Genomic DNA, 44,050 nt, shown 5'->3' on the forward strand with positions numbered 1-44,050 from the left:
TTTGTCCCAGCCTCTTTTAGTGGATGAGAGTGCATTTTTTTTTGATGAAAAGCCCTGCTCCTCCAAATAATAGGCCAGAGTCCCTATTTTAAGGGGATTTATGGTATAATGAAGCGATCAATATTGAAATAGGTAGAAAAACATGTTTCCTTTTAAGAAAAAAGAAAAAAACGAAATTCCCTTAGAAGTCCCGAAACATATTGGCATCATCATGGATGGCAATGGCCGCTGGGCGAAAAAGCGGATGCAACCGCGTGTTTTTGGCCATAAGGCAGGAATGGAAGCCCTCCAAGAAGTGACCATTGCGGCGAAAAATATGGGGGTTCAGGTCTTGACGGTCTATGCCTTTTCTACGGAAAACTGGACGCGTCCGGAAGAGGAAGTCAAGTTCATCATGCACTTACCGGTGGAATTTTACGATCGCTTCGTTCCTGAATTGCATCGCAACAATGTCAAAATTCAAATGATTGGCGATACCAAGAAATTGCCAAAAGAAACCCTAGAAGCTTTGGAAAGAGCTGAAGAAAAGACCAAGGACAACACAGGCTTGATTCTGAATTTTGCCCTCAACTATGGGGGACGTGCTGAAATTACTCAGGCTGTGAAGCAACTGGCTCAAGAAGTGCGGGATAGCAATCTGAGCCCAGAAGAGATCACGGAAGATCGTATTGCTGATTGCCTCTATACGCAAAGTTTGCCTCGTGATTTGAGGGATCCAGATTTGATTATCCGGACCAGTGGAGAGCTTCGCTTGAGCAATTTCCTTCCTTGGCAAGCTGCTTATAGCGAGCTTTATTTCACAGATGTGATGTGGCCGGATTTTGGAGAGGATGCACTACGGAGTGCCATAGTAGATTATAGCCATCGCCATCGGAGATTTGGCGGTGTTTAGGAGAAAATGATGACAAAAGATTTACAAAAACGTGTGATTTTTGGTGGAATTGCCCTGCTCTTTTTCATTCCAACAGTGATGGTTGGGGGGGTATTCTTCCAGATTGTAATTGGCTTGATTGCCATGCTGGGTGTTCATGAATTGCTGAAGATGAAGGGGCTTGAGACTGCGACCTTTGAAGGGGCGCTCGCTATGTTGGCAGCCTTTGTATTGACCTTGCCGATTGAGGACTATTTGACTTACCTGCCCGCAGATGGCAATATGATTGCCTATGGTTTGGTGGTCTTGATCCTCATGGGAACAACGGTTCTCGCTCAACAGTATAACTATGAAGATGTGGTCTACCCCATTGCGTCCAGCTTCTATGTAGGGCTTGGTTTCCATTCTCTAGTAGATGCGCGCATCGCTGGTATTGACAAGGTCTTGTTGGCGCTCTTTATTGTTTGGGCGACAGATTCAGGTGCCTATCTGGTTGGTAGCCAGTTTGGCAAACGCAAGCTCATGCCTGCCGTTTCTCCCAATAAAACAGTTGAAGGCAGCCTAGGCGGGATCTTGTCAGCCGTTGCAGTGACCGTGATCTTTATGATGGTTGATCGCTCAGTGGCAGGTGGACATGGGTTGATCGCTATGATCTTCTTTACCATCCTCTTTAGTATCGCAGGTCAATTTGGTGACCTGGTAGAGAGTGCGATCAAACGCCACTTTGGTGTGAAGGATTCTGGGAAATTTATCCCCGGACATGGCGGTGTTTTGGACCGTTTTGATAGTTTGATTTTTGTATTTCCCTTGATGCATTTCTTAGGCTTGTTCTAGAAATGAATCGTTAGAAAGGATAGTGCGGATAGAACGATGCAATTTATTGCTTTTATTGTTATTTTTGGAGTGATCGTACTTGTCCATGAGTTTGGTCATTTCTATTTTGCGAAAAAATCGGGCATCCTGGTGCGAGAATTCTCAATCGGGATGGGACCCAAGATCTTTGCCCATATTGGTCAGGACGGGACAGCCTATACCATTCGGATCCTACCTTTAGGTGGCTACGTTCGGATGGCTGGCTGGGGGGAGGACACGACGGAGATTAAGACTGGTACTCCCGTCAGCTTGACACTCAATGAGGCTGGTAAGGTCGTCCGGATCAATCTTTCTGGAAAGAATCTGGATCAGACAGCCCTTCCTATGAATGTTACCCAGTTTGACTTTGAAGATAAATTAGAAATCACGGGCTTGGTTCTCGATGAGACAAAGACCTATGATGTCGATCATGATGCAACCATCGTTGAGGAAGATGGGACCGAAGTGCGGATTGCACCGAGAGATGTTCAGTATCAGAATGCCAGCATTTGGGGACGATTAATCACCAACTTTGCGGGTCCTATGAACAACTTTATCCTCAGTATTATTGTCTACTCACTCTTAGCCTTTATGCGCGGTGGTGCGATTGACTATTACAGCAACAATGTTCAGGTAACACCTGATGGTGCGCTGGCTAAGGTTGGTGTCAAAAGCAATGTTCAGATCCTTCAGGTAAACAACGATACCGTGAGCAACTGGGATGAATTGACAGATGCTGTGGAAAAGGCGACCAAGGACAGCAAGACTGCTCCGGAGTTAACCTTGAAAGTCAAGACAGATGGCAAAGAAAAAGAAGTCAAAGTGAAACCAACCAAATCAGGAGATCGTTACTATCTGGGTGTGACAAACGGGATCAAGACAGGCTTTATGGATAAGCTCTTGTCTGGTTTTACAGATACCTGGAATACAGCGACTCGGATTTTGGGAGCTTTGAAAGATATCATTTTCCACTTTAGTCTCAATAAACTGGGTGGTCCAGTTGCCATCTACAATGCCAGCTCACAAGCAGCTCAACTAGGAATTCCTGCTGTGTTATCCCTCATGGCCATGCTCTCGATCAATATTGGAATTTTCAATCTGATCCCGATTCCAGCCTTGGATGGTGGAAAAATCTTGATCAACCTGATCGAAGTGGTCCGTAGAAAACCGCTCAAGCAAGAAGTAGAAACCTATATGACGCTCGCAGGTGTAGCTCTGATGGTGATCTTGATGATTGCTGTCACCTGGAACGATATTATGAAATTATTTTTGAAATAGAAAAGGAAGTTGTTCATGAAACAAAGTAAAATGTTGATTCCAACGCTTCGCGAAATGCCAAGCGATGCTCAAGTCATTAGTCACGCTCTGATGTTGCGTGCAGGGTATGTTCGCCAAGTCTCAGCTGGTGTCTATTCTTACCTACCACTAGCTAATCGTGTAATTGAAAAAGCCAAGGGCATCATGAGACAAGAATTTGAAAAAATTGGAGCGGTAGAAATGTTGGCTCCAGCTCTCTTGAGTGCGGATCTCTGGCGTGAATCAGGCCGTTACGAAACTTATGGGGAAGACCTCTATAAGTTGAGAAACCGCGAAGGATCTGACTTTATCTTAGGTCCAACCCACGAAGAAACCTTTACTGCTATTGTGCGTGATTCAGTGAAATCTTACAAACAATTGCCCTTGAATCTCTATCAGATCCAACCAAAATACCGCGATGAAAAACGCCCACGGAATGGTCTTCTTCGGACCCGTGAGTTCATCATGAAAGACGGCTATAGCTTCCATGCCAACTACGATAGCTTGGATGTGACTTACGATGAGTACAAGGCAGCTTATGAGCGCATCTTCACCCGCAGTGGTATTGATTACAAGGCCATCATCGGTGATGGTGGAGCTATGGGTGGAAAGGATAGCCAAGAGTTCATGGCCGTCACACCAGCCCGTACAGACTTGGATCGTTGGGTTGTGCTAGACAAGTCTGTCGCTTCTTTTGATGAGATTCCTGCAGAAGTTCAAGAAGAAATCAAAGCAGAATTGCTCAAATGGATGGTTTCTGGAGAAGATACCATTGCCTATTCAAGTGAATCGACCTATGCTGCGAACTTAGAAATGGCGACCAATGAATACAAGCCAAGCAACCGAGTGGTCGCTGAAGAAGCCATCGAACGTGTCGCAACGCCAGGTGTGAAATCTATTGATGAAGTGGCAGCCTTCTTAGATGTTTCAGAAGAAGCCACGATCAAGACCTTAGTTTATGTTGCGGATGGTGAGCCAGTTGTGGCCCTTCTTGTCGGCAATGACCAACTCAATGAAGTCAAGTTGAAAAACTACCTGGGAGCTGATTTCTTTGAGCCGGCTACTGAAGCGGAAGTCAAAGAATTCTTGGGAGCTGATTTTGGCTCACTGGGTCCGGTAGACCTCCCAGAAACTGTCAAAATCATCGCAGACCGCAAGGTCCAAGATAGCCGAAATGCAGTCGTAGGAGCAAATGAAAATGGCTACCACTTGACAGGTGTCAATCCAGGTCGGGACTTCACTGCAGAATATGTGGATATCCGTGAAGTACGTGAAGGTGAGATTTCGCCAGACGGTAAAGGAATCTTGAATTTTGCGCGTGGGATCGAGATTGGTCACATCTTCAAACTTGGGACTCGCTACTCAGCCAGCATGGGAGCAGAAGTCTTGGATGAAAATGGACGTGCCGTTCCAATCATCATGGGATGCTACGGAATCGGTGTCAGCCGTCTTCTTTCAGCTGTCATGGAACAACACGCTCGTCTCTTTGTCAACAAAACACCAAAAGGGGAATTCCGCTATGCATGGGGAATCAATTTCCCTAAAGAATTGGCCCCATTTGATGTGCATTTGATCCCAGTCAATGTCAAGGATGAAGGAAGCCTAGCTTTGACCCAACAAATCGAAGAAGCTTTGGTGGATAAGGGTTATGAAGTCTTGGTGGATGATCGAAATGAACGCGCTGGTGTGAAATTCAGTGATAGTGATTTGATCGGTCTTCCAATCCGCGTAACAGTTGGTAAGAAAGCAGCGGAAGGTATCGTTGAAGTGAAAATCAAAGCGACAGGAGATACCATCGAAGTTCATGCGGACAATCTTCTTGAAACCCTTTCAATCTTGAACAAATAAGAAAAAGCTTTCTGAGCTCTCACCAGGGTGGTGATGAAACTCAGGAAGCTCTTTTATTTTTCTTCTGTAAGACCGTTGTCCTTGAAATAGGTAAAGAGATCTTGAGGTTTACCTTTTAGATACTTCAACATTTGGGAGTTTTGCTCCCCACCCTGCTTCTCAATTATTTTTGCAAACTCTTCTTTTTGGATTTGAGAGAAGTCAATATGCATGATGTTGGTATATGTTTTTTTATCATCAGCAATTTGAATGTCCGGATGCAGGCCTGCAACGTTAGTGAATCCGTTTTGGGAATTATTTTGGTCGATTTCAGGTTTAAAGGTTTCTTTTAACTCAGCAACATCTAATTTTTGCATATCTTCCGGTATTGGGGCAACACCCATGATGGTCATCGACACAATCTCATCCTTCTCATAACCAATTTGAATTTTATTTTTGTGGTTGTCCCCCAAGTCTTTGACAAAAGTTTTGGTTTTCACCTCGTCTGTTTTGGTTTGAGAGGTTTGGTGACTGGCAGATGCAGTAGTTGCTTTTTTAGCTTCTTGTCCTTGACCACAAGCTGTGAGAGTCAGCAGACAGGCGCTGGCTAGTAAAAATTTTTTCATAAACACTCCTTTTAGGATTTCATTTGTGTTTAGCATCCGTACAAACAGGTTTCTAAACTGTTTCCATTATACCATAATGAAAATAAAAATGGCAATTTATGCAATTTATTAATTTATTTCTAGAAATTATACAATAAAGTCGACATTTTTAATGGATGTGTTGAATTAACATATAGAAAAAAATGGAGGTATAATTTCTTTGCATTATTACTAAATAAAGACTGTTGGGGGAAGGCTTTTGAGAAAATTATTACATTTCTGTGACAAATAATTACAGAGTTGTAACAAAGTTACAATGTTTTATCAGATGGTCCTCTAATCTTGACATTCAAGCGATATTTCATTAAGATAGTGTTAAGTAAATAATACAGACAGGGAGAAAAAGGTAAAATATACAGTTATCTGGTATTTTACTAATTCGTACTAAAGTATTGTTTATGAAAAAAATAAGGGTATCAGCCCAAAAGGAGAAACATATGGCTCAAATTAAATTAACTCCAGAAGACCTACGTCAATCAGCTCAACGCTATGCACAAGGGTCTCAAGATATCGATCAAATCCTTACTACTTTGACTCATGAACAACAAGTCATCGATGCAAACTGGGATGGATCTGCATTTGATAGCTTTGAAGCACAATTCAACGAATTGTCTCCAAAAATCAAACAATTCGCTCAATTGTTGGAAGACATCAACGGTCAATTGATCAAAGTTGCTGATATCGTTGAACAAACTGACCAAGATATCGCAGCACAAATCCACTAAGATGGTCTTGGAGGTGATCTTACTTCTCGTAGGTAGATCACCCTTTTGTCTTTTGATATATAGAAAATAGGGGTTAGATTCTTAATTCCTAACCCCTATTTTGTATCTATGATTAGAAAAAGGAAAAGGTATGGAAGCAAAACATAAAAAATGGTTAAAATACATTGGTCAAAGTGCAATGGTGCTCCTTTTGATGGGAACTGTTGTCGGTTTATATACGTCTGTTCAGAAAGATCAAAGACAGAGGGAAGCAAAGGCCGTCCAAACCAAGGAAAATACCAAGCTCAACATCGCTGTAGTGAATGAAGATCAAGCGGTTAAGTTAAATGACAAAGAGTACAACCTCGGTGCGAGTTATGTAAAAAACATCGAGCGGGATAACTCACAAAACTGGTCGGTCCTTCCTCGTGGAGCAGCTGAAGCGGGACTTGCCGACGGAAAATATCAATTGTTGATTACAATTCCAAGTGACTTTTCTGAGAAGATCCTTGAAGTCAATGCGGTCAATGCAGAAAAGACGACAGTTACCTATAAGGTCAATGCTGCTGGAAATGCGCAAGTTGAAAACGAAGCCAATAAAGTTGCAAAAGATATTGTATCAGATCTCAGAAATCAGTTGGTGGATATGTATATGGTCAGCATTTTGAGCAACCTCTATACAGCTCAGAAAAATGTTGAGACAAGTAACAAGGTACAATCGACCAATATCGGTTCTTACCGGAGTAATTTGTTGGATTCAGCTCTGGATTCAAAGAATATTTTCCCAAGTCTTTATAGTTTATCGACGTCATCTGTCGAGTCAAATAACGCCTTGAAAACAGTTCTTGAATCGTATACACAGGCTTTTGACCAATTGAGCCAATCTCAAAGTCAATATGGTCAGAATTTTGATAGCTTGATCAAGCAACGCTCAAGTGACAAGATCAGCCATGAAGAATTCATGAATCAGCTTATGACCATGAAACAGTCTGTGTTGAGTACACAGACGCAGGATTTGTATAAAAATCTGCAACAAAATCAAGATGCTATTACCAAGCAATTGAGCAAACCGGCTGAAGGCGATACCTCTGGGACAAAAACTTATGCAAGTTTGACCCAGGATGTTAATGATCGGATTTCTGAACTGGAAAAAGGGATCCAAACAGAGCGCCAAAAACTGGATGACCATGAGAAGAACATCGAAACTTCTGTAAAGGCAAAAATCCTAGACTACTATGGTTTAAAAGAAGGCGACAAGGTGACCCTTCGTACCTTGCTTGGAAAGCAAAGTATTGATACCATCAGCAAGTTACGAACCAAAGCAGATGATGCCATTCGTACAGCCATTGAAAAACTTCCATCTTTAGACCCTGCGAGTCTGAATCTCAACAAGTATGGAAATCTCAATGCAACGATTGATTTTGATAGTGCTTTTGCTGCTGGAATAAAGGCGCAACCAAAAGGGAACGCCGATGATTTGAAACGATTGGCTGCTGAAGTAGATGCCAAATCAACTGCAGTTGCAACGATCCTCAATGCCAAATCTGGGAAACAAAAGGTTAGTATCCAAGTACCTACCGGAGTCAAGGTGGATACCTGGACCTATGATGGAACGACTTATTCAGGTAACGCTGAGCAGGAAGTCGAACTAAAAGATGGCAAACCAATTCAAATTCACCTCGCTGAAGATGGAGGGGCCATGCCAAGTACGATTGATGTTGACGTCCTTGTGAATGGGGTTTCTTCTACCAGTGTGACCGTTTCTGCTGATGACTTGAAATTAGCTGTTGCCAACTATGCGGCGAAAGCAAGTGAAATTGCCTTGAATTATCAACGTGCAGGAGCATTGATCGATGCCTACTATCCTGCAGATGAAAAAGGAAATCGCCATTCAATCTTCGATCCGATTGAGGATATGGATTTGACGGGCGCTCTAGTCGATGTCGTGAAGACTGCAGTCGAAGGCAATATCAAGGAATACCGTACCAGCATTGATACAGACGGAAAAGGGGATGCGACTAAGGGCGTGAGGGCCCAATTAGACGGTACTCTTAAACAATTGAAAGACTTGGGACCACAATTGTCTGCAAATCTTTTAGCTATTGAAAATGCTAACAAAAATCTTACCGCAAATATCAATGATCAATTAACACAATATGCTGAACTTCAGAAAAAATTAGATGCTATCTCGACGGCGCAGGAAACAGACAACCAAGCGCAAACGAAGACAGATGCAGACTTGTCATCTCTCGGTTCTGAATACACCTCTCTTTTGAGCTCAACCGAAGGGGTTAAGAGTTCTTCTAGAAGCAATGTCGAAGCTGCCAATTCTACCAATGAAATCTTTAACCAATTGAATAAGGAATTGCAACGGGCACAAGGCAATACAGAGAAATTGTCCAACAATGCAGAAAGCTTGATGGGTGAATTTGATAAGGAATTGTCTGAAAACGGAAACTTTGTTGAATCCTTCCGTAAAGTCTTCAACAATGCCTATGAAAACGGGGTTCCTAATGAAGTCTTGTTGGACTTCTTGTCAAATCCAGTCGCAGAAAAATCTTCTTCTGTCAAAGCCACTATCAACGTCTACCGTCCATTTATCTGGATCTTTATGTTGGAAGTCTTGAGCCTCTTTACGGCTTATCTCTTTGCGACACAACCGATCATCCGCAAGGTCAAAGACCGCTTTAAGTTGGATCGCTTGCAAGAATCCGATATCTTATCTGTTGGTGTCCTCGTAGGGCTTTCCCTCATCTTGGGCTTGGTGACTGGTATGGTTTCAAGTATTCAACTCTCAGTTGGTCGTGAATACGTGCCTTCTTGGGTCTTGTTAGCGGTATTGGCAGGCTTTGTTCTCGTACAGCTCCAATACTTCCTCTTGAAACACTTCCGTGTGGTTGGAATGGGAATTTCCTTCTTCATGCTGATCAGCTATGTCTACCTGTCCAGCGCGATCGGAACGACCGCGACCTTGTCAGGCCTTCCAGCCTTTGTGAAAAATGTCAACCTCCTTTCTATTTTAGAAGGACAGTTTGCGGGTTACTTTGATGGACAAACAGCCAGCTTTGGCGTCTTCTTTGGATTATTGGTCTTCTTTGGACTTCTAGCTGTGGCCAATATCTTCATTCCAAAGAAATTCACTCAAACAAAGGAAATTGAATCAAGCTTATGAAAAAAATGATGTATCTTCTCTTTGTCTTTAGTCTCTTACCAGTGGTTGTGGCGTCTGCAGATGATTTTATTGACAATCGTCTGCAGGTCAACAACTCACGTCTGGAGACGGATGAGGAAAAGACGCTCGGTGGCCAATTGGATGCGACGGAGTCTCTTTTCAACGAGAAGGATCAAAAGAAATTAGCAGATGAAAAACGCCAGCAAGAGAAACAATTGACCGATTCAGACGGCCAGTTGTTTTCTGCTATAAAGGCAAAGAAAAAAACAGGGCCTGAAGCGGACCTGTTTCAGCCAGGAAATCAGAAATTATCTAAATTTGAGTCCCACGAGGAGAACAATTCGGCTAGCTTGTCGGATTTCATCCCAGCTTTGCAGATGCTGGCTTGGAGCGTTCTGCTCTTTGGAACGGCTGGCTACATTTCCTATCGAATCTATAGAAAAGAGGCCTAAATGGACCAACATATCAATGTCACTTTCCGTATGAATGGGGCAAGTCATGACCTAAGGATCCCGACGCGGGTGGAGGTGCGACGCTTGATTCGGGAATTGGATCAGATCTTTGGGTCTGCTCTAAATCCTAGAAGCAAGTATCAGTTGCGCGTGGTAAATAAAGGCATCTTGCTGGATGAAGGCAAGGTGGTGCAAGACTATCCGATCACAAGTGGTGATCTGATCGAGATTGAGGAGTGGTAAGGTGAAAGAAGAACAATTTACACTGGAAGAGCAAGTCTTCCGTTTTGAAAAAGAAGAAACCAGCTGGCGTCTGGACCTCAAGCGTTCAGAAGTGGATAGCCAGGATTTACGCAATTTATGGATTTTGGATCTCCATCATCCTTTGTTTTTGGAGCAAAGCATGACAGCTGATCAAGACCAGATTCATCTGACCTATCAGACAGACGCGCTGGGCTTGACTGCAGAAGAAATCAAGGAATTACCGGTATCAGACCGTCTGCGTCTAGCCATCAATGTCTTGGATTTAGCTCCGGCCTTGGAGCTTCCGGTGACCTTTATGGTCCATCCTATCAATTTGTTTGTGACCAAGGACGCCCAAGTCAAGATTGCCTACCGCGGGGTTCCGGGAATGATGGTGCCACGCAAGTGGGATCAGGTTGAATTCTTGCGCCAGGCTAAGTGCTATGCCGTTACTCTTTTTGGTGACTGGGACTTCATGGAGCTCTATCAAGGGACACTTGAATTAGAAGATCTCCCTGATTTCTTGGTGGAAATCCGTGATGCCGCTAGCTTAGAAGAGATGAAAGTACTCTTAGAGAAAGCTTATCAAGAGCGTAAGGAAGAGGAAGAAAAGACCTTGACCTTGGTATCCAGTCGTCAACACCGAATCTTTAAGTTGGCAACGGTTTGGCTCTCAGCTGTAGTGGCCCTCTTACTCTTGCCCTTGATTTACTTGGTCTTTTTCCAAGCGCCCTTTAAAGAAAAATTGCTTCAAGCAGACACAGCCTACCTCAAGGTGGACTATACTGGGGTGATCGATGAGTTGGAAGGCGTGGCTCCAAGCAGTCTGCCAATGACACAGAAATATGAGTTAGCAACGTCTTACTTGCAAGGCTTGAATTTCTCAGAGGACCAAAAGAAGGTCATCCTCAACAATGTCACGCTTAAGTCAGACAGTCTCTATCTCCACTACTGGATCTATATCGGCCGTCATGACTTTACCCAAGCCCTTGATGCCGCTAAGCGGATCGATGATTCAGACTTGATCATCTATGCCCTTCGTAAGGAAATCAAGGCGACACGTGATAGTGAAAAACTTTCTGGCGAGCAGCGTGAGAAGAAACTCTCTGAGCTTGAGGGCGAATACAAGAAGTACTGGGATGCCCGCTCCAAACTCTTGGAAGCAGAGACAGATGAAACCAAAGCTTCCACCAGTGGCTCAACAGCGGCGTCCTCCACAGCTTCCTCTACAGAGGGTTCCTCAACTGAAAGCTCGTCCTCGACCGCCGCAAGCTCTAGTGCCTCTAGCGAACACAAGGAGTAGTCTATGAAAAAACGTATCATACTCTATAAAAAAGGTTTTCGCTATGAGCTAGCGCTAGAAGAGGGGAAAACAGCGACCGTATTGAATCAAGAAATGGCTCAGTTGACCCTTGCTTCGCAAGAAAGTCCCCTTCATTTCCAATGGGATCAAGAAGAAGTCTTCTACCAGTATGGTGAAGACAAAGGTCTACTTAAAAACAGCAAGATCCTTGGGGATGTGGTCTGCTACTTGGCGACAGGAGAAGTCCATACCTATGAACTGCTCGACAAGGAAGAAATCCTGGTAGCAGATGAACAGGGTGCGGATGTGCGCGTGCATTATCCCGTGCGCTTTCTCCTTGTGAAAAAAGACCAGGCCTGGACTTGTCAGCTCCTATCCGGAAAACTCTACCATAACCACAAACTCGTTACTGAAGCGACTGTTCCACTGGCCTTTGGGGATGAGCTTGCGATTGGAGATGTGACCTTTAAGCTCTATCCGGAAGAATTTGGCGTGGAAGGGACTGTCGAAGTGAGTCCTTATCTGGTGCCGCGTTTGCATTCGCGCTACGACTTTTACAAGGACTATCCAGAATACCACCGGTCTCCTCGGATCATCTACCGGAGTTCGGAAGACAAGATCTTGATCAATCCTCCGGGAGCGGAGCCTCAAAAGCCATCGGATGAACTATTGAAGTTGATCATGCCCCCTCTCATCATGGTTGGGGTGACCCTCTTGATCACCATATTCCAACCGCGGGGGCTCTATATCATCGCGACAGTATCCATGTCTGTGGTCAGTGTGATCTTTTCAGTCCAAAGCTTCTTCAAAAATCGTAAGAAATACAAAGAAGACAAGAAAGAGCGCGTGGAGCTCTACCATCTCTATCTCAAGGACAAGGCCAAGGACTTGGAGCAGCTCTCTCGCAAGCAACGAGAAGGCATGTTTTACCATTTCCCAGCGATCGAAGACTTGACCAAGATGGTCAAACGCTATGACTCACGGATCTACGAAAAAACACCGCTTCATTTTGATTTTTTGGCCTATCGTTTAGGATTGGGCAAGGTCCCAACCAGCTATGAGCTCAAATATGGTCAGGAAGAACGCAGTGGGAAGAAAGATGCCTTGGAAGAAGAAGGCTATGCCCTTTTCAAGGCCCATCAAAAGATCGACAATCTTCCGATTGTAGCTAGCCTTAATCGGGGACCGGTCGGCTATGTCGGTCCTCGTCCTATCGTGCTCGAGCAGTTGCAACTCCTGGTTGCCCAATTGGCTGTATTTCACTCTTACCATGATCTGACCATTATTCCGATCATTCCAGAAGAGGAAAAAGAAAGCTGGGATTGGATGCGCTGGTTGCCTCATGCGACCTTGCAAGATATGAATGTCCGTAGCTTTGTCTACAATCAGCGGACACGCGATCAGGTCTTGAACAGTCTCAACCAAATCCTCAAGCTCCGTAAGGCGCAAAAAGAGGAAGAAAAAGCCAATGACACCAAGATCTTCCACCCTCACTATGTGGTGCTCATCACCGATGAGACCTTGATTTTGGACCATGTCATCATGGAGTTCTTCCGCGAGGATCCGACTGAGCTCGGCTGCTCCATCATCTATGTGGCAGACGTGCTCTCATCTCTTTCTGAAAATATCCAAACGGTTATCTCCATCAAGGACCGCAACCAAGGGCAATTGCTCTTGCAAGAAGGGATTCTTCGGGAGCTTGACTTCCAATTGGATCACTTCCCTGAAGGTTATGACAAGGAAGCCATCTCGCGCGGCCTTGCGCCTCTCAAGCATATCCAACAGCTCAAGAGCTCCATTCCAGACTCGGTGACCTTCCTTGAAATGTACCAGGCGGAAACTTTCAATGACCTCAAGGTCTTGAGTCGTTGGGAGAGCCATGCTCCTTACCAAAGTTTGGCCGTGCCGATTGGGTTGCGTGGGAAGGACGATTTGGTCTACCTCAATCTCCATGAAAAAGCTCATGGACCACACGGCTTGATCGCAGGGACAACCGGTTCTGGTAAGTCTGAAACCATTCAGTCTTATATCCTGAGCCTTGCCGTCAACTTCCACCCACATGATGTGGCTTTCCTCCTCATCGACTACAAGGGTGGGGGAATGGCCAATCTCTTCAAGGATCTGCCTCACTTGCTGGGGACCATCACCAACTTGGATGGTGCCCAGTCCATGCGTGCCTTGGCCTCTATCAATGCGGAGATCCATCGTCGGGAGCGGCTCTTTGGTCAATATGGGGTCAACCATATCAACCAATACCAAAAGAAATTTAAACTGGGTGAAGCGACTGAACCGCTTCCTCATCTCTTCTTGATCAGTGATGAGTTCGCCGAGCTCAAGGTCAACCAACCAGACTTTATCAAGGAGCTGGTTTCTATCGCGCGTGTCGGGCGTTCCCTCGGGGTACACTTGATCCTTGCGACGCAAAAACCTTCAGGGGTCGTGGATGACCAGATCTGGTCCAACTCCCGCTTCAAGCTAGCCCTCAAGGTGGCTGACCGTGGCGACTCCATGGAGATGCTAAGGACGGCAGATGCGGCTGAGATCACGCAGACCGGTCGTGCCTACCTCCAAGTCGGGAATAACGAAGTCTATGAACTCTTCCAAACTGCTTGGTCAGGAGCAGACTACCAGCCTGAGAAGGACCAGCTAGGGATCGAAGACCATACCATCTACTTGATCAATGAACTGGGCCAATACGAAGTCCTCAACCAAGACCTCTCTGGTCTTGATATGGCAGAAGAAATCAAGGAGGTGCCAACAGAGCTGGATGTCATCGTGCAAGAGATCAATCACTTACACCAAGAAGAAGGCATCGCAGCTGTGGCCCAACCATGGTTGCCACCTCTCAAAGAGCGGATCACGCTGGATGAGTTGGACAAGATCGTGCCGATTGAGGCTTGGCAAAAACGGACAGCTCCGAGCGTCTTGATCGGGGTCGCCGATATCCCGCAAGCGCAAAAGCAAGAAGCGGTCGACATCGATCTGTCAAAAGATGGGAATATCCTCCTTTACGGAAGTCCAGGTACAGGAAAGACCACTTTCCTACAGACAGCCGCAATGGATCTGGCCCGCAAGCAGAGTCCAGAAAATCTGACCATGTATCTGCTGGATTTCGGAACCAATGGTCTAGCACCCTTGACTCAATTGCCACATGTGGCCGATAGTCTCTTGCTCGATCAGACGGAAAAAATCCAGAAATTCATCCGGATCATCAACCGCGAGTTGGATCGTCGTAAGAAACTCCTCTCTGAGCATGGTGTCGGCACCATCGCCCTCTACCGTGAAGTGACCGGCAAGCAAGAGCCAACCATGGTTATCCTCATGGATAGCTATGAGTCTATGAAGGACGAGCCTTATGAGACAGACCTCTTCAAGCTCTTCATGCGGATCTCTCGTGAAGGTCTCAGCATCGGTGTGCACTTGATCATCACAGCTAGCCGTCAGAACAACCTACGGGCTCAGCTCTATTCCAACTTTAAGCACCAGCTGACCTTGCCACAAAATGACATCTCTGAAGTCCGCGGTATCGTGGGAGCAACCCCACTAGCATCTACAATGGAAGATATCAAGGGACGGGCCCTCATGAAGCGTGACGAAGTCGATGTCGTCCAATTCGCCCTACCAGTCGCAGGGGACAATGATATCCAAATCATTAACAACCTCCGCGACCAAGTCCAAAACCTCAAAGAGATGTGGACAGGCCACACACCAGCAGGCATCCCAATGGTGCCAGATGAGTTGACAGAAGCAGCCTTCTACGGACGTGAGGATGTGAAAGAGTCTATGGAAAATCTAGAATTTCCAATTGGACTTGACTTTGAAATGGTCAAAACGGTCAAGATTCCATTTGATCGCTTGAAAAATCTGGTATTTATGGCAGACTCTCCAGAATCACTGGAAAATCAGCAAAAACATTTGTTAAATACAGCACTTCAATTTGGATCAAAATTACATATCATGCTAGTGGATCCATTAGAAGAATGTATTGCCTATAAGGATAGAGTTTCTACTTATATTAGTAGTAGCCAAGAAATCTCTGAAATTGCTAAACAATTAATCTATGAGGTTGATCGTCGTCTTGAAAAAGATCTGTATTCAGACTGGTTGATCATGATGCCAACTATTAAGCCTATCGTCGATCAGGGACTTACAGAAAAAGATTTACGCTATCTATTTGACAATGGACCACGAGTTGGTATGCACTTTGTAATAGGAAGTGAATATGCCTATCTTGGAAATAACATCAATGAAGTACCTAAATATCTCAAAGGAAATGCTCAATGGTTTATGATCGGTATGAGATTGATGGACCAACTGTTCCTAGATAAGCCTTATAATAATCGAGAAGCGCGTCTTGCTTCAGATGAAATCTACTTGCATGATCGCAAGCAAGCAATTAAACTTAAAATCACCAAGAATGGATAGGGAGGTAACTATATGACACCAATACAGAGTAGAGAAGATGTCGCAAGTACAATCGCTTCAGGGATAGCGAGGGCGGCTGGAAGTATAACATCAGCTGATACCGTCACACTGGATGGATCAAGTGAGTATCCAGGAAACAGTACAGCTGCAGAAAAAATTCCAGAAGAAGCCAACTATGCGGCCTCAATTAGTGGTGTGCTAAATGATTTTGTAGGATTGATCCATGGGGTTGCAGCAGAATTTGTAGCCATGGATAGTAATATCGCGTCTAACATCGATGCCAATACATCTAATTTGCCAGAAACCAGTGCAGCTCCTGGTGATAGCGGAGAGTTTGTACCAAATTCAGGATACTTTGCGGAATAATGAAACCAATCACCTTAGAAGAGATCGATAAAAAGAAGAAAAACATTGCCCAATCGCTCGATCAACTGAACTTAGAAAAAAGGAAAGTGGAGCGAGCAGAGAAGGAAATGTTTGAACTACATCGACAAAGCTTAAAACCTCTTCGTCAGATCTTAACGCTTCCTATATCTTCCAAAGACTACCAAGTCTACGAAAATCTAATCGTGAGTGTAGAAGGCATCGGAGCTATGGTTGAAGAATGGTCTGAAGGACGAAGAGCAGATATTAAGAAGCGAGAAAATCAGCTGGATGAGCAATTAAATGAACTCTACCACGCTAGAAAGAAACTATTAATAGAACAGGAGTCGAAAAAGTAATATGGTCAAAATGGTATTAGGATCATCGGATACACAAGGACAGACCATGTCTTCCGTTGGAAAGGCTAGGGTAACAGCCTATAACTCAGCCGTCACAGCTCTCTCTAATTTTAATGGAGCGGGTGACTTACAAGGGAGTGCCTATGATTCAGGTAAAAAATATGGAGTGAGTGTGATTACGCCACTAATTAAAGGGGCCATCATGTATTCGGAGTACCTCAGCGAAGCCGTACCCAAACTCCCGTCAAAATATCGTTCAGAAGTTGGAAACGAAGATCTGGATTCAGCCGTACTTGAAAGTGAAATTCAAAGCCTCGAGAGTAGTATTAGTGGAATCAGAGGTACTTTTCGTGCTATGGAAGGAAGCGACCATGCGGATAGAAACGTACTCAAAAGTATATCTGATCGTATGGATACCCTCACATCTCAAAAAAATGAGAAGATGGATAAATTGCGTAAGTTGAATCTATTTGCAGGAAGTTCCAATGAAGTCTTTGAAGGCGATGCTAAAAAGAGCATGGACACTGTGGTGAAAAATCTCTCAGCAGGTCTGAATATGATTCATGGTGATTTTGCAAGTTTCGGTGGAACCTTCCCCAAACATTCTGGGAAAACGTTGAACTGGGCTAAGAGTATCGAAGGCGAATGGGATAAGAAAGCCAAGATAGATGAAGATTATCAGAAGGTTCTTGAGAAAGCAAATCAAGGTAAGGAACTATCTGATGATGATGTGAAGAAGATCGAGGCATATAAAAATAGATATGGAAGAGAGCTTCCAGATTCGGTAACTAAGGCAGTTGCACAGTTTGTAATTAAAAAAACTAAAGTTGTTGCCCGTGGTAATTCTAAGAATGATTTAGAAAAATTATACAAGAATATACAAGATCTTGATGATAATGACTGGTTTAAGAGAGGTGCGCAAATACTTGGTTTAACACCTGAAAAATTGACAAAGGCTTTCCTACAATCAGATGGTATAATAGGATTATTAGATTCAGTTGATAAAGGAACAAAAGGTAGGAAATTTGTAAGTGGTGTAATGGACGCGATGGCCTGGTATGAATCATTAGGAAAAAGAGGCAAGATTGTACAAACGATTTTTGAAAAAATTTCTGATATAGCAAATCCTGTTGAAGCCATTGTAAAAAAAGGATTAGAAGGTGTGAGAGACACTGGATTAGCGAAATTAGGTAAATACATGAAAGGGGGAGAAGAGGCATCAGGATTATTAGGAAAAGGTCTCAAATATTTTCCAAAAGTAGCTAAATTTTTGGGCAAGGCGGGAACAGTACTAACATTTGCGGATCTTGGAATCACAGCAATTTCTAGTGGAGCAAACGAATATAGCAAATCAAAAGATATAGGAAAAGCTGCAGGAAAAGGTGCACTCTCTGCAATAAGTAGTGTCGGGCCTTTAGAAGGTGCAACTATAGGTGCAGCCGTAGCGAGTTTCATTCCAGTACCAGGTGTCAGTCAAGCTGCTGGAGCCGGAATAGGTTTCTTTGTTGGAGCAGGAATTCAAGGTATAAAAGCTTTGAATCCAAAATTCTTTGATAATCCTGTAAAAGAGACAAAGAAAATGATTGATGGTGCGGGTAAAGCTTTGAAAGATTTTGGAGGAGCTATATCTAAGGGAATTGGTGGAATTGGGAAGGCATTGGGATTTGGTTGAGAGATATGAGTAAATCTATTTTTTATGCTAGCTTTTAAGAGAGTTTTAATTTATTAGATGATGTATCACTTCAGTTTGCTAAGAAAGATTATTACGAACATTTAGGGAAAGGTTTGAATAATGGGAGACCAAGTATTGGTTCCAGGATAAAAAGTGTTATTTTCACTATTTTATTTGTATTTGGGGTGAATTTTCTCCTTGCCTTATTCGCATTTTCTCTAAATGATGCAGATCCTAAAGATTTATCAATACCAATTTTCAAGCTTCAGTTATTAACACCAGAATTTTTTTAATTTGGTTTTGTATTGAATTTAATTTATTAGGAATAAGAGTGGCTTTACCAACCTTGAAACCATTAGGTATCTATTTTCTACTACTAATTATTGGGCTGTTATTTATTCGTACTGAGAATAAAAACTTGTATAATCGTTTTTTTGGTGAAAACAGTGGTGCTACTATACTTGATAGAGTAACGCGTGATATTGCTCTATATGATTCAGGTTTATTAGGTATTGCTGTAATTATAATAATAGTTTTATCCTATTCAGGACTAGCAATTTCACAAAATTTAACCCTATTAGCTTTATCATTGATAGGAATCGTCCTAGATATCGAATTCTTGACAATGGTTGTCTTTATGGACTTCACCTTCTTTTTAGGAAGTTACTACAAAATTAAAAATACTCTGAAGAATACCGTGAATGGGAAGGGGGAACCGTGGAATAATGGTATGGAAAAATATAAAAAAAACACAAGGAGGTATTAAAATTGGATTTGAGTAAAAAAATGAAAAAGAAATCAATTTTTAAGGCCAGTTTTGAAGAGAGTTTAAATCTGGAAGATGATGGGTTTATACAGTATCAATTGAAAGAACAAGATAAAAAAGTATCTAAAACCCCAAGGAATATAGTTGGCAATTTCAAAAATGCTCTCTTATATGGTCTATTGACACTCATTTTTCCGATCGGATTGAACTTCTTATTATTTGCTTTTTCAATAATGCTTCATAGCAGTGATCCAAAAAATTTAACTATTCCTATATCTAATCACAATTTTTTAACAGCTCCAGTTTATGTAATTGGGTTATTGATTTGGCTTTCCTTCGTGTTAATTGGAAAAACTTTCAAGCCCTTATTTATTATCCCTTATAGAACTCACTTTCACGTCACAACATTTTTGATTTGGTTTGTTATAGAGTTCAACCTCGCTACTCTTGGTTTAGCATTGCCATTTATAACAACTTTAGGATTTTTTGCCCTAGTTTGTATTTTTTTAACCTTAATTTATTGGATGTTAAGAACAGAATTTAAAAGTTTGAAAAGCCGAATGTATGGAGAAGTTAATACCCCTACCTTACTAGATAAAATTGCCAAAGGTATTTCTATTTATGGAGTAGGTATACTGGGTTTGGGTGTGATTATTAATTATATTTTAAAATCCTTATCCATTAATTTTTCCCCTTCCGTAACTCTTTTTGGTCTCTTCATATGTTGGATCGCAATGAATATTGGTATAATTGCCATGCTTATTTTTATGGAGTTTCCTTATTTTCTTTATGCTTATTACAAATGGAAATATCCTGAAGAATACCGTGGCTGGGAAGGCAAGTCAGTAGAAGAGTGGTATGGGAAAAAATATTTAAAAAAACACAAGGAGTTATTGAAAAATGAATAATAAAAAAGAATTATTACCGTTAGGTAGCATTATATATCTTCAAGAAGGAACACAGAAATTAATGATTGTTGGTCGTGGAGTTATTTTTGACGACGAAGAAACGGGAGAACAAGTGTTTGCTGACTACATGGGTGTCTTATACCCATTAGGTCTTCAAACAGAATCGACGATTTTCTTTCAACATGAAAATATTGACAAAGTGGTATTTGAAGGCTATTCAGATGAGGAAGAAGACCGCTTTTTAGAAATTTATGAGAATTGGACCAAAACACTTAAGGTTCCTAGGAAAGTGATCAAGTAATAAGATTGGAGAGGGAAAAGCTCTATGTCTGCACGATTCAAATGTCTTGGGTGGACTGTTTGAGTTGATAGATAAGGAAAATTTTTTCTGTCATGAAATTATTTTAGGAACTTTAAAACGGCCACATCCATAGGAAATTTGTTTCACAAGTTTTTCCTCACTTTAAAAAATTACTTTGATCTATCATTCACTGTATTAAGCTAGTTTTTCGAATATTATTTTGAGAGGCTATACTTTTGTTCAGTGTTAAAGAATTATGTTTTGAAGAATATACTCTTAACCACCTTTGGGTGGTTTTTTATCTTGTGGTAGTATTTTTCCCTTAAAATACAATCCATTTTAAGGGAAAAAACAATTTTTAAGGGGAAATATTATAAATGAGAAGGGAGGGGACTGTGATTTATTTCTATATCTTTTCTCAACTTTCTCCACTTAGTAACGAACTTGCTCTTCAAACTAATTTCCAGTATGATAGTAGAAAATGTTTTTGAATCTCACTCAATCATAAAAGGAGGGAAATGATCCATGAAAAAGATGCTAGTATTGTTGGTGAGTGTGCTTGTTTTAACAGCTTGTGCTCAGACGAAAAAAGAGGCCAAGGAGGCAACCGCAAGCAAAACGGAGCAAACTACAAAGGCCTCCTCGTCTGCTCAAGAGGAACAGATCTTGAAATTTGTAGTGGCTCCTCAATTCGAAGGAAAGACATCAGATTTGATGGAACTGGGGAAAAAGTTAGTTAAAGAGCATCCGGAAGTTGGCGATCAAGGAGATATCACTGTGTATTATACAGGGAACACCTATACTGTAGAGCAACAGGAATATGCAATGTTTATGTTGCTCTACAAAACGACAACGAATATTGATCATGATGCGACCTTTAAAATTAGCTGGAGTTATGATGGCCAATCTGTTTACCAAGATCAAGTGGTCCAGTATAGTCTATCGAATAACCCTAAGTTATCGACCCAATCTGCGACTCTCTTATTGCTTCCTTTGACGAGTGAACAAAGCTCGATCGTAGAGAAGATATCAGATGAAACGAAGATGAGTCTGAGTATCACAGATATTATGATGAAGTAGGTGATGAGTATGCCCGATATCAGAATACTTATAGTAAGTGGTATGGCCACTATTGGATTTTCCTTGTTTGCCGTACTCTTTTTTGGTCATTTTTATAAAAGAGAAGTTAGGATTAGAGCCCTCTCGTCAAAGAGCGTTGAGGGAGTGGTAGTTGGCTATAAGAGGACACAGATTGTAGATGTCCCAATTGTAGAATATAGAGTGGATGGTCAGAACTATCGAAATAGCCTGAAATATTATCGGGTAGTGCGGGCAACACTTCCTTGGAAAACGAATCAAGTGGCTAGCGACATCGATTTGATGGCGCAAAGGAATCAAAAACGTTGGTAATGCTATCGATTCAGGTTTTAAATCAATTCAGAAAGTGTTTGGGTGGTAAAGGTGAAAATTAATTTTAGAGGATTAGATGTTGCTTATTTTGATGTGTTAGAGATGGGAGAGAAAAAGTATGTTCTCGATTCCAACTCCACGACACCAAAGAGTTATTATTGGGGACTTTCCCCTGAAACTCTTGAAGTGGATTTGATAGAACTTGATAGTCAGAATAAAAATTTTGACAAAAGAATTAATATGGGGCCTTCAGGAATGAGTATGGTAGGTGGTTTTTTTGGCCTTCTTTTGTATAGAGTAGCAACATCAATTTTTAGATATTATGATATTAGTCATAATCTGTATTTAAAAGTATCTTTATTTCCTATATCTATTTTGGTAGCTTATATTGTCTATCAAAGTATTTTAATGAAATCTAGGAAGGAGATTTCAAGTCGTTTATCGCAGGAAAAGAAGAGGATTAAAATAGTCTTTCAGAATACTAAGAAAAAAAGACAATTCCATGCCTATCTGTTTATTCTTTTACATGCGATCGCTTTAGCCATTTATATGGGAGAAGATGATGGAACAGAAGCTGCCATTCTAGTGTTGAATGGTATGTTGGCTTATGTATTTATTTGGATTGAATCTGGCGTTATTCCGTTGACTTATGCTTATCAAAGGAAATACTTGGAATTTAAAGAACTTAAAAAGGTATAAAGTAACTTATAACAAAATTTAAAAAGTGTTTGGGTGGTAATTTTGGAATTAAAATTTAGATATTCGAATATAGCGGTTTTTAGAATCGTTGAGTACAACAATAAAAAATTCATTTTAGATTCTACTTCGATAAAAGGAAAATCCTATTTCTTGGGTTGGCTTCCTAAGAAAGTTATAGCGAATATGGTTGAGTTATCTCCTTCCAATAATAGTTTTGAAATAAAATCTAAAACTCGGTTAGGAACATCTACTGTAGCCATTATGGTCCAACCACTGGTTGGTATTTCTTATAGGTTCATGAAACAGGTGTTTATTAACTGGGGAGTCAGTCAACAAATTATTTTAAAATTGGGGATATTTGCTTTCTCAATGCTTTTATCTTATCTAATGGCCGTTTGGTATGGAAAACGTGCCAAACTGACATTTGACTCGAGAATTCCTAAAGAAAGCAAATCATACTGTCTTGTTTTTGAACCAAAAGGAAAACGAATGTTTGATTGGTATATCACAATAATAGCTAATATTGTTTGTTTGAGTTTTTTTATAGGAACTAATAATGGAACTGAAGGAGCATTATTAATTGTGAATGGTATTATATCGTGGTTTGGTTTTGTGTTTATGAGGATGCCACAAATCCCAGAGTACTATAAGACTCTAGTATTAAATGAAATTAAAGAATTGTAATATAAGTATATATTTAAAAATATTTTTGGAAAATAAATTATAGATCTAGGAGAAAAAATGTCAATATTACCGATTGGAACAATTGTATACTTAAAAGAAGGAAGTCAAAAACTCATGATTCTTAATAGAGGTGTGACTATTGATCAAAATGGAGAAAGTGTTCTTTTTGATTATTCAGCTGCGCTCTATCCGATAGGGTTAAATCCAGAACAGTTATTCTATTTTAATTGTGAAGATGTAGATAAAGTTGTGTATCCTGGTTATAGCGATGAAGAAGAGGAGCGATTTGCTGAAATCTATCAACGTTGGCTTGATGAGAACTCAGAGACTATTAAAAAAGGTGTAACGAAATCTAAATAACACGATAGAATTTTATCATCAATAGTTTATACTGAAGATCTATACTATTAATTTTAGAGAGAATCACGGTTCTCTCTTTTTTATCCCTCAACTCTCTCCACCTAGTGACGAACTTGCTCTTCAACCTAATTTTCGGTATGATAGTAAGGATTGCATTATAAATAATGAATGAGGAGTAACCGATGTCAAAAGAAGCTTACTTACAGCTGAAAAAAGAATTTTTGATGCGTTTTGCGTTTAATCTGGGGATTGCGGGGATCGGTCTGGTGTTATTGATCGTTATGATCCTTAATCAATCGCGCTATATTCCTTACTTGCTCGTGGTCATGGGGATGATTTCCTTGATGAACCAAGTCTTGGTCATGCCAACAAAGACCAAGAAAGTTGCTTGTGAGAAAGAGCATCCTGAGTGGAAGGACTTGTCAGTCAAAGGCGTCAAGGTTGACTCTCAGGAGCAGTCAAAACGCTATGGGGTGAGCCTGATTGCTTTGCTCGTAGTCATCGGGGCTTTCTTTGCCATGTACCGTCCGACCCTCCAAGCGCAAAAAGAGCAAGAGGAAAAAGTGGAAGTCCAGCAGAAATTGCAGCCAGCTGTGGAGAATATCCAAAAGAAAGAACAAAGCTCAAGAGAAGCGGTCCAGTCGCAGATGAAGGACTTGCTGCGGACACCGAGCTCCAGCTCAGAGACAGAGGCGACAAGTGGAGAGTGATCAAGATTGCCTGCTGTTGACCAATCATCGAGAAATCACCGTCCTAACGGTGATTTTTTCGTCTTCACTTCTCCCTCGAATTAATCCTTAAATTGTGATAAAATAAGGGTTACGAATGTTTTGGAATGGTCTATTTTCCAGCTAGAAAGTAGGCCGCTCAAAAATGAGCAAAAGAATCAAGATCAAGGGAGAAACAATGTCCAACACCTTTGAAATTTTAATGGATCAGCTGGATATGCCGCTGGAGATGCGATCTTCCAGTGCCTTTTTGCATGCGGAGATTCAAGAAGTCGTGGTGCACAAGGTTAGTCGGGTCTGGGAGTTCCGCTTTGCTTTTGCGGAAGTCTTGCCGATTGCTTTGTTTAAGGAATTGCGCCAGCGCTTGAAGGACGAATTTTCAAAGACGGGAAACCAAGCGACCTTTACCATCCAAGTGGCCAATCCGGCCTTTTCTGCGGATTTATTGCAGGCCTACTATCGTGAGGTCTTTGAGGATGGCCCTTGCGCGAGTCAAGGCTTTAAGGGGCTTTACCAAGACTTGCAGGTGCGCGCAGAAGGGCAGGAGTTGATCATCTCAGGGCCTTCTTCGGTCGATACGGAGCATTTCCGTAAGAACCATTTGCCCAATCTTGCCAAGCAGTTGGAAGCCTTTGGTTTTCCGCATTTCACCTGTCGAGTGGAGTCTGATGAAGAGTTGACAGAGCAAGAAGTGGCGCGCTTTGAGCAGGAAAATGAAAAGATCTTCCAAGCAGCCAATGAAGAGACTTTGCGGGCTATGGAATCCTTGGCTCAGATGGCTCCGCCACCAGCAGTTGAGGAAAAGCCGGCTTTTGACTTCAAGGCTAAGAAGGCGGCGGCTAAACCTAAGCTAGACAAGGCTGAGATCACTCCGATGATCGAGATCACGACGGAAGAGAACCGGATTGTCTTTGAGGGTGTGGTCTTTGACGTGGAGCACAAGGTGACACGGACCGGTCGGGTCTTGATCAGCTTTAAGATGACCGACTATACTTCTAGTTTTTCCCTTCAGAAATGGGTCAAAAATGAGGAAGAAGCCCAGAAGTTTAACATGATCAAGAAGAACAGCTGGCTCCGGGTGCGAGGAAATATCGAAATGAACAATTTCACGCGCGACTTGACCATGAATGTTCAAGACATCCAGGAAGTCGTGCATTATACCCGTAAGGACCTGATGCCAGAGGGTGAGCGTCGGGTGGAATTTCACGCCCATACCAATATGTCGACCATGGATGCCCTGCCGGAAGTCGAAGAGCTGGTTGCCAAGGCAGCTGAGTGGGGCCACAAGGCGGTGGCTATTACCGACCATGGCAATGTGCAGAGCTTCCCACATGGCTTTAAAGCAGCCAAGAAAGCTGGGATCCAGCTGATCTATGGGATGGAAGCCAATATCGTAGAAGACAAGGTGCCCATCACCTATAACGAGGTGGATCTGGACCTCAATGAAGCGACTTATGTGGTCTTTGACGTGGAAACAACGGGACTTTCAGCCATTTACAATGACTTGATCCAGGTTGCCGCTTCTAAGATGTACAAGGGCAATGTCATTGAGGAGTTTGACGAATTTATCGATCCGGGCCATCCTCTGTCTGCCTTTACGACCCAATTGACTGGGATCACCAACGAGCACGTCCGTGGGGCTAAACCTTTGGTGCAGGTCTTGAAGGAATTTCAGGCCTTTTGTGAGGGAACGGTTCTTGTCGCCCATAATGCTACCTTTGACGTGGGCTTCATGAATGCCAACTATGAGCGTCACGGCTTACCAAAGATTACCCAGCCAGTCATCGATACCCTGGAATTTGCCCGTAACCTCTACCCAGATTTTAAACGGCATGGCTTGGGACCTTTGACCAAGCGCTTTGGAGTGGGCTTGGAGCACCACCACATGGCCAACTACGATGCGGAAGCAACGGGACGCCTGCTCTTTATCTTTATCAAAGAAGTCGCTGAAAAGCATGGGGTGACCAATCTCAAGGATCTAAATATCGATTTGATCGATGAGAATTCTTATAAGAAGGCCCGGGTCAAGCATGCGACTCTCTATGTCAAGAATCAGACCGGCCTTAAGAACATGTTTAAACTGGTCTCGCTTTCTGGGACCAAGTATTTCGAAGGAGTCCCACGGATTCCCAAGACCGTGCTGGATGCCCACCGCGAGGGCTTGATCCTTGGCTCAGCCTGCTCAGAAGGGGAAGTTTTTGATGCGGTCATGTCGCAAGGGGTGGATGCGGCGGTCGAAGTGGCCAAGTACTACGACTTTATCGAGGTTATGCCACCGGCTATCTATGCGCCTCTCATCGCCAAGGAGCAGGTCAAGGACATGGACGAGCTCCAGACCATTATCAAGAGTTTGATCGAAGTGGGAGATCGCCTTGGCAAGCCCGTTCTTGCGACAGGAAATGTCCACTATCTGGAACCGGAAGATGAGATCTATCGGGAGATCATTGTCCGCAGTCTAGGTCAAGGGGCCATGATCAACCGGACCATCGGGCATGGAGAAGATGCCCAGCCAGCGCCACTTCCTAAAGCGCATTTCAGAACCACCAATGAAATGCTGGATGAATTTGCCTTTTTGGGAGAAGACTTGGCGCGCAAGATTGTTATTGAAAACACCAATGCGCTGGCAGAGACCTTTGAGCCGGTTGAAGTGGTCAAGGGCGACCTCTATACACCATTTATCGACAAGGCCGAAGAAACAGTTGCGGAATTGACCTATAAGCGGGCCTTTGAGATCTATGGCAATCCCCTCCCTGATATTGTGGATCTGCGGATCGAAAAGGAATTGACCTCTATCTTGGGGAATGGCTTTGCCGTGATTTATCTAGCTTCGCAAATGCTGGTGCATCGCTCCAATAAGCGGGGCTACTTGGTTGGATCGCGTGGATCCGTCGGATCTAGTTTCGTTGCGACCATGATCGGGATCACTGAGGTTAATCCGCTCTCGCCTCACTATGTCTGTAGCCAGTGTCAATACAGTGAGTTCATCACAGATGGGACGTATGGATCTGGTTTTGATATGCCGGACAAGGATTGTCCAAACTGTGGCCACAAGCTCAGCAAAAATGGGCAGGATATTCCTTTTGAAACCTTCCTTGGGTTTGATGGAGACAAGGTACCCGATATTGACTTGAACTTCTCTGGGGAAGACCAGCCCAGTGCCCACTTGGACGTGCGAGATATCTTTGGCGAGCAGTATGCCTTTCGGGCAGGGACGGTTGGTACCGTCGCAGCCAAGACTGCTTACGGTTTTGTCAAGGGCTATGAGCGTGATTTTGGCAAGTACTACCGAGATGCTGAGGTCGAGCGCCTCGCTCTAGGTGCAGCTGGTGTCAAGCGGACGACCGGTCAGCACCCGGGGGGAATCGTTGTTATTCCAAACTACATGGATGTCTATGACTTTACTCCGGTCCAGTATCCAGCAGATGATGTGACCGCTGAATGGCAGACCACTCACTTTAACTTCCACGATATCGATGAGAACGTCCTCAAGCTCGATGTACTGGGGCATGATGATCCGACTATGATTCGCAAGCTTCAAGATTTATCAGGCATTGACCCCAATGAAATTCCTATGGATGATCCAGACGTCATGGCTCTCTTTTCTGGGACAGACGTTCTAGGAGTAACTCCTGAGCAGATTGGGACTTCTACGGGTATGCTGGGAATTCCAGAGTTTGGGACAAATTTCGTACGTGGGATGGTCGATGAAACCCATCCGACGACCTTTGCGGAGTTGCTTCAGCTCTCTGGTCTGTCTCACGGTACCGACGTATGGTTGGGAAATGCCCAAGACTTGATCAAGGCGGGTATTGCCGATCTATCGACTGTTATCGGGTGTCGGGATGACATCATGGTTTACCTCATGCACGCGGGGCTCAAGCCTAAGATGGCCTTTACCATCATGGAGCGTGTGCGGAAAGGCATGTGGCTTAAGATCTCAGAAGAAGAGCGCAATGGCTACATCCAAGCCATGAAGGAAAACAATGTTCCTGAGTGGTACATCGAATCCTGTGGAAAGATCAAGTACATGTTCCCCAAAGCCCATGCGGCGGCCTATGTTATGATGGCCCTTCGTGTGGCCTACTTTAAGGTGCATCATCCTCTCTATTACTACTGTGCCTACTTCTCGATTCGCGCCAAGGCCTTTGACATCAAAACCATGGGGGCTGGCCTTGAGTCCGTGAAAGCTCGGATGAAGGAAATCGCTGAGAAACGCAAGAACAACGAAGCTTCCAACGTAGAGATCGACCTCTACACCACCCTTGAGATTGTCAATGAGATGTGGGAGCGGGGTTTCAAGTTTGGCAAGCTAGACCTCTATCGTAGTCAGGCAACAGAATTCTTGATCGATGGGGATACCCTGATTCCACCATTTGTCGCGATGGATGGTCTAGGAGAGAACGTTGCCAAACAAATCGTGCGGGCGCGTGAAGAAGGAGAATTCCTTTCTAAGACCGAGCTCCGTAAGCGTGGCGGTGTCTCCTCAACCCTGGTTGAAAAGATGGATGAAATGGGCATTCTTGGCAATATGCCAGAGGATAATCAGTTGAGTTTGTTTGATGATTTGTTTTGATGGGGGAAATCCATTCACAAAAGTTGATTAAGTTTCATCTAATTAAGACTTAACAGTAAAACCAGTAGAGATGATTTTTTATGATTTTCATTTCTACTGGTTTTTAGATATGATAGAATATAAATAAGTTTTTATCCAAAGACTAAAACTTTAGGAAGTTATATATTGAAATTGTCAAAAATGATTGCTATAAATTACTAATAATGATACTCTCAAACAAGAGTAAGCTTAACGGAAGTAGTGTTTGCTATACCTTAATAACTTTTCGATATGGAATGGAGATAAGTATGATTTTAGGTGAAACTTATAGGAAAATAAGAGAAGAAAAGGGGATTTCTATTTCTTCATTAGCAGGTGCTGAAATTTCAAAATCTCAAATATCTAGATTTGAATTAGGAGAAACAGAGATTTCTGTCTTTAAGTTATTGTATCTTCTTGAAAGAATAGGAGTAACACTAGAAGAATTTCTGCTTATCTGTAATCATTATCAACCTTCGGATTTTAGTACCTTAATAGCTTCTATTAAACAGGCTGCATATAATGAAGATGCTCAAGCATTACTAGATATGGTAGAGAAAGAAATAGAACTTTTTCATGGGACAAATTCTCATTACCATAAATTAAATGCTATTTTCATTGAAAGTATTGTTTCAGGAATGGATAAGAATCATCAATTGAGTCGTCAAGACGCCTCTTATCTTACAAACTATTTATTTTCTGTTGAAAACTGGGGTTATTACGAAACGCTCATCCTTGGAAATTGCTGTCGTGTTCTATCTCCAGATTTATTATTCAGATATGCCAAAGAGGCGCTCAACAAAGGGAAGTTGTATAGTTCTATACCTAGAAATAGACAATCTCTCATTCAACTACTTCTCAATTCTTTGATTATAATGATTGAGAACGACTTATATGAGGAATCTTTATTTTTAAAACAGGCTACGAAGAATATATTAGCGGATTCCACAGATTTTTTTGAACAAACTATTTTGCTGTATTTAGATGGATATTTGGAACTGAAATTCTATCATAATCAAAAATCGCTTTTAAAAATCGAAGAAGCTTTAAAAATTTTCAAACTCTTCAATAAAATAATCTACAAAAATTACAAAGAATACTTTGAGAAACACATCATTCATTTAGTAGATTAGGCCATTTATCTATAAGGTAATAACGTGATCAAACTCTTCCAATATTTCTGGACTTTGATCATGAGTAATGACAATAACAATTGCATCTTTAATGGATAGAATGTAGTCCATCATTGCTTTGGCTTTTATTGGATCAAGGTTGCTTGTAGGTTCGTCAAATATATATACAGAATATGGTTTGACTAAAAACCTAGCTAAATCAATTCGTTGCTTTTCTCCTTCTGAAATACTTTGGCCTGATTGAAATAGACTCTTATTAAGGAAGTCTTCGTTAAATCCTAAGGCTTTTCTTAATTTTTCAGTTAAATAAAGGTTTCTGGACAGTTTGATATTCTCTAGGACATTGCCTTCAATCAGAAAGTCATTTTTTTGCACAAATGCGATATCTTTATATAACTCCTCTGAGGGAATATCAATATTCTGTTTTCCGTTGATTTGTATTTCCCCATCATAAAGATTTTTGGAATAATAATTTAGTATTAATTTTACTAAAGTTGTTTTCCCAGCTCCTGAAGCACCTATAATCGCATAGCGTTTGCCTTTTTTAAATTCATAGGAAAAATGATCAAATAATATTTTATTTTCAATTTCATAATGTAATTGGCTAATAGAAATGGTCGAAATGTTATCACAATCAATTGTACTTGTTTTATGGAAAGTTCCATGATTTGTCTCATATAGATTTTCTTGGATATTATCAATAATGGACTTGCTACTGCTGATTAAATTTTTATTGTAAAGAATAGATTGTAATGGAGCAAAAACACCGTTTAATAATTGAATACTTGCTACGAGTAATCCAATAGTCAGTAAGTTATTTCTTACAAAAAAGATACCAGCGACCATACAGGATAGTTGAGAGCCAAAACTTAGTAAAATTCCAGTAGTTGAAGCTAAGTCTTTTAAAAATTGATATATTTTTCTGGACTCTTCAAATTCTAAACTGATTCCCTGAATTTTTTCTTGGGTCCAGCTTTGAATATTTAATAACTTAATTTGTTCAAAACCATTAATAAAGTTTGTCATTTTTGACAAATAGTGATTATTTTGTAGAGAATAATTATTAGTTGATTTAGTCATTAACTTTCCAGGAATTTGTGATAGAAAAATCGTTATACTCGACAATAAAAGAAAGACTAATGCTAATCGCCATTCTATATAGATAATAGCAACTACACTCATGATAAGGCTCCCTAAATTTGCAATTAGAGAGATTTTAGGGATTAATAAATTTTCTTGAATAAGGTCACTGTTTTTGGTGATATTATTTAAGAAATCTGAATGGTTACAGTTGTCAATTTGGTTAAACTCACGCGATAAATAATGTAATAAGAGACGCCTTTTTAGATCTAAAATAACTTTTTTTACATATTGGTTTTTAAGATAGGAATAGGAACAAGAAATCAAGAACCACAGTAAAATTGAACCTACAGAAATAGTGATATGAAAGAGTAATCCACTATTTGAATTAGATATACTATCAAGTATTCTTCCTAATTGCAGAGAGAAGAATGTCATTAAAAGAGCACTTGTCAGACTTAATAAAATGAGCAAGAAATATAGTAATTTATATTGTTTCGTAATCTGGTTCATATTTTTCACCTCTTAATCTATGATAGCAACATTATATTCTAAAACTAAAACTCAGACTGAGATCTCCCATATTTGGGACATTAATTTTATTTCTTTACTATATTTTGGCTTATAGACATCCGTTGTATATCCAATGGATTTACAATAACCTTCTTTTTGTTAAAATAGTCTATAGAAAGAAGGTGAGAATATGTCAAAGACGAGCATGAGTATTCGTTTGGATAGTGAGGTTAAGGAACAGGCCCAACAGGTATTTAATCATTTAGGAATGGATATGACCACGGCTATCAACATTTTCCTTCGTCAGGCTATTCAATATCAGGGCTTACCTTTTGATGTTAAATTAGTCGACCATGGGAAGTTGCTCCAAGTCGTAAGGGATGTAGAGCAAAATCGGAACATGAGTCAGCCCTTTGAATCGGTCTCAGACTTGATGGAGGACCTACGTGTTTAAGATTCGTTAGTGGCAGACAATGTGCTACTCCTTTCCACTGCCATGCTCTAAGGAGCAATGGCTCTAGCCGGCTTATGTTCAGCCTTGAAAGATTAGATGATAGCCTCTATTTTCTTTTTGAAAATAGAGGTTTTTCAGTCCTCTCAGATCTGATAGGTGTTTTCTTTGGCCCTAGAATGTGTTAAAATTTTTAGTAACAAGTGTTTGTGAGAAGCAACCCGAAAGAAAGGGATTTTCTTCAAAAAAGATGAAAGAGAGGACAGGGGTGTGGCGAGATATTTAGTAGGGCCTTACAACAATAGTTGGAACTTTATGGATGCGGTTGAAAAAGCGCAGGATGGAGATACCATCGAGTTTGAAAATGGGTACGTCTTTCAATGGCCGACAAATAAAGTGATCGAGATCGATAAAAGCCTTCATTTTGTGGGGCATGTGGTTCCAAATCCAAATGGCAATGGACGCATGTTTAACAACACGATTGAGGCTTGTTTCCGATTTGTAGAGGGAGCTCAGGTGACATTTGAAGATCTGTGGTTTAAAGTTGGTGGGGATTATACGGCCTTGCTCTTATGGAATGGCTCAGACATCACTTGTAAACAGGTCTATTTTGAAGCAACCACTCCAACAAATAATGAATTTTTTATCTATATGGATACGCATTCGAAAATGACTTTGGAAGGAGTCGGAATGAAGGTTCCGGAAAAACACCAAAGTGCCATCGGTATTTCTGCTTCGGAATTGTCCATTCGGAATTCAACGATTTTTTCTAAAATAAAGCTGAATGAAGGCTCTAAGTTGACCTTAGAAAATGTCCAAATTGAAAAATTTGGTAATAATACGATCCATGCCAAGGACTCAGAAGTGATCGCAAAAAATTCAACGATTACAGGTGGAGATCTGGAAAATGATTTTCCACCAGTTTGGTTGAGGAATGTCATCTGGGAATCTGAAAACTGTAAAATAGAGTTACCTACAGGAACTGGAATCTGTCTTGACAACAATGTTCAATTCAATTCGGATTCGGATCGTATGACCTCCATCAATTCATACAATAGTATGATCCGAGCTCACCAGGCTACATTTACAGAATTTTTATGCGTCTATGAAGAGTCCTTTGCTTCTTTGACTGGAGAAACGACTTTCTTGAATGAGAATGCCCAAACCATTTCATTTGGAGTTTTTGATGAGAGTGTGCTGATGGCTGAGCATATGATTTGTCATAAGATTGCGGATCCCAATATCCGGCTTCAAGGTGGGGCCTTTGTGAAGGCAGGAACCATAACCTATATACAGGGCGATGCGCGTGATCTGACCAAGGAAATCGAGGATGGTTGTGACTATCTTATCGGTAGAGAAGTAGCCAAGGGCAATGTGCAAGTGGCTTCCACGGGACCAGTATCGGATGCAACGGTGGCATCAACCCCTACAACGGGGTCTGGACCAGAGAAGAAACAAGATGCTCTTCAGGAACTCAATGGCCTGATCGGTCTTGAAAAAGTTAAACATGAGATCAAGAAAATGATCAACATGGTGGAATTTAACAAGAAACGAATCGCCAGTGGCAAGGCTCCTGAAAAGCAAACACTCCACGCAGCCTTTATGGGGAATCCTGGTACAGGAAAGACCACTGTGGCCCGTCTCTTGGGACAAGTGCTCTTTGATGCGGGTGTTCTCTCAGGAGAAGAATTCCGTTTCGTGGAAGCAACGGAGTCCGATCTGATCTCTTCGAATATTGGAGGAACAGCTGAACAGACCCAGGCCCTGCTCGAAAAAGCGCGAGGAGGCATCCTCTTTATTGATGAAGCCTATAGCTTGGATAAAAAGGACAGCGGTGCGGATTTTGGGATCGAGGCGATCAATACCATCCTCAAGTTTATGGAGGACAATCGCGATGACATTATGATCATCTTTGCCGGCTATACCAAGGAAATGGAAGAGTTCTTAAAGACCAATCCAGGCCTTCGTTCTCGGGTGCCAAATAATTTCATCTTTGAAGATTTCACGGGAGATGAGATTGTCCAACTAGGGGAAATGATTTTAAGCAAAGGGGACTACAAGCTCGAAGACCGTGACTACTATGCGCGGCATATTAAGCGGGCTTATGATGCCTCACTAGATAAGAGCAATGGTCGTTGGATCCGTAACCTCGATGAGCAATTGACCAAGACCATGGCAGATAGGGTAGTGGCCCAAGGTTCCGATGATATTGAGACTATTTTGAACAGTGATATTGATGCTGTCCTGAACCAAGGCAAGTACCAGGCAGGAGCTGACAAGGAAGAAGATGGAATGGCCGCCCTCAACCGTTTGGTTGGCATTGCCAAGGTGAAAGAGCAAGTGGAACAGTTCGTAGCCATGGCTGAGTTCAACCAAAAACGGGCCGAACAAGGAGGAACCGTCGAAGATACGACCTTGCACTCCCTCTTTCTTGGAAATCCCGGTACAGGGAAGACCACTGTTGCCCGCATTTTAGGTAATATCCTCTTCCAAAAAGGGGTGATCAATCAGAAGAAATTCATCGAAGTGTCGCGGAGCAATCTGGTTGGAGGCTACCAAGGTCAAACAGCCTTGAAGACGCGCGAAGTTTTAGAGAGTGCACTGGGTGGAGTCCTCTTTATCGACGAGGCCTATACGCTCTTTACCGGTTCAAATGATGATTTTGGGAAGGAAGCTTTGGATGAAGTCCTCAAATTTATGGAGGACCACCGTCGTGATATCGTGATTATCTTTGCTGGCTATACCAGAGAGATGCATGACTTCCTGCAGGTCAATTCAGGACTGCAAAGTCGGATCCCGACTACATTTGACTTTGAAGACTATAGTCCAGATGAAATCGTCGAGATCGGTCTGTTGGGATTGCGCAAGCAAGGCTACCAAGTCAACGAAGTCCTTTATGGAGAAATTGTGAGAGAAAATTATATGCGGGCCAATGACCATAGTAATGGTCGCTGGGTTCGTAATCTCAATGAAAAACTCTTGCGCCAAGTATCTACGCGAGTAACCCGTGAAGGTAGTACAGATTACAATTCAATTTTAGATCAAGATTTGGAAGCTTTGAGAGGGAATGGCAATTCTGGGCATCCCCATACAGTAGATGATCAGGGCTATGTTCTTCCTTGATCGAGAAAGAAGAATTAGGATTCTGCAGGAGCGGAATCCTTTCAGTTGAAGACAAAATCTTCTTAGAAACTTTCCTTAGGTGAGTACGGACGTCAGCGAACTTCTATGAAGTTCCATGACTAATTATTGAGCCTAAGGTCTCAATAATTCCGAGTGAGGCTGGGACAAAAGTCCTAGCCTCTTCTTGTTTTTGGATTGTCGAGCAAGACGCAGTGGTTGAGTGGGCTCTACTACGCTGATTTCATCAGCTTTTACAGCCCTACTCAACTGTGCGGAGGTGGGACGACGAAATCGAATTCTAACGAATTACCGATTTCTGTCCCACTCTCACTTTTCTCACAGCGGAAAGTTTCGGTATTTCTTGATTCGTTCTAAAAAGAACTCATTTTTATTTCATTTCAGAATCACTTAACCTATCTTATATTAAAAAAGGTTGTTTACGTTCTAAAAGAATTCTACATGGACTTATGGTATACTAGGTAGAGATCATCACTTATGAAGGAGTCAATATGGTTTTACCAAATTTTAAAGAAAACCTTGAAAAATATGCGAAATTGTTGGTGGCAAATGGCATCAACGTGCAACCTGGCCATACCTTGGTCTTGAACATCGATGTGGAACAAAGAGAATTGGCCCACTTGATCGTGAAGGAAGCCTATGCCTTGGGGGCGCACGAAGTGATTGTCCAATGGGCAGATGACTTCACTACTCGGGAAAAATTCCTCCATGCGCCAATGGATCGCTTGGACAATGTGCCAGACTACAAGATTGCAGAGATGAACTACTTCTTGGAACACAAAGCCAGTCGTCTTGGTGTCCGTTCTTCTGATCCAGGTTCCTTGAACGGCGTCGATGCAGAGAAACTTTCTGCTTCTGCTAAGGCTCTGGGCATGGCCATGAAACCAATGCGCATCGCCACTCAATCCAACAAGGTCAGCTGGACAGTTGCTGCAGCAGCTGGTTTAGAATGGGCGAAAAAAGTCTTCCCAAATGCGACTAGTGACGAAGAAGCAGTGGATCTCCTGTGGGATCAAATCTTCAAGACCTGCCGGGTGTACGAAGAAGATCCAGTTAAGGCTTGGGAAGAGCATGCGGCTATTCTCAAGAGCAAGGCAGAGATGCTTAATAAAGAACAATTCTCAGCCCTTCATTACACAGCGCCAGGAACCGATTTGACCCTTGGTTTGCCAAAAAACCACGTTTGGGAATCTGCCGGAGCCATCAATGCCCAAGGCGAAGGCTTCTTGCCGAACATGCCGACAGAAGAGGTCTTTACAGCTCCTGACTTCCGTCGTGCAGAAGGCTATGTCACTTCTACAAAACCGCTTAGCTACAATGGGAACATCATCGAAGGCATCAAAGTGACCTTTGAAAATGGAGAAATTGTGGATATCACAGCTGAAAAGGGCGATCAAGTCATGAAAGATTTGGTCTTCAAAAACAAAGGAGCGCGTGCCTTGGGGGAATGTGCCCTCGTACCAGACCCAAGCCCAATTTCTCAATCAGGGATTACTTTCTTTAATACCCTCTTTGATGAAAATGCCTCTAACCACTTGGCCATCGGGGCAGCCTATGCAACTAGTGTAGAAGGTGGCGCAGAGTTTACAGAAGAAGAACTCGAAGCAGCTGGGCTCAACCGCTCAGATGTCCACGTCGACTTCATGATCGGCTCAAGCCAAATGGATATCGACGGCATCCGTGAGGATGGAACACGCGTACCACTCTTCCGTAATGGAGATTGGGCAATATAAGGAGAAACTATGATTGGAAGTATGTTTGTCGGTCTTTTGATCGGACTTCTAGCTGGAGCTATCACCAATCGTGGCGAACGCATGGGATGTTTTGGGAAAATGTTCCTGGGCTGGATTGGTGCCTTTTTAGGACAATTACTCTTTGGTGCTTGGGGACCAAGCCTAAACGGTACAGCCATTATCCCATCGATTCTTGGTGCCATGATTTTATTAGCCATCTTCTGGGAAAGAGGAAGCTAGGTTTAACTTGCTAAAACAGATAGAGTGGTTGGAAATCTTCCAACCTCTTTTTTAGTCAAAACTTGATCATCAAAGTAAAATCAGGTATGATGGAAGGTATGTTTTGTTATGAATAAATAAGATAATTATGGCTGTGGTAGACTAGTGAAAAGTTAGTTCAGATTCTCCGTCTAGGAATGAAACAGTATAGAAAGTAAGAGACGTGTATGTTTAAACCAGCAAAAATCGAACGGTTGCCGAAAATGAACTTTCGCTATCATTTGTTAAAAGTCGATGGAGAGTGGTATTTGATGGAGGTCGATCGGCCGATTATCATCACCTATTTTCTGCCATGGTTTATTTATTTTATTCCTCATAAAGCCTATCAGCTGACAGAGGCTGAAGTAGAAGTCCTAGCTCCAAAAGTATTTGAAAGAGACAAGAAGCATCAGAGTTTAGTGAATAACAAAATTGGGAAGACCTCGCTTGGTCTAGGTGTAACCTCCATGTTATTAGCAAGGGCATTTCCAATAGAAAAATACCTCAATTTTACCTCTCACTTGCTTAATCTATCCTTGATGATGTTGATTTTAATTTTTGTAGTGGGACTTCGGATCTGGATGGGTAGAGGGGAAGGGATGCATGAAATTGTGGTAGATAAAACACCTCGGAAAGTGTATTGTTTTCCAAGTGAGATAAAGAAAATACTATTGATTCTAACTTTAACATTATTTGCTTTAGTAGTATCAATTGCAATATACTACGTGATTCTTTTAAACCTTAGTCCTAATTTTATTTTTCATATAGTTTTATTAAGTATTTCATTTCTATTTTTATCAGCTGGGGATTTAATTTTTTATTCCCCAATCATCTCTTTCAAAGCTAAAGTCAAGTAGATCCAGTCGAGTGAAACTCAGAAGTAGGAGTAGTCTTAATCTGCTTTTTACCTTAAAAGAATGTTTTAGAAAGGAGCATGTTATGAAAAACGAAAAGAAAATGGATATTGAGCAGGCTAACAAAATCTATTTTCAAAGTTTAGCCAATACACGCGCTTCAGCGAATATGATGGTTATTTCCTGGGCAGGAGCTTTTGGTATTGCAATTTTCTTACTATTTCAATATTTTTACCTATCTAAGGGATATGGAATAAATCCATTCAGTAATTATTTTTATGATTTTATTTTGATCTATTTTATCTATCTAGTGATTGCGAATTTGATTCCATTGACAGGCTCTTTCATATATAAGAAGCAAATTCAATCTACAATTTTATTGCTGATTTCTTACACAGGGATCTTTCTGTCCTTAATTCTCTTAGCGTATATTATTTTAGTTTATTCAGGACATAATTTGCGAGAATATAATCAACGAGCTGAGATAGTGATCCCGTTTCTAATTCTCTGTGTGATCGCCGGTTTTGTCTATCATTATTTTGGGCTCAAACAACAATTAAAAGCAGGATTTTCAAAGAAAAGAACAATTGGGAATTATTTTGCAAAATCTAGTGTCTATAGTAGAAATTCTATCTACATTATCTTTGCCTGCTCCATGCTAGGAGCTATTCTTTCAGGACATTTAGGAATGATGTTAGGGATCTCGGGTTCGATACTATTCAGTTATGCCTTTACTCAGTTGCTGACAGAAGTGGGCTACCTCTTATATTTGAAAACAAAAAGTAAGGAATACTGGGAGGATGAACCTGAGGATAATCCAACGTTGTTGGATTTACTATGGGATTGGTTGAAAGGCTTCAGTCTGAAAAAAGCTAAACATCGTATTTTATTAGAAATTTTAGTTTTTATATCCTTTACAATAATTGCCTATAATTTAGGATATTCTAAACCAGGTATAAAATATCCATTTTGGCTAGTGTGGGGAGTAAGAATTTTAGTTTATACAATCGTGCTTGATCTATTTATCAGTATAGTGCACTCCATCATACATAAGTTTTCAAAGAAAAAGCAAGGCAAAAAATAACAAAAAAATACCTAACCGAGAGCTTCCTCAGTTAGGTATTTCTTGTTAATTACGCCCTTTGTATCTTAGCGGAATCGAACACGGGCTGCGAATTTTGTCAAAAAGATGAATACTCCTAGAATCTTTTGGATTCTTCGTCGTATTCCCTATTTTGACTGTATCCGCTACGCCCTTTGTATCCTATTCTAATATCAAAAGGCCTTCTTTAATTTCAAATGGGTTGTTTGGGTTGATATGGTCGTAGAACATGATGCCATTGGTGTGGTCGATTTCGTGTTGGACGACGATGGAGTTGTAGCCTTTGAGTTTGATGCGTTTCTTTTCCCCATCTTTTGTGAAGTACTCAACGGTCACGCGCGCATGGCGGACCACATAGCCTGGGACGTTGCGGTCTACTGAGAGACAGCCTTCCCCGTCTCCGAGAGCCGCATCTTGAACAGAATGGGCAACAACCTTTGGATTGTACATGACTTCTTGAAGGCTATAGGCTTCTTTTGGCGGGTTGCCATCAGCGTCTTCTAGGTTTGGAACCAATACAGCGATAATGCGTTTTGAGATATCCAACTGTGGTGCGGCAAGTCCAACGCCTCCACGGAGGCCAAGTTTTTCAGCCATGACAGGATCTTGAGAATGGTGCAAGAATTGCAACATTTTTTCACCCAGGATGATTTCCTGATCGGACAAAGGGAAGGTCACATCTTCAGCGACTGCTCGAAGTGTTGGATTTCCTTCGCGGATGATGTCATCCATATCAATCAAATGGGATGCTCTTGTAACTTTTTCAATTGTTTTCATTGTTTTACTCTCACTTTCTTTCTACCTTCCATGATAACACAAAAGAGCTTGAAATTAAAGTTTTCTGTCAGTTGTTTCCGTGTGTTTGATGGACAAGTCGCCCATTCTTTTTTTGTCTAAAATCGTATAGATCCGTCTTTCTCTTTTGATCAACCCCTCGTCAATCATCTGCTTGATCACGCGACTGAGATGGCGGTAGCTAATACCAAAAAGGAGGGCCAATTGGTTCATCTTGGGCTTGATGGTGCCCTGTTCATCGCAATGCTCAAGGAAATGAGTGGCCACGCGCTTCTTGACCGAGTAGTGGAAATTAGCAGGGGCAAAATAGTTGATCTGGTGCAATTTTTTAGCCAAGGTCTTGGCGGTGGAACGCAGAAAGGTCGGGTCCTGCAGTAGGCGGTCTTTGAAATGACGAGCAGAGAGCTGAACGACCAGTGAATCCTGATCGGCAATGACCGATGTGATACAAACCCGATCGAGCAGGAGTTCGATCTCCCCTAATAGACCTGGTTTTTCTTGGATTTCAAGGATGGTGTCGCTGCCGTTTTCAAGGCTGTGGACGATTTTCAGTCGTCCTTTGAGAAAATAGGGAATGACCGCTTGCTCTGTTCCTTGACGGCAGATGTAATCCCCTGCCTGGTAGAGAACGAGTTCAAGCTGGCTGAGGCAGTCTTTTGGAAAAACCTGCTCCAATTGGTAGTCTGCAATCATTGTTTGAAGTTGGTTAGGGTGGTGAATTTTTTTCATCTGGATCTCCAAAAATAGGACAAATGTCCTGTTTTTCTTTTGCTAAATTGATTATACTAGGATTCGATTGAAAATACTAGTTTGAATAGTTTCTGAAAAAAACTAGTTGGATCAAAATGTTCCCAGTAAGGTATAGGAAATACAAAATGAAACAAACAATGGAAAGAATCAGTCTTTTGAGCTTGTCTCTTATACTGATTTCATCTTTTTCGATTACAGCTGGTTTACCAGCCATGAAGGACTATTTTGGCCAGTTGGGCTATTCAGGGGCACAGGTGGAGCTATTGGTTTCCTTGCCGGCCTTCTCAGTCGTGGCCATGCTCTTTTTAAACAGCTTTGTCGAGCGATGGTTGAGTGAGCGCCAGATGATTATCATTGGTCTATTGGTGATGTCGACCAGTGGACTGGTGCCTTTGTTCCTTCAAGACTATTCCCTTATTTTTCTGAGCCGCATCTTCTTCGGCCTGGGGACAGGAATGATCAATGCCAAGGCCATTTCCATCATTAGTGAGCGCTATAAGGGGAATGATAAGACGCGCATGCTTGGCTACCGTGGCTCTGCTGAAGTGGTGGGAGCAGCCATCTTAACCTTTATGGTGGGCCAACTCCTACCGCTAGGCTGGCCAGCCATCTTTTCCGTCTATGGTGCAGGCTATTTGATTTTACTCTTGTATATCTTCTTTGTGCCCTATCCCAAGAAAAACAGGCAAGTAGCTGTAAAGGTGCAAAAGAAGGGCAATTTCCTCAGCCTTCGTCCGCCACAATGGCGCTTTAGCCTCATGTTAGCAGTGATTGCTGGTGTGATTATCTGTTTTAATTCCATTATCAGTCTGCGTCTGCCTGAGGTGATTGTCGATGCTCGGATGGGCACGGCAACAACCGCGGGGACTGTCTTAAGTATCATGCAGCTGATCGGGATCGTTGCAGGAGTTGGTTTTGCCAGCTTGACCCATCTCTTCAAAAAACACCTGTTGATGATCATGTGTTTTGGCTTTGGTCTAGCTTTAGCCTTGATTGGCTTGTCCACTCAATTATGGCTCCTGGTTTTAGCTACTTTACTAGCTGGATTTACTTACAGTACGGGGATTACCGGGATCTTTTATCACCTGTCTGAAAAGATCCCAACCAATCTTTTGAATCTGGCGACCTCTCTTGTTTTGATTGGCTGCAACCTCGGATCAGCCCTCTCTTCATTTTTCCTTCAGCTGGTCGCACCTCTCGCTCCAACCAATGCCCTCCTTTTTCTCCTGATTGGAGCTTTGATGGCCCTGACCGGAATCTTTGCCTCTCACTTGTTAGCAAAAACGAAATGATTCAGCAATCATTTCTTCAGATTAATACCAGGTCATCTTAGAGACTTTCCTTAGGTGATTACGGACGTCAGCGAACTTCTTCGAAGTTCCATGACTAAGTTTTGAGCCTAGTGTCTCAAAACTTCCGAGCACCTGAAACAAAAATAGTTCAGGTGCTTTTATCACGGCGGAAAGTTTCAGTGTATGTTTGAATGATCCTTGAAAAAATATTTCATTTTAATTTTTGGCATTAATTAGGTTGGTTGATAGAAAAAATAGTTTACCTACATTCCAACGAAATGATACAGAAATCATTTCGTTTTTTTAATTCTATCTATTGCTTCCTTTTACTAGATCGTGTTATTATAGAGGAAGTGTGAAAAAAGTTTAACTTAAAGGATAACCTCATGAAAAAAATCATGGAGAAGGTGAGTATTCTCGCCCTTTCATTTATTTTGACAACCTCATTTTCGATCTCCAGTGCCCAGTCGGAAATGTTTGCCTACTATAAGGACATGCCGCACAGCATGATCGAGCTCTTGGTTTCTCTTCCTTCGGCTGGGATTATGGTCTCGCTGATTTTTAATAAATGGATCGAGCGCCTCTTGTCGGAGCGCCAGATGATCGTGACCGGTCTGGTAGCCTATGCTTTGTGTGGTTTTATTCCCTTGATCAGTCCGGCTTACCCAGTTGTTTTTCTGTCTCGGATTATTTTTGGGATGGCGGTAGGGCTCTTAAATGTATCTGCCATTGCCATCATCAGTGAGCGCTATAAGGGAAAAGAACGCATCCAGACCTTGGGAATCCGTGGTTCGGCAGAGGTTGTGGGGACCGCTGTTTTGACCTTCGGGGTGAGTTTTTTGATTCGTTTTGGTTGGCAGGCAGCCTTTCTCGTCTATGGCATTAGTATTCCTATCTTGCTCTTGTATTTACTCTTTGTCCCTTATGGGAATTCTGATGAAATCATCGAGGAGGAGCATCGAGATACCAAGATGACAGGGGGTCAGTGGCGGACCGCTCTTGGTCTCGCTGTCGTTGCGGCAGCCATCGTCTTGTCCAATGTCATGATCACCGTCCGTATTCCAAGTGTGGTGGAGCAAGTCGGACACGGCACTGCCCAAACGGCAGGCATCATCCTAGCAGCCATGCAATTTGTCGGAATTCTAGCCGGATTGGCCTTCTCTCCTTTAACCCACTTGTTCCGTGAGCGGTTGCTACTGGTATCAGGTGTGGCCTTTGGCTTGACCCAGCTCTTGATTGGATTTTCTTCCAATCTTCCCATTTTGGCACTGGTGACCATTGCTTCAGGTTTTACCTATAGTGTCGCGCTGACAACTGTCTACCATGTTTTATCGGATAAGATGCCAGCAGGAGTCTTGAGCCAAGCAACTTCTATTGCGGTCTTGGGTTGTAGTACAGGATCGATCGCAACAACCTTTGTCCTCAGCCTACTAGGAACAGTCTCATCTGCTCCAGCCTTTATTTTTGGCTTTTCTGGACTGCTCATGATTTTGGTATCTGTTTTTGGTCTATGGATTGTCAAACATAGTGGGAAATAAGCATGCGATTGGATAAATTTTTAGTGGATTGTGGTGTGGGGAGTCGGACGGAGGTCAAGCAGCTTCTCAAGCAAAAGAAAATCGCAGTGAATGGAAAAAAAGAGACAGCAGGAAAGCTGCAGATCGATCCTGACAAGGATCAGGTGACCTTTATGGGAGAAGCGCTGGTCCATGAGACCTTCGTTTACTACCTGCTCAATAAACCGGCTGGGGTCATCTCTGCGACAGAAGATGACCATCACCAAACGGTGTTGGATCTATTAGACGAAACAGCTCGTCACAAGGAAGTCTTTCCTGTCGGGCGCCTGGATATTGATACTCATGGCTTGCTCCTTTTGACCAATAATGGCAAGCTCGCTCATGCCATGCTCTCTCCCAAAAAGCATGTTTCAAAAATCTACCGTGCCAAGGTAGCTGGGATCATGGATGAGGCAGATGTGGCCCGTTTTGAAGCAGGCATTGCCCTCAAGGACTTCACGACCTTACCTGCAAAACTGCAGATCTTAGAAGTGGATGAGGCAAGCGCCAGCTCCTATGTGGAAATCGAAATTGCAGAAGGAAAATTCCATCAGGTCAAGCGCATGGTCGCTGCCTGTGGCAAGGAAGTGGTCGATCTTGAGCGGATTTCCATGGGGCCTCTAGCGCTAGATTCAGGCCTTAAATTGGGAGAGTGGCGAAGGCTTTATCCTTCAGAATTGGCCTCTTTAGAGGTGTTTGGAGTTTCTTTATAAGCAAAAAACCAAGAGGCTGGGACAAAAG

At 42.2% G+C, this 44,050-nt stretch carries 37 protein-coding genes; 33 read left to right on the forward strand and 4 right to left on the reverse strand.

Translation table 11 applies throughout. The features are described 5' to 3' along the window. The first annotated feature begins 142 nt into the window (after window positions 1-142). Genes BTU61_RS07010 through BTU61_RS07025 form a run of 4 tightly spaced genes read left to right on the forward strand, consistent with a single transcriptional unit; the run spans window position 143 to window position 4,867 of the window. The gene (locus BTU61_RS07010) at window positions 143-892 is read left to right on the forward strand and encodes an isoprenyl transferase (protein WP_187539854.1); all 750 of its coding nucleotides are present in this window, start codon (window positions 143-145) and stop codon (window positions 890-892) included. 9 nt (window positions 893-901) lie between these two features. Next, the gene (locus tag BTU61_RS07015) at window positions 902-1,705 is read left to right on the forward strand and encodes a phosphatidate cytidylyltransferase (RefSeq protein ID WP_187539856.1); all 804 of its coding nucleotides are present in this window, start codon (window positions 902-904) and stop codon (window positions 1,703-1,705) included. A gap of 36 nt (window positions 1,706-1,741) precedes the next feature. Then, window positions 1,742-3,001, forward strand: a complete 1,260-nt coding sequence (rseP, locus tag BTU61_RS07020) for an RIP metalloprotease RseP (protein WP_200772929.1) — start codon at window positions 1,742-1,744, stop codon at window positions 2,999-3,001. 15 nt (window positions 3,002-3,016) lie between these two features. Continuing rightward, window positions 3,017-4,867 carry a proline--tRNA ligase gene (locus tag BTU61_RS07025; RefSeq protein WP_200772930.1) on the forward strand — a complete coding sequence of 617 codons (1,851 nt, stop codon included), beginning with the start codon at window positions 3,017-3,019 and terminating at the stop codon, window positions 4,865-4,867. 53 nt (window positions 4,868-4,920) lie between these two features. Here BTU61_RS07025 and BTU61_RS07030 read toward each other — a convergent pair whose 3' ends face one another. After that, window positions 4,921-5,472, reverse strand: coding sequence for a hypothetical protein (locus BTU61_RS07030; RefSeq protein WP_200772931.1), 552 nt, complete (start codon window positions 5,470-5,472; stop codon window positions 4,921-4,923). A gap of 476 nt (window positions 5,473-5,948) precedes the next feature. Here BTU61_RS07030 and BTU61_RS07035 point away from each other — a divergent pair, with 476 nt between their 5' ends. The 20 genes from BTU61_RS07035 (at window position 5,949) to BTU61_RS07130 (ending at window position 29,784) form a co-directional block, all read left to right on the forward strand. Beyond that, window positions 5,949-6,236, forward strand: coding sequence for a WXG100 family type VII secretion target (locus BTU61_RS07035; RefSeq protein WP_049474440.1), 288 nt, complete (start codon window positions 5,949-5,951; stop codon window positions 6,234-6,236). Window positions 6,237-6,366: 130 nt separating this feature from the next. Beyond that, window positions 6,367-9,387 carry a type VII secretion protein EsaA gene (esaA, locus tag BTU61_RS07040; protein ID WP_200772932.1) on the forward strand — a complete coding sequence of 1,007 codons (3,021 nt, stop codon included), beginning with the start codon at window positions 6,367-6,369 and terminating at the stop codon, window positions 9,385-9,387. Then, window positions 9,384-9,839, forward strand: a complete 456-nt coding sequence (essA, locus tag BTU61_RS07045; protein WP_200772933.1) for a type VII secretion protein EssA — start codon at window positions 9,384-9,386, stop codon at window positions 9,837-9,839. The genes esaA and essA overlap by 4 nt, the downstream gene beginning before the upstream one ends. Continuing rightward, on the forward strand, window positions 9,840-10,082 hold the full coding sequence (locus BTU61_RS07050) for an EsaB/YukD family protein (RefSeq protein WP_200772934.1): 243 nt from the start codon (window positions 9,840-9,842) through the stop codon (window positions 10,080-10,082). It begins immediately after the preceding gene. A 1-nt stretch (window position 10,083) separates the two neighbouring features. After that, a complete protein-coding gene (gene essB / locus BTU61_RS07055; protein ID WP_200772935.1) occupies window positions 10,084-11,385 on the forward strand; it encodes a type VII secretion protein EssB in 1,302 nt (433 codons plus the stop codon). A 3-nt stretch (window positions 11,386-11,388) separates the two neighbouring features. After that, window positions 11,389-15,810 carry a type VII secretion protein EssC gene (essC, locus tag BTU61_RS07060; RefSeq protein ID WP_200772936.1) on the forward strand — a complete coding sequence of 1,474 codons (4,422 nt, stop codon included), beginning with the start codon at window positions 11,389-11,391 and terminating at the stop codon, window positions 15,808-15,810. 12 nt (window positions 15,811-15,822) lie between these two features. Further along, window positions 15,823-16,176, forward strand: coding sequence for a TIGR04197 family type VII secretion effector (locus BTU61_RS07065; RefSeq protein ID WP_200772937.1), 354 nt, complete (start codon window positions 15,823-15,825; stop codon window positions 16,174-16,176). After that, window positions 16,176-16,532: a DUF3958 family protein gene (locus BTU61_RS07070; RefSeq protein ID WP_003004384.1), complete on the forward strand. Its 357-nt coding sequence runs from the start codon at window positions 16,176-16,178 to the stop codon at window positions 16,530-16,532. The genes BTU61_RS07065 and BTU61_RS07070 overlap by 1 nt, the downstream gene beginning before the upstream one ends. A gap of 1 nt (window position 16,533) precedes the next feature. Next, entirely contained in the window at window positions 16,534-18,204 is a 1,671-nt protein-coding gene (locus tag BTU61_RS07075) for a hypothetical protein (protein ID WP_200772938.1), read from the forward strand. Window positions 18,205-18,535: 331 nt separating this feature from the next. Beyond that, the gene (locus BTU61_RS10265) at window positions 18,536-18,970 is read left to right on the forward strand and encodes a hypothetical protein (RefSeq protein WP_234700108.1); all 435 of its coding nucleotides are present in this window, start codon (window positions 18,536-18,538) and stop codon (window positions 18,968-18,970) included. A gap of 20 nt (window positions 18,971-18,990) precedes the next feature. Further along, complete coding sequence (locus BTU61_RS07085) at window positions 18,991-19,878, forward strand: hypothetical protein (protein ID WP_200772961.1); 888 nt, start codon at window positions 18,991-18,993, stop codon at window positions 19,876-19,878. After that, the gene (locus BTU61_RS07090) at window positions 19,871-20,179 is read left to right on the forward strand and encodes a DUF4176 domain-containing protein (RefSeq protein ID WP_200772939.1); all 309 of its coding nucleotides are present in this window, start codon (window positions 19,871-19,873) and stop codon (window positions 20,177-20,179) included. Before BTU61_RS07085 ends, BTU61_RS07090 begins: the two co-directional genes overlap by 8 nt. Before the next feature lie 525 nt (window positions 20,180-20,704). After that, window positions 20,705-21,259, forward strand: coding sequence for a lipoprotein (locus tag BTU61_RS07095; RefSeq protein WP_200772940.1), 555 nt, complete (start codon window positions 20,705-20,707; stop codon window positions 21,257-21,259). A gap of 144 nt (window positions 21,260-21,403) precedes the next feature. After that, window positions 21,404-21,589 carry a hypothetical protein gene (locus tag BTU61_RS07100; protein ID WP_234700109.1) on the forward strand — a complete coding sequence of 62 codons (186 nt, stop codon included), beginning with the start codon at window positions 21,404-21,406 and terminating at the stop codon, window positions 21,587-21,589. A 42-nt stretch (window positions 21,590-21,631) separates the two neighbouring features. After that, a complete protein-coding gene (locus BTU61_RS07105) occupies window positions 21,632-22,288 on the forward strand; it encodes a DUF443 domain-containing protein (RefSeq protein ID WP_200772941.1) in 657 nt (218 codons plus the stop codon). A 33-nt stretch (window positions 22,289-22,321) separates the two neighbouring features. Further along, entirely contained in the window at window positions 22,322-22,972 is a 651-nt protein-coding gene (locus BTU61_RS07110; protein ID WP_244967041.1) for a DUF443 domain-containing protein, read from the forward strand. A 57-nt stretch (window positions 22,973-23,029) separates the two neighbouring features. Then, window positions 23,030-23,332, forward strand: coding sequence for a DUF4176 domain-containing protein (locus tag BTU61_RS07115; protein ID WP_200772943.1), 303 nt, complete (start codon window positions 23,030-23,032; stop codon window positions 23,330-23,332). A gap of 182 nt (window positions 23,333-23,514) precedes the next feature. Beyond that, the gene (locus tag BTU61_RS07120; protein WP_200772944.1) at window positions 23,515-24,042 is read left to right on the forward strand and encodes a hypothetical protein; all 528 of its coding nucleotides are present in this window, start codon (window positions 23,515-23,517) and stop codon (window positions 24,040-24,042) included. A gap of 196 nt (window positions 24,043-24,238) precedes the next feature. Further along, window positions 24,239-28,633, forward strand: coding sequence for a PolC-type DNA polymerase III (locus BTU61_RS07125; RefSeq protein WP_200772962.1), 4,395 nt, complete (start codon window positions 24,239-24,241; stop codon window positions 28,631-28,633). Between the two features lie 287 nt (window positions 28,634-28,920). Next, window positions 28,921-29,784, forward strand: a complete 864-nt coding sequence (locus BTU61_RS07130; RefSeq protein ID WP_200772945.1) for a helix-turn-helix domain-containing protein — start codon at window positions 28,921-28,923, stop codon at window positions 29,782-29,784. Window positions 29,785-29,793: 9 nt separating this feature from the next. Here the strand turns inward: BTU61_RS07130 and BTU61_RS07135 are convergent, their stop codons facing one another. Further along, window positions 29,794-31,377: an ATP-binding cassette domain-containing protein gene (locus BTU61_RS07135; protein WP_200772946.1), complete on the reverse strand. Its 1,584-nt coding sequence runs from the start codon at window positions 31,375-31,377 to the stop codon at window positions 29,794-29,796. A 190-nt stretch (window positions 31,378-31,567) separates the two neighbouring features. Here BTU61_RS07135 and BTU61_RS07140 point away from each other — a divergent pair, with 190 nt between their 5' ends. The 6 genes from BTU61_RS07140 (at window position 31,568) to BTU61_RS07165 (ending at window position 38,898) form a co-directional block, all read left to right on the forward strand. Further along, window positions 31,568-31,831, forward strand: a complete 264-nt coding sequence (locus BTU61_RS07140; protein ID WP_200772947.1) for a type II toxin-antitoxin system RelB/DinJ family antitoxin — start codon at window positions 31,568-31,570, stop codon at window positions 31,829-31,831. Between the two features lie 267 nt (window positions 31,832-32,098). Beyond that, on the forward strand, window positions 32,099-34,951 hold the full coding sequence (locus BTU61_RS07145; RefSeq protein WP_200772948.1) for an AAA family ATPase: 2,853 nt from the start codon (window positions 32,099-32,101) through the stop codon (window positions 34,949-34,951). Window positions 34,952-35,460: 509 nt separating this feature from the next. Beyond that, complete coding sequence (locus tag BTU61_RS07150) at window positions 35,461-36,702, forward strand: aminopeptidase (protein ID WP_200772949.1); 1,242 nt, start codon at window positions 35,461-35,463, stop codon at window positions 36,700-36,702. A 9-nt stretch (window positions 36,703-36,711) separates the two neighbouring features. Next, window positions 36,712-36,942: a GlsB/YeaQ/YmgE family stress response membrane protein gene (locus BTU61_RS07155; RefSeq protein WP_003010011.1), complete on the forward strand. Its 231-nt coding sequence runs from the start codon at window positions 36,712-36,714 to the stop codon at window positions 36,940-36,942. A 206-nt stretch (window positions 36,943-37,148) separates the two neighbouring features. Then, the gene (locus BTU61_RS07160) at window positions 37,149-37,817 is read left to right on the forward strand and encodes a DUF443 family protein (RefSeq protein WP_200772950.1); all 669 of its coding nucleotides are present in this window, start codon (window positions 37,149-37,151) and stop codon (window positions 37,815-37,817) included. A gap of 82 nt (window positions 37,818-37,899) precedes the next feature. After that, on the forward strand, window positions 37,900-38,898 hold the full coding sequence (locus tag BTU61_RS07165) for a hypothetical protein (protein ID WP_200772951.1): 999 nt from the start codon (window positions 37,900-37,902) through the stop codon (window positions 38,896-38,898). 180 nt (window positions 38,899-39,078) lie between these two features. On the opposite strand, the gene def is transcribed toward BTU61_RS07165, so the two are convergent. Continuing rightward, on the reverse strand, window positions 39,079-39,693 hold the full coding sequence (gene def / locus BTU61_RS07170; protein ID WP_200772952.1) for a peptide deformylase: 615 nt from the start codon (window positions 39,691-39,693) through the stop codon (window positions 39,079-39,081). A gap of 54 nt (window positions 39,694-39,747) precedes the next feature. Further along, window positions 39,748-40,440: a cyclic nucleotide-binding domain-containing protein gene (locus tag BTU61_RS07175; RefSeq protein WP_200772953.1), complete on the reverse strand. Its 693-nt coding sequence runs from the start codon at window positions 40,438-40,440 to the stop codon at window positions 39,748-39,750. Between the two features lie 146 nt (window positions 40,441-40,586). On the opposite strand from BTU61_RS07175, the gene BTU61_RS07180 reads away from it, so the two are divergent. From BTU61_RS07180 to BTU61_RS07190, 3 genes are all read left to right on the forward strand, one after another. Beyond that, a complete protein-coding gene (locus BTU61_RS07180) occupies window positions 40,587-41,753 on the forward strand; it encodes an MFS transporter (RefSeq protein ID WP_200772954.1) in 1,167 nt (388 codons plus the stop codon). A gap of 386 nt (window positions 41,754-42,139) precedes the next feature. Continuing rightward, the gene (locus tag BTU61_RS07185) at window positions 42,140-43,291 is read left to right on the forward strand and encodes an MFS transporter (protein ID WP_200772955.1); all 1,152 of its coding nucleotides are present in this window, start codon (window positions 42,140-42,142) and stop codon (window positions 43,289-43,291) included. A gap of 2 nt (window positions 43,292-43,293) precedes the next feature. After that, entirely contained in the window at window positions 43,294-44,022 is a 729-nt protein-coding gene (locus BTU61_RS07190; RefSeq protein ID WP_200772956.1) for a pseudouridine synthase, read from the forward strand. Window positions 44,023-44,050 lie beyond the last annotated feature (28 nt).

Origin of the sequence: Streptococcus lactarius, assembly GCF_016642265.1 — a bacterium.
GTDB lineage: Bacteria > Bacillota > Bacilli > Lactobacillales > Streptococcaceae > Streptococcus > Streptococcus lactarius.

Coding starts and splice junctions, on each gene's coding strand:
- BTU61_RS07010 (WP_187539854.1), top strand. CDS start 143: ATGTTTCCTTTTAAGAAAAAAGAAAAAAACGAAATTCCCTTAGAAGTC.
- BTU61_RS07015 (WP_187539856.1), top strand. CDS start 902: ATGACAAAAGATTTACAAAAACGTGTGATTTTTGGTGGAATTGCCCTG.
- rseP (WP_200772929.1), top strand. CDS start 1,742: ATGCAATTTATTGCTTTTATTGTTATTTTTGGAGTGATCGTACTTGTC.
- BTU61_RS07025 (WP_200772930.1), top strand. CDS start 3,017: ATGAAACAAAGTAAAATGTTGATTCCAACGCTTCGCGAAATGCCAAGC.
- BTU61_RS07030 (WP_200772931.1), bottom strand. CDS start 5,472: ATGAAAAAATTTTTACTAGCCAGCGCCTGTCTGCTGACTCTCACAGCT.
- BTU61_RS07035 (WP_049474440.1), top strand. CDS start 5,949: ATGGCTCAAATTAAATTAACTCCAGAAGACCTACGTCAATCAGCTCAA.
- esaA (WP_200772932.1), top strand. CDS start 6,367: ATGGAAGCAAAACATAAAAAATGGTTAAAATACATTGGTCAAAGTGCA.
- essA (WP_200772933.1), top strand. CDS start 9,384: ATGAAAAAAATGATGTATCTTCTCTTTGTCTTTAGTCTCTTACCAGTG.
- BTU61_RS07050 (WP_200772934.1), top strand. CDS start 9,840: ATGGACCAACATATCAATGTCACTTTCCGTATGAATGGGGCAAGTCAT.
- essC (WP_200772936.1), top strand. CDS start 11,389: ATGAAAAAACGTATCATACTCTATAAAAAAGGTTTTCGCTATGAGCTA.
- BTU61_RS07065 (WP_200772937.1), top strand. CDS start 15,823: ATGACACCAATACAGAGTAGAGAAGATGTCGCAAGTACAATCGCTTCA.
- BTU61_RS07070 (WP_003004384.1), top strand. CDS start 16,176: ATGAAACCAATCACCTTAGAAGAGATCGATAAAAAGAAGAAAAACATT.
- BTU61_RS07075 (WP_200772938.1), top strand. CDS start 16,534: ATGGTCAAAATGGTATTAGGATCATCGGATACACAAGGACAGACCATG.
- BTU61_RS07085 (WP_200772961.1), top strand. CDS start 18,991: ATGAAAAAGAAATCAATTTTTAAGGCCAGTTTTGAAGAGAGTTTAAAT.
- BTU61_RS07090 (WP_200772939.1), top strand. CDS start 19,871: ATGAATAATAAAAAAGAATTATTACCGTTAGGTAGCATTATATATCTT.
- BTU61_RS07095 (WP_200772940.1), top strand. CDS start 20,705: ATGAAAAAGATGCTAGTATTGTTGGTGAGTGTGCTTGTTTTAACAGCT.
- BTU61_RS07115 (WP_200772943.1), top strand. CDS start 23,030: ATGTCAATATTACCGATTGGAACAATTGTATACTTAAAAGAAGGAAGT.
- BTU61_RS07120 (WP_200772944.1), top strand. CDS start 23,515: ATGTCAAAAGAAGCTTACTTACAGCTGAAAAAAGAATTTTTGATGCGT.
- BTU61_RS07125 (WP_200772962.1), top strand. CDS start 24,239: ATGTCCAACACCTTTGAAATTTTAATGGATCAGCTGGATATGCCGCTG.
- BTU61_RS07130 (WP_200772945.1), top strand. CDS start 28,921: ATGATTTTAGGTGAAACTTATAGGAAAATAAGAGAAGAAAAGGGGATT.
- BTU61_RS07135 (WP_200772946.1), bottom strand. CDS start 31,377: ATGAACCAGATTACGAAACAATATAAATTACTATATTTCTTGCTCATT.
- BTU61_RS07140 (WP_200772947.1), top strand. CDS start 31,568: ATGTCAAAGACGAGCATGAGTATTCGTTTGGATAGTGAGGTTAAGGAA.
- BTU61_RS07150 (WP_200772949.1), top strand. CDS start 35,461: ATGGTTTTACCAAATTTTAAAGAAAACCTTGAAAAATATGCGAAATTG.
- BTU61_RS07155 (WP_003010011.1), top strand. CDS start 36,712: ATGATTGGAAGTATGTTTGTCGGTCTTTTGATCGGACTTCTAGCTGGA.
- BTU61_RS07160 (WP_200772950.1), top strand. CDS start 37,149: ATGTTTAAACCAGCAAAAATCGAACGGTTGCCGAAAATGAACTTTCGC.
- BTU61_RS07165 (WP_200772951.1), top strand. CDS start 37,900: ATGAAAAACGAAAAGAAAATGGATATTGAGCAGGCTAACAAAATCTAT.
- def (WP_200772952.1), bottom strand. CDS start 39,693: ATGAAAACAATTGAAAAAGTTACAAGAGCATCCCATTTGATTGATATG.
- BTU61_RS07175 (WP_200772953.1), bottom strand. CDS start 40,440: ATGAAAAAAATTCACCACCCTAACCAACTTCAAACAATGATTGCAGAC.
- BTU61_RS07180 (WP_200772954.1), top strand. CDS start 40,587: ATGAAACAAACAATGGAAAGAATCAGTCTTTTGAGCTTGTCTCTTATA.
- BTU61_RS07185 (WP_200772955.1), top strand. CDS start 42,140: ATGAAAAAAATCATGGAGAAGGTGAGTATTCTCGCCCTTTCATTTATT.
- BTU61_RS07190 (WP_200772956.1), top strand. CDS start 43,294: ATGCGATTGGATAAATTTTTAGTGGATTGTGGTGTGGGGAGTCGGACG.